The sequence below is a fragment of the Streptomyces sp. NPDC052109 genome (genome assembly GCF_040680195.1).
Taxonomy (GTDB): Bacteria; Actinomycetota; Actinomycetes; order Streptomycetales; family Streptomycetaceae; genus Streptomyces.
Genome location: NZ_JBFAWF010000001.1, coordinates 1,070,941 through 1,128,611, shown reverse-complemented (window position 1 = coordinate 1,128,611; position 57,671 = coordinate 1,070,941). Strand labels below are relative to the sequence as shown.

Sequence of the window (57,671 nt, the reverse complement as noted above, 5' to 3'; positions counted from 1 at the left end):
CGTGGCCTACGGCTACCGGCCGGGCCGCGCCGCGGTGTGGATGGCGGTGCTGTGGGCGGCGGGCACGCTGGCGTTCGCGCATGCGGACCATCCGCCGATGAGCCACGACGCCCATCCGTACTGGAGCCCGGCCCTGTTCACGCTGGACCTGCTGCTGCCGGTGATCGACCTCGGCCAGGTCAACCAGTGGCAGCTGCGCGGCGGCTGGCAGTGGCTGGCGGCCGCGATGATCCTGCTCGGCTGGATCCTGGCGACGACGGTGGCGGCGGGGGCGACACGGCTGCTGCGGCGGGGGTGAGGAGGGCGCAGGAGGCCGGGCACAACTCAGGAACCACAGACGCCCCAAAAGTTGAACTATCACCTTTACCCGTCCTTGACCGACTGCCGTACAACTTTCCGTGACTTGCCCGAAGCCTCTGGCGCGCCGCCGACCTGCGGTCTTTCAATGGTCGACACCATGGCTCTGCTGCCCTCGTTCATCCGCCCCACCCGGATGACCAAACGCTCCGCGCGCCCGGCCGGCCGCCCCCAGGCCGGGGACGAGGCCGTGCTCGACGCGCCCGACGACCGGCTTTCGCCCGCGCTGGTCGCGGCCGCCCGCGGCGAGTACGCCGCCGCGGCCGATCTGCTGGCCGCCACCCGCGCCGCGGCGGCCTGGGAGAACCACGACCGCTACGTACGACGCCTGGCCGGCTTCGCCCGCTCGCGCCCCGAGTGGTTCGAGGCCTGGCGCGCGGCCGGCCCCGAGGACCCCGGCGCCCTGCTGGTCGGGGCACAGCTGGCGGTGGACCGCGTCTGGCCCTCACCGGCCCGCGCCGAGCTGCTGCGCGAGGTGAGCCCGCTGATCACCGCGGCCGCCCGCGCCGACGCCGGCGACCCGGTGCCCTGGCGGATCGCGCTGGACCACGCGCGCGGCTCACGGGCCGGCCACCGGTACTTCGAGGAGCTGTGGGAGGCCGCCGTGCGGCGCGCCCCGCACCACTACGGCTGCCACGTGGCCGCGCTGCGCTATCTGGCCGCCTCCTGCTGCGTGCTGTGGGGCGACACCCCGCACACCCGCCGCACCTCGCACCGCGAGTGCTTCGACTTCGCCGACCGCGCCGCCCAGGACGCCCCGGCCGACTCGCTCGTCCAGGCCCTGCCGGCCCGGGCCGCCTTCGGCTACCTCACCGACAGCTGCGGTCCCGAGATCCCGCGCGCCCGGCTGGACGAGGCGGCCGACCGGGCGCTCGCGCTCTCCGCCCGCTTCGCGGCCGCCGACCCGTGGCCCGCCCAGATCCGCAACAAGCTCCTGTACGTCCTGTTGCGCCTGGAACGCTGGGAGGACGCCCGCGCCCAGCTCCGCCTGATCGGCCCGTACGCCACGTCCTTCCCCTGGGACCGCTTCTCCGACGACCCGCTCGGCCACTTCCTGCGGCTGCGCGAGCACCTGCTCACACCGGGCCCCCGACCGGTCCCGGCGGGGCTGATGACCTGGCCCCCGGCCCCGCTCGGCGAGCACGGCGGACACGCCGACGCCGGTGACCACTAGGCTGGGGCGTCGTGACCACCGCCCGACTCCCGCTCTTCCCCCTGAACACGGTGCTGTTCCCGGGGCTCGTGCTGCCGCTGAACGTCTTCGAGGAGCGTTATCGCGCCATGATGCGCGAGTTGCTCAAGACACCGGAGGAGGAGCCGCGCCGGTTCGCCGTCGTGGCCGTCCGCGACGGCCACGAGGTGGCGCCGAGCGCCCCCGGCATGCCGGACCCGACGGCACAGCCCGAACGCGGACCGGCCGCGGGCTTCGGCCCGGAGCCCCTCAAGTCCTTCCACGGAGTGGGCTGTGTGGCCGACGCGGCGACCATCCGGGAGCGGGCCGACGGCACCTTCGAGGTGCTGGCGACCGGCACGACGCGGGTGCGTCTGCTCTCCGTCGACGCGTCGGGCCCGTTCCTGACGGCGGAGCTGGAGGAGCTGCCGGAGGAACCGGGCGACGAGGCGGGCGCGCTGGCCGAGGGCGTGCTGCGCTCCTTCCGCCAGTACCAGAAGCGCCTGGCCGGCGCCCGCGAGCGCTCGCTGTCCACCGGTGCCGAATTGCCGGACGACCCGGGTGTGGTGTCGTACCTGGTGGCCGCCGCGATGGTGCACGACACGCCGACCAAGCAGCGGCTGCTCCAGGCGCCCGACACCGCGTCCCGCCTGCGCGACGAACTGAAACTCCTTCGCTCAGAGACGGCCATCATCCGTAGTCTGCCGTCGCTGCCCGCGTTCGAGCTGACGCGGGCGCCGACGAGCCTGAACTGAGGGAAGACGGCTGGGGAAGACGCATGGCGAAGAAGTCGAAGAAACAGCAGCAGTCCGGCGGCACCCCGGCGACGGTCGCCCTGTCGTCGGCCGGGGTGGACTTCACGGTCCACTCCTACGACCACGACCCCGCCCGCGCCTCCTACGGCGAGGAGGCGGCGGAGGCGATGGGCGTCTCCCCCGACCGCGTCTTCAAGACCCTGGTGGCGGACGTCGACGGCGCCCTGACCGTGGCGGTGGTCCCGGTCTCCGGCTCCCTGGACCTCAAGGCCCTCGCGGCCGCGGTGGGCGGCAAGCGCGCGGCCATGGCCGACCCGACGCTCGCGGAACGGACCACCGGATACGTACGCGGCGGCATCTCACCGCTCGGCCAGCGCAAGCGGCTCACGACGGTCCTGGACGACTCGGCGGAGGCCCACGAGACGATCTGTGTGTCGGCGGGGCGGCGGGGGCTGGAAGTGGAGCTGGCCCCCGGGGACTTGGCGACGCTGACGGCAGCGGTACTGGCGCCGATCGGCCGCGGCTGACGGCGGCGCCTGCCGGGGCGGGCCCGGCGCGCTCGGCGTCTCACGGGGTCCCGGGGGCGGCGCCCACCCGCCTACGGCTGCCGCGGGTAGGGCACTTCGGGATCCCGGGGCCCGAACAACGCCGTGAGTCCGAGGTGCACCAGCAACGCACCCAACGGCCAGGCCAGCAACGCGCCCTTCGCCCCGAGCTGCAACGGCGCCGAGAAGACGACCCCCTTGCCCGCGGCCTTGGCATGCGCGAGCACGTCGGAGGAGGGCCCCAGCCATATCCCCAGCCGCCACGCCAGCACCGACCCGAGCAGCGCGCCGAGGCCGAGTGACACCACGACCGGCACCCCCCCGCGCCGCCGCAGCAGGAAGACGGCCACCGCGCTGACGAGCCCGAAGCCCAGCCCCAGCAGGGTGAACGTGCCGTCCACCCCGGCCGCCTGCTCGCCCTCGCTGTCCTTCAGGTAGACGACCCAGCTCTTGTCGACCTCGTCGCCGACCAGCGGCACATGCGGCGCCAGCCACCACCACAGGAGTCCGAGCAGCACCCCGCCCAACGCCACGGCCACCGTGATCACGGCGGCGTCACGCAGTTCGGTCTTCATGCCGGGACCGTCCTGTTCGTACACGCCCCCGGACATCCCGGCAGGCGGCGGCGCCTGCCAGACATCGTTCGAGGACTGGTTGTGCGGCGGCGTGGGCGGAGTCAGCGGTGCGGTCACCCTGCCATCGTGCCAGGCCGCGCTGTGCGCCGCGTCACCGGACGGCGGCTCGGCGGTACGCCCAGGCCGCCACGGCCAGCGAGACCACTCCGACACCCGCGCACACCCCCAGGTCGACAAGGACGACGGCCCAGTCCGGGTGTGCCCCGAAAGTGCGGGCGTACGCCTCCACGCCGTAGGTCGACGGCAGCAGATCCCGCGCCAGCCGTACGATCTCCGGCATCCGGTCGGCCGGCAGCACACCGAGCAGCAGCGCCGCGGACATGCCCAGCTGTCCGAGCAGCGTGGCCAGCTCGGGCCGGGGCGAGAGCAGCCCACAGGCGGCGCCGAGCCCGGACAGCGCGGCCCCGGCGAGCGGGACTACGGCCACGAGGATCCACAGATTGCCCAGCGGCAGCCCGAACAGGACGCACCCGAAGACGGCCGTCACCAGGGTCCCCGGCACGGTGAAGGAAGCGTAGGCCGCCGCCACGCCCAGCACCACCGCGGCCGGCGGCACCGGCAGCGTGGCGTAGTGATCGAGCCCGCCGCTCGCCCGCAGCTGCCCGAAGTACTGCGACAGCAGATTCAGGGCCACATAGGCGACGACCAGCACCGACGAACCGGCCACCACGGACTCGGCCTCGCTGCCGCTGTCGACGACGCCCCGCATCATCACGGCGATGCCGACGGACTGGAAGGTGGCCACGAACAGCAACGGGATCCGCGCCACCCGGGCCCGGGAGAGCTGCGCCCGGTAGACGGCCGCCAGCGACGGCCACAGCCGCGCCGCCGGGCCCAGTTCGGCCGCGCCGGTCGCCGTGTCCGGCACGGTCCGGGTACCGCCCGGCAGAACGTCCGCGGGTACGACACTCACGACGAGCTGCTCCTCTTCCGTACGGCAGTCGCGCACACCCATACGTATGCGGCGGTCCGCGCGCTCACGCCTTCACCAGCCCCTGCCGTGCCGCGCCGCCCAGCGCCAGGTAGACGTCCTCCAGGCTGGGCGTGGCGAGGGTGAAGTCGTCCAGGGCGGCGAAGGCGGCCCCGCCGGTCACGGTGGCGACGGCGGCGCGGGCCTCCTCGGGGGCGAGCCGCAGCGTCCAGCGCCGTCCGGACTCCACCGCGCGTTCGCGCAGGACGGCCACCTCGGGCACCTCCAGCGGCGCCCGCTCCCGCCACACCAGCTCGACCCGCACCTCGCCGGCGACCCGTTCCTTCAGCCCGGCCGGGGTGTCACAGGCGATGACCCGCCCCTGGTCGATGACGGCGACCCGGTCGAGCACGGTCTCGGCCTCGATGACGTTGTGGGTGACCAGCAGCACGGTCGTACCGCGCTCGGCGCGCCGCCGGTCCACGGCCGCCCAGACCGCACGCCGGGCCACCGGGTCCATGCCGGTCGTCGGCTCGTCCAGCACCAGCAGCGGCCGCTCGCCCACGAGGGCGGCGGCGAAGCACGCGAGCCGCCGCTGGCCGCCGGACAGCTTCTTCAGCGCCCGCCCGGCGATCGGCGTGAGCCCGAGCTCCTCCAGCACGGCGTCCCGCTCGGCCCGGGCCCTCGTCACGTCCAGGCCGCGCAGGCGTCCGGTGGTCTCGGCGGCGAGGGAGACGGTCAGCTCGTCCAGCGCGGAGGACTGCTGGCCCAGGTAGGCGAGGATGCGCGCGGCCCGCTCGGGGTGCCGGACGATGTCGTGCCCGAGGATCTCGATGCTGCCGGTGTCCGGCCGGAGCAGCCCGGTGAGCTGCCGTACCAGGGTGGACTTGCCGGCGCCGTTCGGCCCGAGCAGCCCGAAGACCTCGCCGCGCCGCACGTCCAGCTCGACCCCGTCGGTGGCCCGCACCTCGGGAGTGCCGGGCGCACCGCGCCGCCCCTTCACGGCCGGATAGGTCTTGCCGAGCCCGCGCACGCGTACGACCCCGTCATACCGAGGTGCCTGTGCCGCGCGCGTACTCACAAGGGACGAGAGTACGGGGTAGTGACCCTTTACTCGTCTTTGGGGCCACATCTGTACGCGACCGGTGAGGAGATGCCGCGGCGACGGCGCGGCACGGCCGCGCAGGGCTCACTCACCCTACCCCGCCCCGTCACCCACCTCCGGTCACTCGGCCCCCGTCGCACTCTCCGCCGCCGCCGGAACGTCGATCTCCCGCCAGAACCCCGCCCGGATGGCGTAACGGTCGTGCTCGTCGATCTGGTCGTCCTTGTGGGCGAGCAGCCCGAACCGCGCGGCGTACCGCAGCAGCTCCCCGTCGATGCGGTGCGGGATGCGCGGATACAGCTGGGACAGCTTCTGCAGTTGGCCCTGGTCGCCGAGCCGGGACATCCAGCGGCGGGCGAAGACCTGTCCCACCTCGTACGGGTCGCCGCCGACGGTGGTGATGTCCTCCTCGCGGTCGGCCCACCGCTGCTCGGCCGTGGTGAGCTGGGCGAGGGTCGGCATGGAGGCGACCTCGGGCGGCTCGGTGACGGCACCCGGCCGGTCCACCCAGCCCTTGTCGGAGGACCAGCGCAGGGTCGCGGTCGCGGGCTGCTGTGCGGGCTGGCCGCCGGGGGCGCGCAGGGCGGCGAGGTCCTTGGGGGTGGGGACGCCCTTGTGGGCGGCGGCCCGCTCCTGGCCGCCGTTCTCCGTCGCCGCGGCGGCCGGCTGGGGCGCGCCCTGTTCGGCCGGCCGCTCGGCCGCCGCCGCGAGGGCCGACTCCGGCAGCGGCGCGGACAGGATCGCGGCGATCTCCGGCCGGGGTGCGGGCGGCGGGGCGCAGACGCTCGTCAGCTCCTTGGCGCGGACGGCCTGGGTGATCCAGGCGCGGTCCAGCACGCGCCGCTCGTCGGCCTCGGCGACCAGGTCCTCGGACTGGTTGTAATCGCCGTCGGCGGCCTGGACGGCCCACAGGTGGACGGCGACGCCGTGCTCCTTGGCGGCCATCATGCCGGGGAGCAGATCGCCGTCGCCGGTGACGAGGACGATGTCGGAGCAGGCGCGGTTGCGGGCGAGCTCGGTCAGCTCGGCGTGCATGGCGGCGTCCACGCCCTTCTGCGCCCAGCGTCCGTCGCTGCGGGTGAGGGCGCCGAGCCGGACGGTGACCCGGGGCATCACGCGCAGTCGCCGATGCTCCGGTTGGGGGACACGGTCGGGGGCGCCGTCGAACCAGTAGATGCGCAGCAGCGGGCGCTCGGTCTCCGATTCGGCGCGTACGCGCAGCGCCTGGATCAGCGCGGTGTGATCGACGGTGATCCGGGACCGCGAGGGCTCACCGGCGAGGAGGCTGGCGGCGGCTCCCAGCAGGTACCCGGCGTCCACCAGGACGATGCAGCGGTCCACGCGACTCACCCTCTTTCCGGGAGGTTTTGCTTCGGACTTCCTTCGAGTCTGCCCGACGGCGCGGGGGTTAACGGCCGGAACTCGATCTTCGGCGTGGCGCTGAGCGATCCCGCTCGCCCAGTTGCCCTGTCACACACGGTAATTATCCGACATGCGCTTGATGTCAGCGTATGTGAATCTGGTCCCGGCCCTGGCCCCTAGATCCCCCACAGGAGGCAGATCACCATGGCCAAGAACAAGAACCGTAAGCAGGCTGGCCCGCAGAACCGCGCGCCGCAGACCGAGCAGGCCCACGATCACGCGCAGCGGCAGACGGAGGCCCACGAGTCGCCGGTGTCGCACATCCAGGGCAGTCCCACGGATGCTGCCGGCAAGAAGCGGAAGAGCTTCGGCCACAATTAAAGGGCAGTTGAAGCCCAGGCACACAGAAGGGGCGCACCCTTGGCGGGTGCGCCCCTTCGCGCGTGTTCTCACACGGCGCTGGGTCAGCCGGCCAGGCAGGACGGGCCGAGCAGCACCTTCAAGTCACCGAAGAGAGCCGGGTCGGGCTTGACCCGGTGCCGGTCCAGGCGCAGCACCGTGGTCTTGCGCGGACCCTGGAGCTTGATGCGGACCTCGCTGTCGCCCTTGTGGTGGCTGAGGATCTCGCCGAGGCGGCTGACCATGGGCGGGGTGACCTTGACCGCCGGGATGGTGAGGATCACCGGCGCGTTGGTGCCCGCGTTGGACAGGTCCGGGACCATCAACTCCATGGCGACGAGCCGCGGCACGTCCTCGCGCTTGTCGAGGCGGCCCTTGACGAACACCACGGCGTCCTCCACGAGTTGGGTGGACACCAGCTGGTAGGTCGCCGGGAAGAACATGCACTCGATGGAGCCGGCGAGGTCCTCGACGGTGGCGATCGCCCAGGCGTTGCCCTGCTTGGTCATCTTGCGCTGCAGGCCGGAGATGATGCCGCCGATGGTGACGACCGCGCCGTCGGCGTGCTCGCCGCCGGTGAGCTGGGCGATGCCCGCGTCGGCCTTGTCGGCGAGGACGTGTTCCAGGCCGAAGAGCGGGTGGTCGGAGACGTACAGACCGAGCATCTCCCGCTCCTGGGCGAGCAGATAGGTCTTGTCCCACTCGTCGTCGGTGAACTGCACGTCGAGTCCGAAGCCCGGCTCGCTGCTGGTCTCCTCGCCCATGCCGCCGAAGAGGTCGAACTGCCCCTCGGCCTCCTTGCGCTTGACCGCGACCACGTTGTCGATCATCGGCTCGTACTGCGCCATGAGGCCCTTGCGGGTGTGGCCCATCTCGTCGAAGGCGCCCGCCTTGATCAGCGATTCGGTGGTGCGCTTGTTGCAGACCACCGCCTCGACCTTGTCGAGGTAGTCGGGGAAGGAGGCGTACTTCCCCTTCGCCTTGCGGCACTTGATGATCGACTCGACCACGTTGGTGCCGACGTTGCGGACGGCGGAGAGGCCGAAGAGGATCACGTCGTCGCCCTGGGCGGCGAAGTTGGCCTCGGACTCGTTGACGTTCGGCGGGAGCACCCGGATGCCCATGCGGCGGCACTCGTTGAGGTAGACCGCCGACTTGTCCTTGTCGTCCTTGACGGAGGTCAGCAGGGCGGCCATGTACTCGGCGGGGTAGTTCGCCTTGAGGTACGCCGTCCAGTACGAGACCAGGCCGTACGCGGCGGAGTGCGCCTTGTTGAACGCGTAGCCGGCGAACGGGACCAGCACGTCCCACAGCGCCTGGATGGCCTCGTCGCTGTAGCCGTTCTTGCGCGCGCCCGCCTGGAAGATGGTGAAGTTCTTCGCCAGTTCGTCGGGCTTCTTCTTACCCATCACACGGCGCAGGATGTCGGCCTCGCCGAGCGAGTAGCCCGCGATGATCTGGGCGGCCTTCTGCACCTGCTCCTGGTAGACGATCAGGCCGTAGGTGACGGCCAGGACCTCCTCGAGGGGCTCCGCCAGCTCCTTGTGGATCGGCGTGATCTCCTGCTGCTTGTTCTTGCGCAGCGCGTAGTTCGTGTGGGAGTTCATGCCCATCGGACCCGGGCGGTACAGGGCCGACACGGCGGAGATGTCTTCGAAGTTGTCGGGCTTCATCAGCCGCAGCAGGGACCGCATGGGGCCGCCGTCGAACTGGAAGACGCCGAGGGTGTCGCCGCGCTGGAGCAGCTCGAAGGTCTTGGGGTCGTCGAGCGGCAGGGAGAGCAGGTCGATGTCGCGGCCCTTGTTGGCCTTCACCATCTTGACCGCGTCGTCCATGATCGTGAGGTTGCGCAGGCCCAGGAAGTCCATCTTCAGCAGGCCGAGCGACTCACAGCTCGGGTAGTCCCACTGCGTGATCGTCACGCCGTCGGTGTGCCGCACCCACACCGGGACGTGCTCGGTGATGGTCTCGCTGGACATGATCACGCCGGCGGCGTGCACGCCCATCTGCCGGACCAGGCCCTCCACGCCGCGCGCGGTGTCGATGACCTTCTTCACGTCCGGTTCGTTCTCGTACATCCCGCGGACCTCGCCGGCCTCGCTGTAGCGGGGGTGCTGCGGGTCGGTGATGCCGGACAGCGGGATGCCCTTGCCGAGGACGTCGGCGGGCATGGCCTTGGTGATGCGGTCGCCCATCGCGTACGGGTAGCCCAGCACGCGCGCGGAGTCCTTGATCGCGTTCTTGGCCTTGATGGTGCCGTAGGTGCCGATCATGGCGACCTTGTCGGCGCCGTACTTCTCGGTCACGTACCGGATCACCTCGACGCGCCGGCGCTCGTCGAAGTCGATGTCGACATCGGGCATCGAGATGCGCTCGGGGTTGAGGAACCGCTCGAAGATCAGGCCGTGCGGGATCGGGTCGAGGTCGGTGATGCCCATGGCGTAGGCGACGATCGAGCCGGCCGCGGAGCCCCGGCCGGGGCCGACGGCGATGCCGTTGTTCTTGGCCCACATGATGAAGTCGGCGACGACGAGGAAGTAGCCGGGGAAGCCCATCGAGATGATGACGTCCATCTCGTAGTCGGCCTGCTTCTGGCGGTCCTCGGGGATGCCGCCGGGGAAGCGGCGCTCCATGCCCCGGCGCACTTCCTCCTTGAACCAGGTGACCTCGGTGTAGCCCTCGGGGATGTCGAACTTGGGCATGAGGTCGCGCTTCTCGAACATGCCGTCCGTGTCGACCATCTCGGCGACGAGGAGCGTGTTGGCACAGCCCTCCTGCCAGGCGTCCGAGGAGTCGATGGCGTACATCTCGTCCGTGGACTTCAGGTAGTAGCCGGTGCCGTCGAACTTGAAGCGGTCCGGGTCGGAGAGGTTCTTGCCGGTCTGGATGCACAGCAGGGCGTCGTGGGCGCCGGCCTCGTGCGCGTAGGTGTAGTGCGAGTCGTTGGTGACCAGCGGGGGGATGCCGAGCTTCCTGCCGATCTCCAGCAGGCCGTCGCGGACCCGGCGCTCGATCTCGATGCCGTGGTCCATCAGCTCCAGGAAGTACCGGTCCTTGCCGAAGATGTCCTGGTAGTCGGCGGCGGCCTTCAGGGCCTCGTCGAAGTGGCCGAGGCGCAGCCGGGTCTGCACCTCGCCGGAGGGGCAGCCGGTGGAGGCCACGATGCCCTCGGACCACTGGGCGATGGTCTCCTTGTCCATCCGGGGCCACTTCTGCAGCCAGCCCTCGGCGTAGGCGTCGGAGGAGAGGCGGAAGAGGTTGTGCAGGCCGGTCTTGTTCACGGCCCACATCGTCTTGTGGGTGTAACCACCGGAGCCGGAGATGTCGTCCCGCTTCTGGTGCGGCTGGCCCCAGAGGATCTTGCGCTTGTTGCGCCGGGACTCGGGGGCGACATACGCCTCGATCCCGATGATCGGGGTGATTCCGGCCTTCTTCGCCGAGTGGAAGAAGTCGTACGCCCCGTGGAGGTTGCCGTGGTCGGACATGGCGATGTGCGTCATGCCCATCTCGTTGCACGCGTTGAACATGTCCTTGAGCCGCGCGGCACCGTCCAGCAGCGAGTACTGGGTGTGGACGTGCAGGTGCGTGAAGGGCGGCTTTGACACGGTATGGCCTCCAACGAGAACACTGGGCGACGGCGCGGCGGACGGTTCTGGGGTCAGCGTCGAAGTCTATGCCTCGGGACTGACACCGGGGGCCGGTCCTTGCGTACCTTCGTGCGGGAACCGGGCACTCCCGCGTGGCGTCGCCCGTTGGAGACGGCGGAAGCGCTGTCGTACCCGTCGATGCACGTTCATGTACCACTCCCGCACCAGGAGGCACCCCGCGATGTCGGTCCCCCAGCTCAGCGACGAGCAGCGCGGCGAGGAGATCCTCGCCGTCTTCGACACCGCCTTCGGCCGGCTCCTGGCCGCCGACCCGGCCGCGTTCCGGGTGAAGTTCCGGAAGATGGCCGCCTCGGCCTTCGCGTTCTACCGGGGCACGGCGTGCCTCTTCTACCACGACCTGGACGCCGAAAAGCGGGGCGGTCCCTTTCTGGACGACCGCACCTCACGTGTGTGGATCCACGGCGATCTGCACGCGGAGAACTTCGGCACGTACATGGACTCCAACGGCCGCCTGGTCTTCAACGTCAACGACTTCGACGAGGCCTACGTCGGCCCGTTCACCTGGGACCTGAAGCGCTTCTCGGCGTCGATCGCGCTCATCGGGTACGCGAAGGCGCTCAGCGACGAGCAGATCACCGAGCTCGTGCGGATCTACGCCGGTGCCTACCGCGAGCGCGTCCACGCCCTGGCCACGGGCGCGAAGAGCGACGAGGTGCCGCCGTTCACCCTGGACACCGCCGATGGCCCGCTGCTGGGCGCCCTGCGCGCCGCCCGTTCGCTGACCCGCTTCGAGCTGCTGGACTCGATGACGGAGATCCGCGACTTCGAGCGCCGATTCGCGCCGGGCGGCGGCTCCATCGAGCTGGACGCGGCCACCCGCTACAAGGTCCTCGCGGCCTTCGACGGCTACCTGGAGACGCTGCCGGACTCCTCCCTGGCCCGCCCGGACTCGTACCGCGTGAAGGACGTCGTCGGCCGCCGGGGCATCGGCATCGGGTCGGCCGGCCTGCCGTCGTACAACATCCTCCTGGAGGGCCACAGCGACGCCCTGGAGAACGACGTCGTGATCTACATCAAGCAGGCCCAGACCCCGGCCGTCTCCCGTCACGTCACGGACCCGGCCATCGCCGGCTACTTCCAGCACGAGGGCCACCGCACGGTGATCTCCCAGCGCGCCCTGCAGGCGCACGCCGACCCGTGGCTTGGCTGGACCGAGCTGGACGGCGCGGGCCAGCTGGTGGCCGAGGTCTCGCCGTACGCCGTCGACCTGGACTGGGGCGACATCGACGACCCTGAGGAGATCGCGCAGGTCGTCGCCGACCTGGGCCGGGCCACGGCGACGATGCACGCGGCGGCGGACGACACCTCCGGCGAGTCCCTGGTGCCGTTCTCCACCGAGCGGGCCATCGACGCGGCGCTCGCGGCCGACGAGGAGGGCTTCGCGCCCCTGCTGGTGGAATTCGCGCACAGCTACGGCGCACGCGCGCGTGCCGACCACCAGATCTTCGTCGACCTGTTCCGCAACGGCCGGATTCCGGGGCTGTAACCTTCGCGCACTCACAGGCACCCTTTAGGGGTCCCTTAACCGCTTACGTGTCAGACTCTTCTCTCGCTATGGACATATCCGGGACCCAGCTCAGAGCCGTGCGCGCGGCGCTGTTCACGGCTGTCGTCGTGACGCTCAGCACCGCGTCGCACGTGCTGCTGTCCCGGGCCCCGCTGCCGGCCGGGACCGTGGCGGCGATCGCCGCCGGGGTGTTCGCCACCGCGTATGCGCTGGCGGGCCGCGAGCGCGGCTACGGCCGGATCGCGGCCCTGCTGATCCCGCTGGAGCTGGCCGCCGACACGGTGTTCACCACCGGCCAGAACACCTGTTACGGAAGGGCGGGCGGCCCGGTCGCCGGCCCCCTGCACGCCTTCGGCTTCGACGTGCTGTGCCAGGGCGGTGCCGTCGGCACCCCGCTGGCCCAGATGACCGGGGCCCACGGCCGCCCCGCGGCGCTGCTCGCGCACGCCAGTCCGGCGGCCGCCTGGCTGCTGCTCGCCGCGCACGTCGGCGTGGGCCTGCTCGCCGCCGCGTGGCTGCGCCGGGGCGAGCGGGCTCTGGTGCAGCTGCTGCGCGCGGTCGCCGCCACCACCTTCCGGCCGCTGCTGCTGGCGGTGGCCGCGGTCGCCGTCCGGCTGACCCCGGTGCGCCGGCTGCCGCGCCCGGCGCCGCGCCGGGCCGCCGCCCGCGACCGGCTTCTCGTGCACTCCCTGGGACGGCGTGGACCGCCGTGCTCGCCCGCCCTCGCCCTCGGCTGAGCGGCGAGACCTGAGCACACCCAGCCCCCCGCACGTATCCCGCGTACGGCATGTGCGCGTCCCACACGGAGATCACGAATATGAGCAAGCGGAACACCCAGTCGGCGAAGACGGCGGCCCGGGAGCGGCTGCGCGAGGAGCGCGAGCGGCAGGCCAAGCGCGCCAAGGTCAGGCGGCAGATCATCGTGGCCGCCTCGGTCGTGGCGGTGCTGGCCGCGGCCGGCGGCATCGGCTACGCCGTCGTCCAGGCGAACAAGCCCGGCTACTGGGAGAGCATGAAGACCGCCACGGTCGTCGCGCCGGCCAACACCTCCGGCACGGACGGCACCACGGTCGTCATCGGCAAGGACAGCGCCAAGAAGACCCTCAAGGTCTACGAGGACCCGCGCTGCCCCGTGTGCGCCCAGTTCGAGCAGAACGTCGGCACGACCGTGAAGCAGGACATCGACGACGGCAAGTTCAAGTTCCAGTACGTGGGCGCCACGTTCATCGACGACCACGACAACGGCCAGGGCTCCAAGAACGCGCTGAGCGCCCTCGGCGCCGCGCTGAACGTCAGCCCCGAGGCGTTCCTCGAGTACAAGTCCGCCCTGTACTCGACGAAGTGGCACCCGGACGAGACGGTCGACAAGTTCAAGGACGACAACTACCTCATCCAGGTGGCGAACACCGTCCCGGCGCTGAAGAACAACGCGAAGTTCCAGAACGCGGTCAAGAAGGGCACCTACGACGCCTGGGCGATGCGCATGTCGAAGACCTTCGACGACAACAAGGACGGCGTGACCGGCACCCCCGGCTTCGTCATGGACGGCAAGCAGCTCAACGGCGGCAGCCCGCTGCTGACGGTGGCCGACTTCAACAGGGTGGTGGACGCGGCCCTCAAGGGCTGACGGATTGGCGGGCCACCGTGAATCGGGCCTCCGCGTGAAGAGTGGGCGAACTTTCGGAGTTCGCCCACTCTCGCTTGTACCGATCAGTAACCTGATCGGTCGTGACCAGTCGAAACAGATCATTTGAGGCGTCCAAGGGCCTCAACTCCCTCTCGCCCCGCCGCCGTACGGTCGTCAAGGCCGCGGCGGCGACGGCTGTGCTGGCCGGCCCGCTCGCCGCCGGCCTGCCGGCGCGCGCGGCCGACCAGGCCCCCGCCTTCCTGCACGGAGTCGCCTCCGGTGACCCGCTGCCCGACGGCATCCTGCTGTGGACCCGGGTGACCCCGGTCCCGGACGCGATACCCGGCTCGGGCGTCGGCCCTGACACCGAGGTCAGCTGGGTCGTCGCCACGGACAAGGCGCTGACGAACATCGTCGCCAAGGGCTCGCTCACGGCGACCGCCGCCTCCGACCACACCGTGAAGGCCGACATCCGCGGCCTGGAACCGGCGACCGACTACTGGTTCCGGTTCTCCGCCGGCGGCACCGACTCCCCCGTGGCGCGTACCCGTACCGCGCCGGCGGCCGACGCGCGCGTGCCCGGCCTGCGCTTCGGCGTGGTCACCTGCGCCAACTGGGAGGCCGGCTACTTCGCCGCCTACCGACACCTCGCGGCCCGCGGCGACCTGGACGCCTGGCTGCACCTCGGCGACTACATCTACGAGTACAAGTCCGGCGAGTACGCCGCGCGCGGCACCGTCGTCCGCCCGCACGCGCCGGCCAACGAGATCATCACGCTGGCCGACTACCGCATCCGCCACGGCAAGTACAAGACCGACCCCGACCTCCAGGCCCTGCACCTGAAGGCGCCGGTCGTCGCGATCTGGGACGACCACGAGTTCGCCGACAACGCCTGGTCGGGCGGCGCGGTCAACCACACCGAGGGCGCCGAGGGCACCTGGACCGCCCGCAAGGCGGCCGCCAAGCAGGCCTACTTCGAGTGGATGCCGGTCCGCCCCGCGATCGAGGGGACCACCTACCGGCGGCTGCGCTTCGGCAAGCTCGCCGATCTGTCGCTGCTGGACCTGCGCTCCTTCCGCTCCCAGCAGGCGTCCGCCGGCAGCGGCTCGGTGGACGACCCGAACCGGACGATCACCGGCCGGGCCCAGCTCGACTGGCTGAAGGCGGGCCTGAAGGCCTCCGACACCAAGTGGCGGCTGGTCGGCAACTCCGTGATGATCGCGCCGTTCGTCATCGGCTCGCTCACCGCCGACCTGCTCAAGCCGCTCGCCAAGCTGCTCGACCTGCCGCAGGACGGCATCGGCATCAACACCGACCAGTGGGACGGCTACACCCACGACCGGCGTGAGCTCCTCGACCACCTGCGCTCGAACGCCATCGGCAACACCGTCTTCCTGACCGGTGACATCCACATGTCCTGGGCCAACGACGTGCCGGTGGACGCGGGCACCTACCCGCTGTCGCCGTCGGCGGCCACCGAGTTCGTGATCACCTCGGTGACCTCCGACAACCTCGACGACATCGTGAAGGTCCCCGAGGGCACCGTCTCCGCCGTCGCCGCGCCGCTCATCGAGGCCGCCAACCGTCACGTCCACTGGGTGGACACCGACCGGCACGGCTACGGCGTGCTGGACATCACCGACGACCGCGCGCAGATGGACTACTACGTCCTCTCCGACCGCACCGACGCGAACGCGACCTCGAGGTGGGTGCGCTCCTACCGCACCCGCAGCGGCACGCAGAAGGTCGAGCGGACCTACGACCCGGTGTAGCCGTTCGTTCCGGCCGGTCAGGAGGCAGCCCGGCGGAGGATTTCCGCATCAGACCGGTAGGTGACAGATCGTCACCACCATGATGATGGGAGACACATGGCCACCCCCCAAGGTGCCCTGAAGAAGACCGCGACGATTGCGGCCGCCCTGACCCTCGCCGGACTCGCCTGCGTCGCCCAGGCGCAGGAGGCCTCGGCAGCACCGGCCTTCGTCGATCTGACCGTGCTGGATCCCCATGGAGCGCCCATATACGCCGCGCCGAGTGACTCGTCCAAGCGGTACGGCGTGGAGAAGCACGGGACGACCCTGCGCATCCAGTGCTCGACCACGAAGACCCCGTCGGGGAACATGTGGTTCAGGATCTACGACTCCCAGCCGACGGCCTGGGTGTGGTCCGGGCACTTCCAGTCGCTGGTCCACCCGCCCAAGGAGTGCTTCCCGGGCTGAGGCTCCCGGCACGGCACAGCGCCGGTGGTCACCGCTTGAGCACCCGGCCCGAGCCATGCGCGCACGGCCCGGGCCGGTGCGTCCTTCACTCCGCCCGCAGACCGTCCAGGAAGCCGAGCGCCACCCGCCAGGTGGCCTCGGCGGCCTCGGCGTCGTAGTCCGGGAGCTCGGGGTCGGTGTAGAGGTGCCCGGCGCCGGCGTACCGGTAGATCTCCACATCGGCGCCGGCCCGGCCCATCTGGAGATACCAGGCGGTCAGCCAGTCGTCCGTCTCGAACGGGTCCGGCTCGGCCACATGCAGCTGCACCGGCAGCTCGTCCACCTGCGCGGTCGGCGCGATGTCCGACGTGCCGTGCAGAAGCAGCAGCCCGCGCGCCTTGGCGTCGCCGAGGGCGAGCGTCTGGGCGATGGAGGCACCGAGGGAGAACCCGGCGTACACCAGCCCGCGGTCCGAGTACGGGGCGGCCGCCAGCACGGCCCGCTTCAGCAGTTCCTCCTTGCCGATCCGCTCCTTGAACTCCATGCCCTCCTCGACGGTGCCGAACGTGCGCCCCTCGAAGAGGTCCGGCGTCCACACCTCGTGACCGGCCGCGCGCAGCCGGTCCGCGGCCTCGCGCACGGCGGGCCTGAGGCCGTAGGTCGAGTGAAAAAGCATGATGTTCATGAGGCCATGGTGCCAGCCGGTACGGGGCCGCCCGAGCCGCCGTACCCGGGAACACGCGGAACTCACATGTTCATGTCCGCCGGGCGCCGGTTAGGAGCGGAGGCATGGAGAACGTACTCCGCCCTGTGATCGTGATCGGCGGCGCGGTGCTGCTCACGCTGGCCATCGGCTGGGCCACCGACCGGCTGCTGTGCAAGGCCGACGAACGCGACAACGACTCACCACTGTGGGGGCTGCTGCGCCGCGGCCGCATCCCCTACCAGCTCGTCCTGTGCGCCGCCCTGCTCCGGGGGTCGTACGACCAGGCGAAGGTGCTCGAGCAGCACCAGGTCGGCATCGGCCGGATGCTGACCCTGGTGCTGATCGGCTCCGCCGCCTGGCTGGTGATCCGGATCGCCGCGGCGATCGTCGAGACCACCTACAGCCGCTACGCCCGGGCCCACCGGGACGCCGCCCGGGTGCGCAGGGTGCGCACCCAGGTGGAGCTGATCATGCGCGTGGTGTCGGCGATCGTGATCGTGGTGGCGGTCGCCTCCATGCTGCTGACGTTCCCGGCGATGCGCGCGGCCGGCGCCTCGCTGCTGGCTTCGGCGGGCATCATCGCCGCCATCGCCGGTGTGGCCGCCCAGTCGACCCTGTCGAACATGTTCGCGGGGCTGCAGATCGCCTTCGGCGACATGGTGCGCATCGGCGACACGGTCGTCGTGGACGGCGAGTGGGGCACGGTCGAGGAGATCACCCTGACCTTTCTGACGGTACGGACCTGGGACGAACGCCGGATCACCATGCCGGTGTCGTACTTCACCTCCAAACCCTTCGAGAACTGGTCGCGGGGCACCCCGCAGATGACCGGCACCGTCTTCTGGCACCTCGACCACAGCGCGCCCGTCGAGGCGATGCGCGAGAGGCTGCGCGACATCCTGCGCGAGAGCCCGGCCTGGGACGGCCGCGCCTACGGCCTGGTGGTGACGGACAGCACGCCCAACACCATCCAGGTCCGGGCCCTGATGACCGCGAAGGACGCCGACGACATCTGGACCGTACGGGTCACGGTCCGCGAGCAGATGATCGACTGGCTGCTGAACGAGCACCCCTACGCGCTCCCCCGCGTCAACACCTCCCAGGCGGTGCTCCCGCCGCAGGGCCTCCCCTCCGCCGACAGCACCCGTCTCGACAAGGACTACGACATCCCGCGCACCCGCCGCGGCTGACCGGAACATCCCTCAACGGCCGCGCTCCGCGCCGCCGTTGACCTGGATGACCTGTGAGGTGACGTGCCCGGCCCCGTGCGAGGCCAGCCAGTGCAGGGTCGCGGCCACGTCTCCCGGTATCCCCGCGCGGCCGGTCAGGGTGTCGGCGACGAGCCGCGCCCGCCGGGCCTCGTCCATGGTGTCACCGAAGAACTCGGTGTCCTCGACGAATCCCGGCGCGACCACGTTCACGGTGATGCCGCGGGGCCCCAGCTCCCGGGCGAGGTCGTGCGCGTAGGGATGGAGTCCGGCCTTGGCCGCCGCGTAGGCGCCGGTGCCCGAGCCCCGGTAGGCGGCGATGGAACTGACGAAGAGCACCCGGCCTCCGGGCGCGGCGAGCCGGTCCTTGAGCGCTTCGGTGAGGAGCGCGGCGGTCAGGAGGTTCTGCCGGAAGGTGACGGTCCAGTCGTGGGCCACCCGGTCCAGGGGATCCTCGCTCTCGGACGGGGGCTCCAGATACCCGGCGCCGCCGGCACCGTGCACCAGCACGTCGACGGTGCCCAGCTCCTCGGCGACGCGCCGGGCCACCCCGCGCACCTGCCCGGGATCGGAGAGGTCCGCCGCATGGGTCAGCGCCCCGGGCACATCGGCCTTCTCCAGCACCTCCGCGCGCCGCCCGAGCAACAGCACCCGGTCGCCGTCCGCCGCGAACGCCCGCGCCGCCGCCAGCCCGATTCCCGTACCGCCACCACTGATCACGATGTTGCGAGTCATGATCCGAGAGTAGGAGCGCGGCACCGGACGTGCCGGGATTTATCCACAGGTCCGGCACATTCGTATGACCATCCACGCGCAAGGGTCACCACCGAGTGGACCACGCAGCCGGGATCACCGCAGACTCCGTACGTCGAGATGCCTGAGCACCCGGTCCACGATCTCCGGGTCCGCCCCCGGCTCGCTGCGCGCAGCCAGCACCTCGTGGCGGGCCGCGCTCAGCATCTCGTTCTGGATGTTCCGGATCCGCTTCAGCCGCTTGGCCCGCTGGTGCTGCGCCCCCCGCCGCTCCTCCTCCCCGATGTCGGGACTGATCCGGATCCCTATGTCGAAGGCCCGCCGCAGCATCTGCTCGGACAGTTCCTCGGGCAGGTCCTCCACCTGCTCGATCTCCCGCAACCTGCGCTTGGCCGCCTTCGCGGCCCGTACCGCCAGTTCCTTCTCGAACTCCTTCTCCCGCTCGGAGTCGGCCCGCACACCGAGCCACTTCACCAGGGAAGGCAGCGTGAACCCCTGCAGCACCAGCGTGACGACGATGACCCCGAAGGCGATGAAGATGATCTCGTCGCGGTCGGGGAACGCGGACCCGGCGTCGGTCTTCAGCGGAACCGCCAGCGCCAGCGCCACCGAGGCCACCCCGCGCATCCCGGACCACCACATCACGACCGTCTCCCGCCAGCTCATCGGGATCTCCTCGTCGTAGTCCCGGCGTGCGTGCAGCCGCTTGGTCAGCCAGGTCGCGGGCAGCAGCCACGCCAGCCGTACGACGATCACCACGCCCACCACGGCGGCGGCCCAGCCGAGCATCTCTCCCCAGCGCCCCTGGGCCGTGCGGATGGCGTTGTGCAGCTCGAGGCCGATGAGCCCGAAAGCGACGCCCGTGACGAGGGTGTCGATGATGTCCCAGAAGGCGTACCCGGCCAGCCGGGTCATCACGTCGTCGGCGTCGGTGGCGTACTCGGCGAGGAAGAGCGCGGTGGTGAGCACCGCGAGCACCCCGGACCCGTGCAGCCTCTCCGCGAGGACGTAGGACGCGTACGGCACCAGCAGGGTCATGCCGATCTGCAGGGTCGGATCTCCCAGCAGATCCATCAGCTTGTTCGCGCCCCAGCCCAGCACCAGGCCGACGGCCACCGCGACGACGGCCGACAGCACCAGGTCGAGTCCGGCGCGCCACGCCGAGAACGAGCCGCTCACGGCCGCGGCGATCGCCACGTGGTACAGCACGATGGCCGTGACGTCGTTGAAGAGCCCCTCGCCCTCCAGGATCGACACCAGCCGGCGCGGCAGTCCGAGCTGCCCCGCGACGCTGGTCGCGGCGACCGGGTCGGGCGGGGCGATCAGCGCGCCGAGCGCGAAGGCGGCGGCGAGCGGCAGCCCCGGCACGATCGCGCCGGCGACGAACGCCACGCACACCATCGTGACGAACACCAGGGCGACGGCCAGCAGGAGGATCGGTCGGACGTTGGCCGCGAACTGCCGCCAGGAGGTGCGCCGTACGGCGGCGTAGAGCAGCGGCGGAAGCAGCCCGGGCAGGATCAGCTCCGGCGGGATGTTCACGTTCGGCACGAAGTCGGCCACCGCGAGGATCCCACCGAACACCGTCATCAGCACCGGCGCCGGCACCCCGAACCGGTCCCCCACCGGGACGCTCACCAGGGCCCCGAGCAGCAGTACGAACAACAGGGCCAACTGATCCACGGCCGGCGCTCCGAGGGTCGACGATCACACGGCAGGCCTCAAGCCTGCCATCCGACCGACGCGCACGCCTGCCGCCGCAAGGCGCGACGCGAGACCTACAGGGCCCGGCGCATCGCCCGGTGCGGGATGCCGGCGTCCGGGAACTCCGGGCCGTAGGCGGCGTAGCCGAGGCGCTCGTAGAAGCCCAGCGCGTGGGTCTGGGCGTGCAGGTCCACCGCCGTGAGGCCACGCGCGCGTGCCGCGTCCTCGATGGCCCGCACCAGGGCCACACCGACGCCGAGCCCGCGGGCCTCGCGGGACACGGCGAGCCGCCCCAGGGAGCCCACCGAGTCGTCCCCGCCGGTCTTGGCGGCGGCCGCCTCGCCGTGCAGCAGCCGGCCCGTGCCGAGCGGCAGGCCGTCCTCGCGGACCGCCAGCACATGCACGGCGATCGCGTCGTAGGAGTCGTACTCGATGTCCTCGTCGACGCCCTGCTCCACGACGAAGACCTCCTTGCGGACCGTGAAGCAGGCTTCGCGGTCGCCCGGGCTCTCGGCGATCCGGACGCTGTACGGCGCGCTCATCCGTACGTCTCCTCACGGACCTGGTCGAGGGCCGTCTGCAGATCCTCGGGGTAGTCGCTGTCGAACTCCACCCACCGGCCGTCCGCGGGGTGCTCGAAGCCGAGGCGCACGGCGTGCAGCCACTGGCGGGTCAGGCGCAGCCGCTTGGCGAGCGTGGGGTCGGCACCGTAGGTGAGGTCGCCGACGCAGGGGTGGCGGTGGGCGGACATGTGGACCCGGATCTGGTGGGTGCGTCCGGTCTCCAGCTTCACGTCCAGCAGGGAGGCGGCACGGAACGCCTCGATGAGGTCGTAGTGCGTCACGGAGGGCTTGCCGTCGGCCGTGACCGCCCACTTGTAGTCGTGGTTCGGGTGGCGGCCGATCGGCGCGTCGATCGTGCCGCTCGTCGGATCCGGGTGGCCCTGGACGAGGGTGTGGTAGCGCTTGTCGACCGTGCGCTCCTTGAACTGGCGCTTGAGCGAGGTGTACGCCCGCTCCGACTTGGCGACCGCCATCAGGCCCGACGTGCCGACGTCCAGGCGGTGCACGATGCCCTGGCGCTCGGCGGCGCCGGAGGTGGAGATCCGGTAACCGGCCGCGGCGAGGCCGCCGATCACCGTGGGGCCGCTCCAGCCGGGCGACGGGTGCGCGGCCACGCCGACCGGCTTGACGATCACCACCACGTCCTCGTCGTCGTGCACGATCTCCATGCCCTCGACCGGCTCGGCGACCACCTGTACCGGTGCGGGCGCCTGCGGCATCTCGACCTCGAGCCAGGCGCCGCCGCGCACCCGCTCCGACTTGCCGACCACCGCGCCGTCGACCTGGACCTTGCCGGTGGCGGCCAGCTCCGCCGCCTTGGTGCGGGAGAAGCCGAACATGCGGGAGATGGCGGCGTCGACGCGCTCGCCCTCCAGGCCGTCGGGCACGGGCAGGGTACGGATCTCGGGAATCGTGCTCACCCGTCGAGTATGCCGGACGGGCGGAAGCGGCCCGAACGAGCCTGTGGAAAACCGGCTGTGGGGGCGCCGGCCTCAGTCCTTGTGGACCGTGCCGTCCGGATCGAGTCCGCGGAAGGACAGCAGCACGATCAGGATGCCGCCGCACACGATCGCCGAGTCGGCCAGGTTGAACACCGCGAAGCCCTTGGGGGCGATGAAGTCCACGACCTTGCCCTCGAAGACGCCCGGCGACCGGAAGATCCGGTCGGTCAGGTTGCCGAGGGCGCCGCCGAGCAGCAGGCCGAGCGCGACGGCCCACGGGTAGCTGTAGAGCTTGCGGGCCAGGCGCATGATCACCAGGATCACGGCCGCGGCGATCAGGGTGAAGATGACCGTGAAGGCCGCGCCGAAGCCGAAGGCCGCCCCCGGGTTGCGGATGGCGTTCAGCTCCAGCCAGTCCCCGATCAGCTTGATCGGGGCGTGGCCCTCCAGCTTGGCGACCACGAGCGTCTTGCTGATCAGGTCCAGGGCGTACGCGAACGCGGCCACCGCGAACAGCAGGGCGATCCGGCGCCCGCGGCGGCTCCGGACCTGCGCCGGCTGCTCGCCCGTGCCGGACGCACCTGCAGCGGCGGTCACGCCGGAGCCGGCGGGCGCTCCCGCCGGCGTGTGCTCGCCGCTCTCGTCCGGGGTGTCCGGCGTACCGATGATGCGCTCCGCCTCTGCCACGTGAGTCCCTCAACCTAGGTGCCTGACTGAGGACGAGACTACGGCACGGGCCCGCGCATTCAGGAGCGGCGTTCCTGCTTCTGCTTGCACTCGACGCACAGGGTGGCCCTGGGGAAGGCCTGCATGCGGGCCTTGCCGATGGGGTTGCCGCAGTTCTCGCACAGGCCGTAGGTGCCGGCGTCCAGCCGCTCCAGGGCGTGCTCGTTCTGGATCAGCATCTCGCGCGCGTTGGCGGCCAGCGCCAGTTCGTGCTCGCGGGTGATGTTCTTGGTGCCGGTGTCGGCCTGGTCGTCTCCCGCGCCGTCCCCCGAGTCCCGCATCAGGCCCACGAGGGACGCCTCGGAGGAGCTGATCTCGTTGCGCAGCCGCTCCACCTCGGACAGCAGCTCGGCACGGGCCTCGGCGACCTCTTCCGGGGTCCAGGGGTCCTCGCCGGGGCGCACCGCCAGTTCGCCGGGCTCCACCGCGGCGACCCGCGCCTTGGGTACGGCGGTCCCCGCCGTGGCCGTGCCAGGAGTCTTTTTCGCAACCACTGTCGTGGCTCCCGTCTGCTTCGCGGCCCGCGCCGCGCCCGCTTTCTTGGCTGTGCTCGTGTGGGCCGCCTCCGTGGAGACGCCCTCGACGGCCGCCTTCCCGCCGGCGGCCCTCTTCGCCGCCGGCTTCTTCGCGGCCGTCTCGTCGGTCACCCCTTTCGCCGGCGGCTTTGTCCCGCCTGCCTTCTCGGCCACCGCCTTCTTCGGGACCGCCGTACCGCCCACCGCGTCGCCACCGGCCACCTTCTGGGCCGACGCCTTCCTGGCAGCGGGCTTCACCGCGGCGGACTTCACGGCAGCGGACTTCTTCGCGGCCGTCTCCTCGGCTGCCGCCTTCTTGCCGACCGTCTCCTTCGCGTCGGTCTTCCCGGCCGCGCTCTTCCTGGCGGCGGCCTTCTTGGCTGCGGTTCTCTTGGCCGGCGCCTCCTTGGCAGCCGCCTTGCCTGCTACGGGCCTCCCGGTGGCCGTCTCCCTCACCGCGGTTTTCTTGGCGGCCGCTTTCCTGACGGCCCGATCCTGCCCGGCCGCCTCCTTCGGCGCCGGATGCTTCGCGGCCGGCTCCGCGTCCCTCGCCGCGGGCGCCCGCTTCTTACCGGCCACTTCCCTGACCTCGCCGACGGAGGCAGCCGCAGCGGCGGAGGCGGCCGCGCCCCTGCGCCGACCGGTCGCCGGCTGCTGTACGGCGGTCTTTTTCGCCACCATGGCCGCGGCCCCTTCACATATTGTGATCTTGCTCGCGAATCGTGCTGGGACGATAAATCGACTTGAGTCCCGCGGCAACGGGGCACACCGCCCGATTCGCCCGCCCGCACCCCCACCGCAGCGGGCCTGCATCCGTTGTGCCCAGCTCCCCGCCAGGTAATCCGCCGCGCGCGGCCTGCCCGGACCCGGGCGCCCGCCCCCTCGCCATTCGGGTCATCCGGGGCCGCCACCGGGCCTGCGGCCGCACCGCGCGGAAAACCGGTCAGCCGCTGTCCGCGCGGCGCCGTACACTGGGCGGAGCGAGAAGCGTGGATGGGGACGAGTAGCGGCGTACGCAGCCCAGAGCGACCCGGGGACGGTGGAAGCCCGGGGGCGAGCGCGACGTGAAGATCACCCCGGAGCCGCCGGAAGAAAGCCGCAGCCGAAGAGCGACGGCGAGTAGAACCGGCCTCGCGACCCCAATGAGGGGGCTCACCGGCGCGTACGGCGCGACGGAGGGCCAAGGAGGGTGGTACCGCGGGAGCGCGCCGCACACGGCGTAGGCAGGATCCAAGGCTCTCGTCCCTCCGACGGAAGGCAGCAAGTCCGTTGGAGGATGCTCGCAGATGACAGCGCCGACGTACCGCCAGGTGCCCGCACAGGTCGACCTGCCCGCTCTTGAGCACGCGGTGCTCGACTTCTGGCGCGACCAGAAGATCTTCGCCAAGAGCCTGGAGCAGTCCGAGGGCCGCCCGGAATGGGTGTTCTACGAGGGCCCGCCCACCGCCAACGGCATGCCCGGCGCCCACCACATCGAGGCGCGCGTCTTCAAGGACGTCTTCCCCCGCTTCCGCACCATGCGCGGCCACCACGTGGCCCGCAAGGCCGGCTGGGACTGCCACGGCCTGCCCGTGGAGCTGGCCGTCGAGAAGGAGCTGGGCTTCTCCGGCAAGCAGGACATCGAGGCGTACGGCATCGCCGAGTTCAACGCCAAGTGCCGCGAGTCGGTGACCCGGCACACCGACGCCTTCGCCGAGCTGACGACCCGCATGGGCTACTGGGTCGACCTGGACGACGCCTACCGGACCATGGACCCCGAGTACGTGGAGTCGGTCTGGTGGTCGCTGAAGGAGATCTTCACCAAGGGCCTGCTGGTCCAGGACCACCGGGTCGCCCCCTGGTGCCCGCGCTGCGGCACCGGCCTGTCCGACCACGAGCTGGCGCAGGGCTACGAGACGGTCGTCGACCCCTCCGTGTACGTCCGTTTCCCGCTCACCTCCGGTCCGCTCGCCGGCGAGGCCGCGCTCCTGGTGTGGACGACGACCCCTTGGACCCTGGTGTCCAACACGGCGGTCGCCGCGCACCCGGAGGTCACCTACGTCGTCGCGACCGACGGCGAGGAGAAGCTCGTCGTCGCCGAGCCGCTCGTCACCAAGGCGCTCGGCGAGGGCTGGGAGACCACGGGCCAGACCTTCACCGGCGCCGAGATGGAGCGCTGGACGTACCAGCGTCCGTTCGGGCTCGTGGAGTTCCCGGCTCCGGCGCACTACGTGGTGAACGCCGACTACGTCACCACCGAGGACGGTACGGGCCTGGTCCACCAGTCCCCCGCATTCGGTGAGGACGACCTCAAGGTCTGCCGCGCCTACGGCCTGCCCGTGGTCAACCCGGTCCGCCCGGACGGCACCTTCGAGGAGGACGTCCCCCTGGTCGGCGGCGTCTTCTTCAAGAAGGCGGACGAAAAACTCACCGAGGACCTGTCGCAGCGCGGCCTCCTCTTCAAGCACCTGCCGTACGAACACAGCTACCCGCACTGCTGGCGCTGCCACACCGCGCTGCTCTACTACGCGCAGCCTTCCTGGTACATCCGCACGACGGCGGTCAAGGACCGCCTGATCCAGGAGAACGAGAAGACCAACTGGTTCCCTGACACGGTCAAGCACGGCCGGTACGGCGACTGGCTCAACAACAACATCGACTGGGCGCTGTCCCGCAACCGATACTGGGGCACCCCGCTGCCCATCTGGCGCTGCGAGGAGGGCCACCTGACCTGCGTCGGCTCCCGCGCGGAGCTGACCGAGCTGTCCGGCACCGACCAGTCGAACCTGGACCCGCACCGCCCCTACATCGACGAGGTCACCTTCGCCTGCCCGCACGAGGGCTGCGGCACGACGGCCACGCGCGTGCCCGAGGTCATCGACGCCTGGTACGACTCGGGTTCGATGCCGTTCGCGCAGTGGGGCTACCCGTACAAGAACAAGGAGCTGTTCGAGAGCCGGTACCCGGCGCAGTTCATCTCCGAGGCGATCGACCAGACCCGCGGCTGGTTCTACACGCTGATGGCCGTCGGCACGCTCGTCTTCGACAAGTCGTCGTACGAGAACGTCGTCTGCCTGGGCCACATCCTCGCCGAGGACGGCCGGAAGATGTCCAAGCACCTAGGCAACATCCTGCAGCCGATCCCGCTCATGGACCAGCACGGCGCGGACGCGGTGCGCTGGTTCATGGCCGCCGGCGGCTCCCCCTGGGCGGCCCGCCGGGTCGGTCACGGCACCATCCAGGAGGTCGTCCGCAAGACCCTGCTGACGTACTGGAACACGGTCGCCTTCCAGGCGCTGTACGCCCGTACGTCCGAGTGGGCCCCCGGCGCCGCGGATCCGGCCCCGGCCGACCGCCCGCTGCTGGACCGCTGGCTGCTGTCCGAGCTGCACGCGCTGACCGACCAGGTGACGCAGTCCCTGGAGGCGTACGACACCCAGCGCGCCGGCAAGCTGCTCTCCGCGTTCGTCGACGATCTGTCCAACTGGTACGTCCGCCGCTCCCGCCGCCGTTTCTGGCAGGGCGACAAGGCCGCGCTGCGCACGCTCCACGAGGTGCTGGAGACGGTCACGAAGCTGATGGCACCGATCACCCCGTTCATCACCGAGCGGGTGTGGCAGGACCTGATCGTGCCGGTCAGCCCGGGTGCCCCGGAGTCCGTCCACCTCGCCACCTGGCCGGAGGCCGACCTGTCGGCCATCGACCCGGAGCTGTCCCGGCAGATGGTCCTGGTCCGCCGGCTGGTGGAGCTGGGCCGTGCCACGCGTGCGGAGTCGGGCGTCAAGACGCGCCAGCCGCTGTCCCGCGCGCTCATCGCCGCGACCGGCTTCGAGTCCCTGGACCGGGAACTGCACACCCAGATCACCGAGGAACTGAACGTCTCCTCGCTGGCGTCGCTGTCCGAGGTCGGCGGGTCCCTGGTGGACACCACCGCCAAGGCCAACTTCCGTGCGCTGGGCAAGCGGTTCGGCAAGCGGGTGCAGGACGTGGCGAAGGCCATCGCGCACGCGGACGCGGCGGCGCTGTCGCTCGCCCTGCGTGAGGGCGCGGCCTCGGTGGAGGTCGACGGTGAGACGGTCGCCCTCGCCCCCGACGAGGTGATCATCACCGAGACCCCGCGCGAGGGCTGGTCGGTGGCCTCCGACGCGGGTGCCACGGTCGCCCTGGACCTGGAGATCACCGAGGAGCTGCGGCAGGCGGGCCTGGCCCGCGACGCGATCCGGCTGATCCAGGAGGCCCGCAAGAACAGCGGCCTCGACGTGGCCGACCGGATCGCCCTGCGGTGGACCTCGACGGACGCCGCGGTGATCGCGGCGCTGACCGAGCACAGCGAACTGATCGCCGACGAGGTGCTGGCGACCGACTTCGCCCAGGGCGAGGCGGACGAGACCTACGGCGAGCCGTTCACGGACGAGGGCCTGTCGCTGACGTTCCGCCTGCGCAAGGCGTAGGCGCCACCGGCCTGTTACGGGCCCGGCTCCCCGGTGGGGGCCGGGCCCGTCCCGGTTCCCGGCCGGCTCGGCCTGGCGTCCGGCCGCACGCTGCCGGACGCCGTCGCCCCGCGGCCCGGGCCACGGACAGCACGCCGATCTCGGAATCGTCCGGGGGCCCGTGGAGGACGAAGCCGCCCGCGGTGGGGACGGCGCGCAGCGCCTCGGTCATCGCGCCCAGGGCCACCTGCTCGAGCGCAAGGACACGATCGGGGTGCCCGCCGCTCGCCCCCACGCCCCAAAGGCGCCTTGCGCAGCGCGGGGTCCTGCGCAGCGCGAGTCCGCGTCCCAGCCGACCGGGACGCCACCCGCCACCGCTCCCCGGCCCACTCCACGAGCACCCTCGCCGCGTCGGCCGGGACCCGCCCCCGTGCACGGGAAGGCCCCGTCGTGCCCGCGCCTCGGAGGCCCAGGCCTCCCAGCGCCGGATCGACTCGACATCTGCCCGTCCGACCCGGGGTCCCTCTGTTCGTCGGCGGCCACGCTACGGCACCCCGTCGAACACCCCGTCAACCCGCGTAAAAAGGGCGGGCCCCCGGGACCGAAGTCCAGGGAGCCCGCCCTAGTGAGCGCTGCCGACGCCGTTGTCGTACTAGTGCCCGGTGCTCAGTTGTCGTCCTCGTCGATCAGGAACCCGCGCATCGGCGAGGGCGCCTGGCCCATCGGGGACGGACCCTGCGGGCGGACCGGGGCCATGGGCTGGGTCATGGCCGGGGTCATCTGCTGCTGGCCGCCGTAGGACGGGGCGGACGGACCGGGGCTGCCGCCCATCGTCTGGTTGCCGCCGTAGGACGGGGCGCTCGCGCCGGCCGGGGCCATGGAGGGCGCCGGGGACGGCGGCAGGGACGCGGTGGCCGGGGTACGCGGCGGGGCCAGGGAGTCGTCGGCCTGGGTCTCCAGCTGGCGCAGCTGGGACTCGAGGTACGACTTCAGGCGCGTGCGGTACTCGCGCTCGAAGCCGCGCAGGTCCTCGACCTTGCGCTCCAGCGTGGCGCGGGCGGACTCCAGGGAGCCCATCGCGACGCGGTGCTTCTCCTGCGCGTCCCGCTCCAGGGCGTCGGCCTTGGCACGGGCGTCACGCTCCAGACCCTCGGCGCGGCTGCGGGCCTCGCCGACGATCTTGTTGGCCTCGGAGCGGGCCTCGGCGATCGCCTGGTCGGCGGTCTGCTGGGCCAGCGAGAGGACACGGGCGGCGCTGTCGCCACCAGGGCCCTGACCGGGGCCGCCCATCGGACCGCCCATGGGGCCGCCCATCGGACCGCCCATCTGCTGCTGCATGGGCGGCTGGCCGCCCATCGGGCCCTGACCCATCGGACCCTGGCCCATCGGACCCTGGCCCATCGGACCCTGGCCCATCTGGCCCTGGCCCATCGGACCCTGACCCATGGGGCCCTGACCCATCGGACCCTGGCCCATCGGGCCGGGACCCTGCGGGCCGCCCTGGCCGCCCGGACCGGCGGGCAGCTGCGGGGCGCCGCTCGGCAGCTGGGGCGGGCCACCCATGGGGCCGCCCATCTGCTGCTGCGGCGGGCCCGATATGCCGGCGGGCACCGGCGCGCCGGGACCTCGCATGCCCTGCTGCTGCGGGTGCTGCTGCTGGTCCTGCTCCGGCGGGCCCTTGCGCATGTTCTGCTGGTTCTGCGCGGCCGCGCGGGTCGCCGCGGCCAGCTTGGCGCGCAGGTCCTCGTTCTCGCGGAGCAGACGGGTCAGTTCGGCTTCGACCTCGTCGAGGAAGGCATCGACCTCGTCCTCGTCATAGCCTTCTCGGAGGCGGACGGTCGTGAACTGCTTGTTCCGCACGTCCTCGGGGGTCAACGGCATCTCTTCACCTCAACGTAGTCATCGGCAGTCGGCAAGACCGTATCGTCCACCCTCATCACACGAAGCTCCCCGTGACGGACAGGAGGATGTAGACGATGATCATCAGTACGAAGAAGGACAGGTCGAGCGCCACGCCCCCGAGACGCAGCGGCGGGATGAACCGCCGCAGAAGCTTCAGCGGTGGATCGGTGACAGTGTAGGTGGCCTCCAGTACGACCACCATCGCCTTGCCGGGTTGCCACGAGCGGGCGAACTGGAACACATAATCCATGACCAGCCGGAAGATCAGCACGACAAGGAACACCAGCAGCGCGGTGTGGACCACCGTGACGAACACGCTCATGGCCTGCGCTTCCCTCTCCCCTGTTCCGTGCTCTTCCGAACTTCGATCCGGTTGTGCGTCTCAGCTCTGGTTGAAGAACCCGCCCTCTGCGATGCGGGCCTTGTCCTCCGCCGTGACATCGACGTTAGCAGGAGACAACAGGAACACCTTCTGCGTCACCCGCTCGATGCTGCCGTGAAGACCAAACACCAAACCAGCCGCAAAGTCGACAAGTCGCTTCGCGTCTGTGTCATCCATCTCAGTCAGATTCATGATCACCGGGGTGCCCTCACGGAAGTGTTCCCCGATGGTACGGGCCTCGTTGTAGGTCCGGGGGTGAAGCGTGGTGATCCGGTAAGGCTCTCGCTCGGACACAACCTTGGGCATGATCACCGGCGCGTTCTTCTCGAGGGACTGACGTTCTTGTGTGATGGATGCCACGGGCGCGATTCGCGCCGGACGTCCGGATTCCGCGGCGAGCGAAGTCGAACGGGCCACCGGCTCGCGCGGCGCGGGCGGTTGCACGATTCGCACCTCTTCGTCCCTTTGGGACTGATGTGCGCTGTGCGACTGGTGTGAAGATTCATGCCGTCGGTGATCCCGCTCGGGCTCCGGGTCCAACTCGGGCTCGAAGTCGTCGTCGGGGTCGAATCCACGGCCGTCGTACCCATCGTCCTCCACGAGGCCGAGGTAGACCGCCATCTTGCGCATCGCGCCGGCCATGCTCTGAGTCCTCCGCTCTGTGGTGGATCGGCTGACGACTGCCAAGTGCCCGCGATCCACGAGGTCGTTGTGCCCGTCTTCACAGGCATTGACCATATTTTCTGCTGTGGTCCGACTTCTTGGCGACGTTACCCGAGCCTGGGGCGGACTCCGAGTACCGCAGTGCCGACGCGCACATGTGTCGCCCCGGCGGCCACGGCCTGTTCGAGGTCCGCACTCATCCCTGCCGACACCATGGTTGCAGCCGGATGAGCTCGGCGCAGGTCAGTCGACAAATCCATGAGCCGCTGGAACGCCGCCTGTTCACGCCCCGCGTACGCCCCGGTGAGCGGGGCGACGGTCATCAGTCCGTCGAGCCGCAGCCCCGGCGACTCGCCGACGAGGTCGGCCAACTCTTCGATTCCGCCGGGCGCGACGCCGCCGCGCTCGCCCCGGCCGTTCACGCCCGCGTCCAGGGCCACCTGGATCAGGCAGCCGATCTCCCGCTCCGCCCGCACCGCCTCCTTCGAGAGCGCGGTGACGAGCCGGGCACGGTCGACGGACTGCACGATGTCGGCGTAACCGACCACGGAACGGACCTTGTTGGTCTGCAACTGGCCGACAAAATGCCACTTAAGCGGCAGATCCGCGCATGCGGCGGCCTTCGGTGCCGCGTCCTGGTCACGGTTCTCGGCGACGTGACGCACACCGAGTTCCGACAGGATCCGCACATCGCTCGCCGGGTAGGTCTTGGTGACCACGATCAGGGTCACCTCCTCCCGCTTGCGCCCGGCCGCCACACAGGCGGCGGTGATGCGCTCCTCCACATTCGCCAGATTCGCGGCGAGTTGACTCTTACGGTCCGTCATGCCCCATCAGTCCAGCCACACATAGCCCGCGAGCCGCCCGGTGGTGCGGTCACGGCGGTACGAGAAGTGGTCGTCCGACTCCAGCGTGCACGCCGGTGACTGCGCCCGGTCGCGCACCCCGAGCCGGTCGAGCTGCGCGTGCACCCCGGCGCTCACGTCGACCGCCGGCGTACCCCAGCTGGTTTCAGCGTGCGCCGCCGGCTCGACGGCCGCCACCTCGGCGCGCATCGCCTCCGGCACCTCGTAGCAGCGCCCGCACACGGCCGGTCCGGTGCGGGCGACGATCCGGCCCGGCTCGGCGCCGAGTTCGACCATGGCCCGTACGGCGGCGGGGACGACGCCCTTGACCATGCCGGGCCGGCCAGCGTGCGCCGCCGCGGCGACCCCGGCGACGGGATCGGCCAGCAGCACCGGCACGCAGTCGGCGGTGAGCACGGCGAGGGCGAGCCCGGGGCGGGCGGTGACGATCGCGTCGACCTCCGGCACCGGGCGCTCTCCCCACGGCTCGTCCACCACGGCCACGTCGGCGCCGTGCACCTGGTTCATCCAGACGACCCGACCCGCATCGAGACCGAGCGACTTGGCGGCGATGTCCCGGTTGGTCCGTACGGCCTCGGGGTCGTCGCCGACCGCGCCGCCGAGGTTGAGCTCCTCATAAGGAGCGGCGCTCACCCCACCCCACCGGTCGGTGAAGGCGAAGTGCGCGCCGCTCACGCTCTCGCGCTGTCCTATCACTTCAGGAAGTCCGGAACGTCCAGTTCCTCGGCCGCGCTGTCCGCGTAGCTCCGCGGCGACGGCGTCATCGGCGGCGCGGCGGTGACGTCCACCACCGGCTCGGGCGCCGGCTCCGGCTCCTCCTTCGGCGTCACGCTGCCGAGCGAGCCGAAGGTCGGCCGGCTGGGCTCGGGCTGCCGCGCCGGGGGCTCCTCGCGGCGGGAGGAGGACGAAGTGGAGGCCGAGCCCAGCACGTTGTCCCGGCGGGCGGGCGGCTGACCGCCGTCGAAGCCCGCCGCGATCACGGTGACCCGGACCTCGTCGCCGAGGGCGTCGTCGATGACCGCGCCGAAGATGATGTTGGCCTCGGGGTGGGCGGCCTCGCTGACCAGCTGGGCTGCCTCGTTGATCTCGAACAGGCCGAGGTCGGAGCCGCCGGAGATGGAGAGCAGCACACCGCGGGCGCCGTCGATGGAGGCCTCCAGCAGCGGCGAGGAGATCGCCATCTCGGCCGCCGCCACCGCACGGTCGTCGCCGCGGGCCGAGCCGATGCCCATGAGGGCCGAACCTGCCTCGGACATGACCGACTTCACGTCGGCGAAGTCGAGGTTGATCAGGCCGGGCGTGGTGATGAGGTCGGTGATGCCCTGGACACCGGAGAGCAGGACCTGGTCGGCGGACTTGAAGGCGTCCAGGACCGAGACCTGGCGGTCCGAGATGGACAGCAGCCGGTCGTTGGGGATGACGATGAGGGTGTCGACCTCTTCGCGCAGCTCGGCGATGCCGTCCTCGGCCTGGTTCGCGCGGCGCCGTCCCTCGAAGGTGAACGGGCGCGTGACCACGCCGATGGTCAGGGCGCCCAGCGAGCGCGCGATGTTGGCCACGACGGGCGCGCCGCCGGTGCCGGTGCCGCCGCCTTCACCGGCCGTCACGAAGACCATGTCGGCCCCCTTGAGGACCTCCTCGATCTCCTCGCGGTGGTCCTCGGCGGCCTTGCGGCCCACGGCCGGGTTGGCGCCGGCGCCGAGTCCGCGGGTGAGTTCACGGCCGACGTCCAGCTTGACGTCGGCGTCGCTCATCAACAGCGCCTGCGCGTCGGTGTTGATGGCGATGAACTCGACACCCTTGAGACCGACCTCGATCATCCGGTTGATGGCATTGACACCACCGCCGCCGACACCGATGACCTTGATGACTGCGAGGTAGTTCTGCGGTGCTGCCACGTCGAAGGCCTCTCGCCTCGAATTACGTTGTCGCCGCTGCGCGGTGCCCCGCGCCGGGACGACGGATGCCGAATGGGACGGTCCGTAGCGCCGACCCGAACCCTAACCTTGAAGTTTAGGGTTACCCGTGTGTCTGTTCCCTGGAGTCTTCTGAACAGGACACTAAGTCGACAAGTGGCGCACGTTCAACGAACACGCCGAACCTCCCGTTTTTCTTTTCACCCTATGTGATCAGCCGTAGCAGTGCCCACCCAGGGTGCTGGCCTGCGCTGATGTGCGTCAACTCCCCGATGACGCAGGGGCGGTGGGGACGCTGACATCGAAGTGCCGCGCGCCGGGAGCTGCTTTCATGAGAGCCGTGAGGGTCCGTGCCTTGGCGCGGCCGTTCTCGCCGCTGCCCCACGCCACCGTGCGACCGCCGGCCAACTCCAGCGAGATGTCGTCGTAGGAACGGACTTGGACGGTCCGGGTGTCCCTCGCCACGGCGGCCGGCAGGTCACCGGCGACCAGGACCGCCTCGCGCACCAGCCGGTCGGTGCCGAAGCGCCGGAAGCTCGCCGCACCGGAACCCTTGCGGGAGGCGGACATTTCCAGCGTCGGAACGCCTTTCGGTGCCTGCGGAACCGTAGCGAATCGGACACCTTCGTGGTCGATTTCGACGAAGTCCCCGCCTTTTCCGACAAGCAGAACCGGAGTGCGCTCGGTCACTTTCAGACCGATTCCATGGGGCCAGGCCCGGACCACATCAACAGTGTCGATTCGGGGCAATTTCCGGCGAAGTCGGGCCTCGATCCCGTCGGTGTCGACGGAAATCATCGGCGCCCCGACCGGCACGGCCGCCGCGTCGCGCACCTCGGCGGGGGTCAGCACGAGCGTGCCGGACACCGAGACGTGCTTCACACGCAGCCACTCGGAGCCGTACAACATCCAGGTGCCGCCGCCCCCGAGGAGCATGCAGGCCACCGCCAGGATGACGATCCTACGAAGGCGCGTTCTCCTGAGCCTGCGGACGGGCGGCGGGCCGGACGACTCCTGCTGGCGGTCACCGCGCTCGGCGGTCGTCGGTCCGGCCACGCTCACTGCCCTTTCGTCATACGGTCCTAACGGCGCGAGGCGATCGCCTCGTACACCATGCCGACGAGCAGGTCGTCGGCGTCCCGGCGGCCGAACTCGCTTGCCGCGCGGGACATCTCGTACAGCCGGTGCGGATCGGCCAGCACGGGCAGGACGTTCTGCTGCACCCACTCGGGCGTGAGCTCCGCGTCGTCGACGAGGAGTCCGCCGCCGGCCTTCACCACCGGCTGGGCGTTGAGCCGCTGTTCGCCGTTGCCGATGGGCAGCGGGACATAGGCGGCCGGCAGCCCGACGGCGGAGAGTTCGGCGACGGTCATCGCGCCCGCGCGGCAGAGCATCATGTCGGCCGCGGCGTACGCGAGGTCCATCCGGTCAAGGTAACTTACCGGGATGTAGGGGGGCATTCCCGGCATCTGGTGCACCTGCGGCAATTCGTTCTTCGGGCCGACCGCGTGCAGGATCTGGATACCGGCCTGCTGGAGCCACGGGGCGACCTGCTGGACGACCTCGTTGAGGCGGCGGGCGCCCTGCGAGCCGCCGGAGACCAGCAGTGTGGGCAGGTTCGGGTCGAGGCCGAAGCGGTGGCGGCCCTCGGGGCGGGCGGCGGCCCGGTCCAGGGTGGCGATGGAGCGGCGCAGCGGGATGCCGATGTAGCGGGCGTCGCGCAGCTTGCTGTCCGGCGTGGAGACGGCGACCCGGGCCGCGTACCGCGAGCCGATCTTGTTGGCCAGGCCCGGGCGGGCATTGGCCTCGTGGATCACGATGGGCACGCCGAGCCGCTTGGCGGCCAGGTAGCCGGGCAGGGCGACGTAACCGCCGAACCCCACCACGACATCCGCCTTGGTGCGTTCCAGGATCTGCTCGGCGGCCTTGATCGTGCCGCGCAGCCGGCCTGGGACGGTGATCAGCTCAGGGGTGGGCTTGCGGGGCAGCGGCACCGCCGGGATGAGCGCCAGCTCGTAGCCGCGCTCCGGGACGAGCCGGGTCTCCAGGCCACGCTCCGTGCCCAGGGCCGTGATCCCCACGGTCGGGTCCTGCCTGCGCAGGGCGTCCGCGAGGGCGAGCGCGGGCTCGATGTGGCCCGCGGTACCCCCGCCGGCGAGTACGACATGCACCGAAATTCACCGCTCTCCGGACGAACGCGCCGCCGAGGCACGCCGTCGCATCGTGTTCCATCTCCGAGGCCCCCGCTCGGCACCGGAGCCTCCCGCCCGCTTTCTACCAAAGCGAGGTTGCCGCATCGCAAGCGCTGCCCGCGCAGCGGGCTCGTCTCGTGCGAAGGCGATCAGCAACCCGATGGCGAACATGGCCGGCAGCAGGGCGGACCCTCCGTAGGAGAACAGCGGGAGGGGGACGCCGGCGATCGGCAGCAGACCGAGCACCGCACCGATGTTGATCACCGCCTGGGCGGTGATCCAGGTGGTCACGCCTCCCGCGGCATACCTCACGAAGGGGTCCTCCGTGCGTCCGGCCACGCGGATACCCGCATAGCCTAGAGCCGCGAACAGGGCGAGCACCGACAGTGTCCCCGCCAGACCCAGTTCCTCACCGGTGACGGCGAAGATGAAGTCGGTGTGGGCCTCCGGGAGTTGCCCCCATTTTTCCACACTCGCACCGAGACCGGAGCCGAAGAGTCCGCCGGAGGCCAGGGCGTAGATCCCGTGCACGGCCTGCCAGCAGTCGGCGACGCCGGTCTTGGGCTCGGTGGCCCCGATGCAGGCGAGCCGGGCCATCCGGTTGGGGCTGGCCTTGATGAGGACCCCGCCGATCAGCGTCGCGATCGTCAGCACCCCGGCGAACAGCCGGGTGGGCGCCCCCGCGAGCCACAGCAGGCCGAACAGGATCGCCGTGAGGATGATCGCGGTACCCATGTCGCCGCCCAGCATGATCAGCCCCAGCAGCAGGAAGGAGACCGGGACCAGCGGCACCAGCATGTGCTTCCACTGGATCAGCAGCTTCCTCTCCTGCTTGCGGGCGATCAGGTCCGCGCCCCACAGCACCAGGGCGAGCTTGCCGAACTCGCTGGGCTGGATCTGGAAGGAGCCGCCGAGGGAGATCCAGTTCTGGTTGCCGTTGACCGCCATCCCTATCCCGGGCACCTGCACCAGGGCCATCAGGAAGACGGCGGCGGCGAGGATCGGGTAGGCGAGCGCGCGGTGCAGTTTCACCGGCATGCGGGAGGCCACGAACAGCAGTACCCCGCCGATCACGGCGGCCAGCAGCTGCTTGCGGAAGAAGTACGACCCCGGCAGCGACATCTGCAGCGCTGTGATCTGGGAGGCCGAGTAGACCATCACCAGCCCCAGCACGGTGATCAGCACGCTGCCGCCGAGGATCAGGTAGTAGGCGGTCAGCGGCCGGTCCCAGGCCTTGCGCGCACGGCTGTAGAGCCGTTGCAGGGGGTTCTCGCGCGGGGGGCGGGAGACGGCGGGGCGGGGACGCCGGGGCGTCCCCTGCACGGGCGGCCCACCGGTACGGCTACTGGGCATCGGCGCCTCCACTGAACGTCGACCGTCCCACGCGTCCCTCCCAAGATCCGCCCGGCGGGCGGCCGGGGTCAGGCTCCGAGTTCGCGGACCGCCGCCGCGAACGCGTCACCACGCTCGTTGTAGTTGGTGAACATGTCCATGGAGGCGCAGGCCGGGGCCAGCAGCACCGTGTCGCCGGGCTGAGCGAGCCGCTTCGCTTCCGTCACCGCCTGGAGCATCGCCCCAGTGTCGGTCCGGTCGAGGTCGACCACGGGTACCTCGGGGGCGTGTCGCGCGAGGGCGTCGCGGATCAGTGCCCGGTCGGCGCCGATCAGGACCGCACCGCGCAGTCGCTTCGCCGACTTGGCGACAAGTTCGTCGAAGACCGCGCCCTTCGCCAGACCGCCCGCAATCCATACGATCGGTTCATATGCCGCCAACGAGGCTTCCGCGGCATGGGTGTTGGTCGCCTTGGAGTCGTCGATGTAAGCGACCCCGTCGATGTCGGCGACGTGCGCGATGCGATGCGCGTCGGGGCGGAAGGCCTTGAGTCCCTCGCGAACGGCCTTGGCGGGCACCCCGAAGGCACGCGCGAGGGCCGCCGCGGCAAGGGCGTTGGCGATGTTGTGCGGGGCCGGCGGGTTGACGTCGGAGACCTCGGCGAGTTCCTGCGCGTTCTTCTGCCGGTTCTCCACGAAGGCACGGTCGACCAGGATGCCGTCCACCACGCCCAGTTGGGAGGGCGCGGGGGTGCCGAGGGTGAAGCCGATGGCCCGGCAGCCCTCCTCGACGTCGGCCTCGCGGACCAGGTCCTCGGTGGCCTTGTCCTCGACGTTGTAGACGCAGGCGACCCGATTGCCTTCGTAGATACGGCCCTTGTCCCTGGCGTACGCCTCCATGGAGCCGTGCCAGTCGAGGTGGTCCGGGGCGAGGTTGAGGACGGCCGCGGAGTGGGCGCGCAGCGAGGGCGCCCAGTGCAGCTGGTAGCTGGACAGCTCGACGGCGAGGACGTCGTACCGCTCCTCGCCGAGGACCGCGTCCAGCAGGGAGACGCCGATGTTGCCGACGGCGGCGGTGCGCAGGCCGGCGGCCTTCAGGATCGAGGCCAGCATCTGCACGGTCGTGGTCTTGCCGTTGGTTCCGGTGACGGCCAGCCAGGGGGCCGCGTCGGGCCCGCGCAGGCGCCAGGCCAGCTCGACGTCGCCCCAGACCGGCACACCGGCCTTCTCCGCCGCCTGGAACAGCGGCTTGTCCGGCTTCCAGCCGGGCGCGGTGACGATCAGCTCGGTGCCCTCCGGCAGCGAGGCCCCGTCACCGAGACGCACGGTGATCCCGAGCGCCTCCAGTTCCGCGGCCTGCTCACGCGCGCGTGCGTCGTCGCCGTCGTTGACGACCGTGACGATCGCCCCGCGCGCGTGCAGCACCTTGGCCGCCGGGACGCCGGAGACGCCGAGTCCGGCGACGGTGACGTGCCGGCCCTTGAAGTCGAAGAGCTCCGAGGTGGAGGTCACTTGTCCGCTGCCCATCCTGCATAGAAGAGGCCCAGTCCGACGATCACACAGATGCCCTGGATAATCCAGAATCGCACCACGACCAGGACTTCGGACCAGCCCTTGAGTTCGAAGTGGTGCTGCAGTGGTGCCATCCGGAAGACGCGCTTGCCGGTCAGCCGGAAGGAGCCGACCTGGATGACGACCGACATGGTGATGAGGACGAACAGGCCGCCCATGATGGCCAGCAGCAGCTCCGTGCGGGAGAGGATGGCCAGACCGGTGAGGACGCCGCCGAGGGCGAGCGAGCCGGTGTCGCCCATGAAGATCTTCGCCGGTGAGGTGTTCCACCACAGGAAGCCCAGGCAGGCGCCCATCAGGGCGGAGGCGATCACCGCGAGGTCGAGCGGGTCGCGCACCTCGTAGCAGGCGGCCGGGTTCGTCAGGGTCTGCGCGTTGGCGCAGGACTCCTGGAACTGCCAGACGCCGATGAACGTGTAGGCGCCGAAGACCAGCACGGAGGCGCCGGTGGCCAGACCGTCCAGACCGTCGGTGAGGTTCACGCCGTTCGACATCGCGAGGATCATGAACAGCGCCCACACGACGAACAGCACCGGGCCGATCGTCCAGCCGAAGTCGGTGATGAACGACAGCTTGGTGGAGGCCGGGGTGTTGCCGCGCGCGTCGGAGAACATCAGCGACAGCACGGCGAAGGAGATACCGACGATCAGCTGGCCGGCCATCTTCGCCTTGGCCCGCAGACCCAGCGAACGCCGCTTGACGATCTTGATGTAGTCGTCGAGGAAGCCGACCAGGCCCATGCCGAACATCAGGCCGAGGACCAGGAGCCCGGAGTAGGTGGGCGGGTAACCGGTGATGAGCTTGCTCAGGAAGTACGCGGCGATGGTCGCCAGGATGAAGGCGATGCCGCCCATGGTCGGCGTACCGCGCTTGCTGGCGTGCTCGCGCGGTCCGTCGTCACGGATGTACTGGCCGTAGCCCTTGCGGGCGAGGAGCTTGATCAGCAGCGGGGTGCCGATCAGCGTCAGGAAGAGGCCAATGACTCCTGAGAACAGGATCTGCTTCATCATCGGGCGGCAACCTCGCCCTCGGCACCGGTCTCGACGAGCGCCTGGGCAACGCTCTCCAGACCCACCGAACGGGACGCCTTCACGAGCACGACGTCCCCCGGGCGCAACTCGCTGCGCAACAGGTCGATCGCCGCCTGTGCGTCGGACACGTGCACCGACTCCTCACCCCACGAACCCTCGTTATATGCGCCCAGTTGCAGCCAGGAGGCCTCAATCCCCCCGACGGCGACGAGCTTGCTGACGTTGAGCCGGACGGCGAGCCGTCCGACGGCGTCGTGCTCGGCGAGCGCCTCGTCCCCCAGCTCGGCCATCTTGCCGAGCACCGCCCACGTGCGGCGCCCCTTGCCCATGGCCGCGAGCGCCCGAAGGGCGGCCCGCATGGACTCGGGGTTGGCGTTGTAGGCGTCGTTGACGATGGTCACGCCGTCCGGGCGCTCGGTGACCTCCATCCGCCAGCGGGAGAGGGTGCCCGCCTCGGAGAGCGCGGTGGCGATCTCTTCCGCGGACATGCCCAGCTCATGGGCGACGGCGGCCGCGGCGAGCGCGTTCGACACGTGGTGCTCACCGTACAGGCGCATGGTCACATCGCTTGCACCGGAGGGTGTGTGAAGTCTGAAGGCGGGCTGTCCACTGTCCGTGAGTCGCACGTTCTCGGCGCGTACGTCCGCTTCGGCCGACTCTCCGAAAAGGACCACCTTCGCCTTGGTACGGGAGGCCATGGCCCGGACCAGGGGGTCGTCGGCGTTGAGGACGGCGGCGCCGTCCTCCGGAAGACCTTCGACGATCTCGCCCTTGGCCTGCGCGATCTGCGCGCGGCCGCCGAACTCGCCGATGTGGGCGGTGCCGACGTTGAGGACGACGCCGATCTTCGGGGGGGTGAGGCCGGTGAGGTAGCGGATGTGCCCGATGCCCCGGGCGCCCATCTCCAGCACGAGGAACTGCGTCTCCTCGGTGGCGGTGAGGGCGGTGAGCGGCAGCCCGATCTCGTTGTTGAGGGACTGCGGCGTGAACACCGTCGGCGCCTTGCGCCGGAGCACCTGCGCGATCAGGTCCTTGGTGCTGGTCTTGCCCGCCGAGCCGGTCAGGGCGACGAGGGTCGCGCCGAGCCGGCGTACGACGTGCCGGGCGAGGGCGCCGAGGGCGGTCTGGACGTCCTCGACGACGATCGCGGGTACGCCGACGGGCCGCGACGCCAGTACGGCGACCGCACCCGCCTCGACGACCTGCGAGGCGAAGTCGTGGCCGTCCACGCGTTCGCCGGCGAAGGCGGCGAACAGGCTGCCCGGCACCACCTCGCGGGAGTCCCGGACGACCGGTCCGGTGACCCGCACGGACGGATCCGGTATGTCGTGCGTCTGCCCGCCGACGACTGCTGCGATCTCGGCGAGGGAGAGGGCGATCACAAGTTCATCCCCTGGGTCTTCTGGATTTTCATCCCTGGGTCTTCTGGATGGCTTCGCGGAGCACCTGGCGGTCGTCGAAGGGACGGACCACGCCGGCGATGTCCTGGCCCTGCTCGTGGCCCTTGCCCGCGACCAGCACGGTGTCGCCGGACTGGGCCCGGCCCACGGCGGCGGCGATCGCGGCGGCCCGGTCCTCGAAGAGGAGCACCTCGCCGCGCTCGTGCGCGGGCACGGAGGCGGCACCCTGGAGCATGGTCGCGAGGATCGCGAGGGGATCCTCGGAGCGGGGGTTGTCGGAGGTCAGTACGGCCGTGTCGGCGAGCCGGGCAGCGGCGGCGCCCATCGGGGCGCGCTTGGTCCGGTCGCGGTCACCGCCGCAGCCGAGGACGACGTGCAGCCGTCCCTTGGTGACCTTGCGCAGCGCCTTGAGCACGGACTCGACGGCGTCGGTCTTGTGGGCGTAGTCGACGACCGCGAGGTAGGGCTGCCCGGCGTCCACGCGCTCCAGGCGGCCGGGGACGCCCGGGACGGCGGCGATGCCGTCGGCGGCGGTCTGCGGGTCGAGACCGGCGGCGGCGAGGGCGACGACGGCCGCGAGGGTGTTCGCCACGTTGAAGGGGCCGGCGATCGGCGACCTGGCGTGGATCCGCTCGCCGTCCGGGCCCACGACGGTGAACGTCGAGTCCATCGGGCCGACCTGGACGTCCTCGGCGCGCCAGTCGGCGTCCGGGTGGCCCTCGGCGGAGAAGGTGACGACGGGGACCGTGGCCTCCTTCGCGAGCCGGCGGCCGTACTCGTCGTCGGCGTTGATCACGCCGAGTCTGCTGCGTTCCGGCGTGAACAGCTGCGCCTTGGCCCGGAAGTAGTCCTCCATGTCGGAGTGGAACTCCATGTGTTCCGGGCTGAGGTTGGTGAACACGGCGATGTCGAAGACACAGCCGTCGACCCGGCCGAGGACCAGGGCGTGGCTGGAGACCTCCATGGCGACCGCCTCGACGCCACGCTCGCGCATCACGGCGAAGAGCGCCTGGAGGTCGGTGGCCTCGGGGGTGGTGCGTTCGGACTTGATGCGCTCGTCGCCGATGCGCATCTCGACGGTGCCGACCAGGCCGGTCGACCTGGCCGTCCGCAGGCCGCCCTCGACGAGGTAGGCGGTGGTGGTCTTGCCGGAGGTGCCGGTGATGCCGATCTGGAGCAGGTCACGGCCGGGGTGGCCGTAGATCGTCGCCGCCAGCTCGCCCATCCGCCCGCGCGGGTCGTCGACGACCAGGACCGGCAGTCCGGTCGCGGCGGCGCGTTCGGCGCCCGTCGGGTCGGTGAGCACGGCGACCGCGCCGAGGCCGGCGGCCTGGGTGACGAAGTCGGCACCGTGCAGACGGGCGCCCGGGAGGGCGGCGTACAGGTCGCCGGGGCGGACGGCGCGCGAGTCGTGGGTGATCCCCGTGACCTCGGCGGCGGCGTCCGGAGCGGCGGCACCCAGCTGATCGGCCAGTTCCGCGAGGGGTGTGGCGGAGACCTGAACCGGTCGCGGCGGTCCCGGATATGTCACGGAAGCGCCCTTCTGGGTGGTAGGGGACTGATCAGCGTGTGGCACGGCGGTGAGCGTACCGGGCGTACCCGCTCCGGAGCGAAGCGAGGGGCGGCGGGCGCCGTGGTTCCCGGGTTCCGGGGTGATCGTTGTCACGGGTTCGTTCCTGGTGTTCCGGTGCTGATCAGGGCTGGTCGAGGCGTGTCAGGGCTTGTAGTCGACGGGCAGGTTCGCGGCCGGCGCACCGGTCGGCGGGACCTGGAGGGTCTTCAGGGCGAACTCCATCACCTGCTTGTAGATGGGACCGCAGATCTGACCGCCGAAGTAGCTGCCGGCGGTGGCGTTCTGGATGGCGCAGTAGACGGTGATGCGGGGGTTGTCCGCGGGCGCGAACCCGGCGAAGGACGAGGTGTACCCCCGGTACCTGCCGGTGGCCGGATCCACGCGGTTGGCCGTGCCGGTCTTGCCCGCGACGTTGTATCCGGGGATGCGGGCCTTGATGCCGGTGCCCTGCTCGTCGTCCACGACGGACTCCAGCATCTGGGCGAGGGTCTTCGCGGTCTTCTCGCTGACGACCCTCGTCTGCTTGGGCTTGGGCGCGGGGGTGAAGCGCCCGTCGGCGCCCTTGGTGCCGCGCACCAGGGTCGGCTCGACGCGGACCCCGCCGTTGGCGATGGTCGAGTACACGGAGGCGGCCTGCATCGCGTTGAGGGAGAACCCCTGGCCGAAAGGAATCGTGTACTGCTGCGAGGTGGACCACTTCTGGTAGGGCGCGAGGATGCCCGGGGTCTCACCGGGGAAGCCGAGCCCGGTGTAGCTGCCGATGCCGAACCTGCGCAGGTACGAGTAGAGGACCTTGTTGGCCTCGGGCTGGGTCCTGCCGAGCTGGCCGGTGGCCAGGATGGTGCCGATGTTGCTCGACTTGGCGAGCACGCCGTTGAGCGTGAGGTACCAGGTGGCGTGGTCGACGTCGTCCGAGAAGAGCCGGTCGCCGCGGTGCAGCCGGTTGGGTACGACGACGTGCGTGAGCGGGGTCGCGGCGTTCTGCTCCAGCACGGCCGCCATGGACATCACCTTGGCGGTGGAGCCGGGCTCGTAGGCGTCCTGGAGGGCCGCGTTGCCCAGTGCCTCCGAGTCCGCCTTGGACAGGTCGTTCGGGTCGAAGCCCGGCGAGTTGGCCATGGCGAGGATCTGGCCGGTGCGGGTGTCCTGGACGATCACGTAACCGCGGTCCGCCTTGGACTTCTTCACCTGTTCGGTGATGGCGTTCTGCGCGGCCCACTGGATGTCGCGGTCGATGGTCAGCTCGACGTCGGAGCCGGCGACGGCGGGCGTCTCCGTGGATCCCGCCGTGGGCACCTCGCGTCCGCCGGACTGGGCGTAGCGGATCTTGCCGTCCTTCCCGGTGAGCTGCTTGTTCAGCTCCTGCTCGACGCCGCCGGCGCCCTGGCCGTCGGCGTTGACCCAGCCCAGTATCCCGGCGGCGAGGGCGCCGTTCGGATACACGCGCTGGCTGCTGGGGTCGGCGAAGACGCCGGCGAGCACGTTGACGGTGTTGTCGTCCGTCTCCGCCTTCTTGGCGAGCGCGGCCTTCAGGTCCTTGATCTGCTTCCAGACCTGCGGCGTCTGCCGGGTGGCGAGCCGGGCGTACCGCGAGTTCTTGTTCCTGGGCCGCAGCTTCTGCACGATCGCGGCCTGGTTCTGCCCGAGGATCGGCGCGAGGAGGGCGGCGGCCTGCTCGGGCCCGTCGTCGATTTTCAGCTGTTTTCTGCTGAACATGGTCGGATCGGCCGTGATGTCGTACGCGTCCTCGCTGATGGCGAGGGCCACGCCGTTGCGGTCGGTGATCCCACCGCGCTCCGCGGTCAGCGTGTGCACGACGTACCGGTTCTGCTCGGCCCGCGCGGCGTACGCGCTGGCGTCGACGGCCTGCACCTGGAGCAGCCGTACGACGAAGGCGAGCAGCACCAGGGTCAGGGTGAGACTGACCATGCGCAGCCGGGGCCGTGGGCTGCCGAGCCGCAGCGGACGCTGGACCGGCGGCCGCGCACTCGGCCGCCGGACCGGACGCGCACCGGGCCCCGGCTGCCGCCGCACGGCAGCACTCCGGGGCCGCGGCGGCTTGGCAGGCCCGGGCACACGTCGGCGCGGCGGTTCCCTGTCGGACACTTCCGTCACCTGCCGGGGGTCGGGGTGGGCTGGAGGAGGGCGGGGGGCGGGGGGACGGCCCCTTCGGGGACGACGGCGGGGGTGGCCTGGGGCTGGCCCTGGGCCGGTGTGGGGGCGGAGGGCGTGGCCGGGGCGGAGGGCGGGCCGGAGGCCGGGGTGGCGGGTGTCCCCGAGGCCGGGGGGGTGGGTGCGCCCGGTGCCGGGGTCGTGGCGGGGGTGGCGGCCGGGGACAGGGCGCCGGGGGCGGCCGGGGCGGTGAGGGCGGCGGACTCGGGCGCGGCGGCGCCCGGGATGCCCTTGATCCTGCCGTCGGAGCCGAGGAAGGCCGGGTCGCCGCCGGGGACCATGCCGAGTTCCTGGGCGCGGCGTTGCAGGGCGTCGGGGGACGAGTAGCCGTCGATGTCCCGCTGGAGGGCCTGTTCCTCGTCGGTGAGGTTCTTCGTCCGCTTCTGCAGGTCGGCGAGTTTGAACGAGCCTTCGCTGAGCGCCGAGTTCAGCACCAGCAGCCCGATGAGGCCGCCGCCGAGGAGGAGCACGACCAGGAGCACGAACGGGGTGCGGGCGGCTCGCGCGCGGCCCGCCGGGAAGAGCCGGGCGAGCCGCGCGGCCCGCCCCCTCAGTTCGGGTTTCCTACTCACGACTCCCCCGGCTGGTCACGGGGGTGCTGCGGGCACCCCCGGCGAGTTCGGAAGCCCCCTCGGGGCCCCCGGTGAGTTCCGGAGTCCTCATGGTCCCCCGGTGTGTCCGGGAATCCTCGCCGGTTCCCCTGTGCGTTCGGGAATCCAACCGACCCGTCTCGCTCACTCGGCGTCCTCCCTGATGCGCTCGGCGCCTCGCAGCCTGGCCGGTGCGGCCCGGCGGTTCTCGGCGACCTCCTCCTCGGTGGGAAGTTCGGCACCCCGGGTGAGCAGCTTGAGCCGCGGCTGGTACCGCTCGGGCACGACCGGCAGCCCGGGCGGCGCGGTGGACGCGGCACCGGCGGCGAACACCTGCTTGACCAGACGGTCCTCGAGCGAGTGGTACGACAGCACGGCGATGCGCCCGCCGACGTCGAGGGCCTTCACCGCGGCCGGGATCGCCCGCTCCAGCACGGACAGTTCACCGTTGACCTCGATGCGCAGGGCCTGGAACGTGCGCTTGGCGGGATTGCCGCCGGTGCGCTTGGCGGCCTGCGGGAGGGCGTCCCGGATCAGCTCCACGAGCCGGGCACTGTTGCTGAACGGCTCCTTCTCGCGCTCGCGCACGATCGCGGCCACGATCCGCTTCGCCTGCTTCTCCTCGCCGTACGCGCGCAGGATCCGCACGAGTTCGCCCGCCGGATAGGTGTTGAGGACCTCGGCTGCGCTGATGCCGGCCGTCTGGTCCATACGCATGTCCAGGGGCGCGTCCTGGGCGTAGGCGAAGCCGCGGTCGGCCTCGTCCAGCTGCATGGAGGAGACCCCGAGGTCGAACAGAACGCCCTGCACGCGCGCGAGGCGGAGCCTTTGCAGGACCTCGGGCAGCTCGTCGTAGACGGCGTGCACGAGGGTGGCGCGCTCACCGTAGGGCGCCAGCCGCTCACCGGACAGGCGCAGCGCCTCCTTGTCCCGGTCGAGGGCGATCAGCCGCGCCTCGGGGAACCGGGTCAGCAGCGCCTCGCTGTGTCCGCCGAGGCCGAGCGTGCAGTCGACGACCACCGCTCCCGGGCGCTCCAGGGCGGGTGCCAGCAGGTCCAGGCACCGCTGGAGCATCACCGGGACGTGTCGACTCTGGCTCAAGGGGGCCTCTCATCTTCCGGCGGGCCGCACGCACCGCCGGGTCCCCGCCAGCTCGCAAAGGGTCGGGCTGCCGGCGCCGGAAGCGTCAGCCGGACCGGGAGCGGGAGGAGGCCGAGCCGTACGTACGCGCCGCGCACGTGGGGAGACGGTCCGGGACGAACCGGGGTCTCCGGGGGTTTCACCAGCAGGGAGAGCCACGTCTCCCGCTTCGCGTCACTTTAGTGCACCCTGTCTCGCGGTCAATCAACCGGCCTGCGCGTCGCCTACCGCATCGCGGCGGGAGCCACGATTCGACGGTATTCACCCGTCGATTCGACGGTATTCACCCGTCCGGAGCAGGTTTGCCCTCCTGTGGGTTGGCTCACAACAAGCCTCGATGGCGTTCTTTGTCCTGTCTCACGGCGGGCCAGGACCGGGCGTGACCAGTAACGTCATGGGTATGACGACTTCCGCAGCAGTTCCCACTGGATCCGAAGGCGCCATAACGACCGCCGGCACCGTGACGGACCGCCTGGTGGAGGCAAACCAGCGGTACGCCGCCGAGTTCGCCGACCCAGGCATGGACGCCCGACCCGTTCTCCAGGTCGCGGTCGTGGCCTGCATGGACGCCCGCCTCGACCTGCACAAGGCGCTCGGCCTGCAGCTCGGCGACTGTCACACCATCCGCAACGCGGGCGGTGTCGTCACCGACGACGTGATCCGCTCCCTGACCATCAGCCAGCGGGCGCTCGGCACCCGCAGCGTCGTACTCATCCACCACACGGGCTGCGGCATGGAGGCCATCACCGAGGACTTCCGGCACGACCTGGAGATGGAGGTCGGCCAGCGGCCGGCCTGGGCGGTGGAGGCCTTCCGGGACGTCGACCAGGACGTGCGCCAGTCCATGCAGCGCGTGCGCACCTCGCCGTTCCTGCTGCACACCGACGACGTGCGCGGTTTCGTCTTCGACGTGCGCACCGGTCTGCTGCGCGAGGTGGACCCGGCCTGACCCGGCACACCGGCCGGCCACCCCGAAAACATCCCGCCGACCCCGTGTCGAAAACGGGGTCGAAAAAGTCGTAACACCGACATCGTGCGGGCAGTTGTCCACAGGCGAGTGACACGAATCGGTAACGGCGGCAAGAATGCGGGGTGTGGCGTCGCGCGGAACTTTTCCCGCGCGGTGTCCGTGTTTCGGGGTGGGCCGGTTTCGCAAGCAGCGTCGGCCCGGAAAGTACGGGCCGAGGAGGGCCGGGTGACGACCTATGACGATCGAGCGAGCCTCACTGATCTGACCGCCACACTGGAGCGGGTGCGCGGTTCGGTGGAGGGCGTGATCGAGGGCAAGCCCGAGGTCGTTCGGCTCGCGCTGACCGTGCTGCTCGCCGAGGGCCACCTGCTGATCGAGGACGTGCCCGGAGTGGGCAAGACGATGCTGGCCAAGGCGCTGGCGCGGTCCATCGACTGTTCGGTGCGGCGCATCCAGTTCACGCCCGACCTGCTGCCCTCGGACATCACCGGCGTGTCCATCTGGGACCAGCAGCGCCGGGACTTCGAGTTCAAGCCGGGCGCCATCTTCGCGCAGATCGTGATCGGCGACGAGATCAACCGCGCCTCGCCCAAGACCCAGTCGGCGCTGCTGGAGTCCATGGAGGAGCGGCAGGTCACGATCGACGGGCAGACGTACGAACTGCCCAGCCCCTTCATGGTGGTGGCCACGCAGAACCCGGTCGAGATGGAGGGCACCTACCCGCTGCCCGAGGCCCAGCGCGACCGCTTCATGGCCCGCGTCTCCGTCGGCTATCCGAGCGTGGAGGCCGAGCTGCAGATGCTGGACATCCACGGCGGTGCCAGCCCGCTGGAGGACCTGCAGCCGGTGGCGCACGCGCACGAGATCGTGAAGCTGATCGATGCCGTGCGCGGGGTGCACGTCGCCGAGCCGGTCCGGCGGTACGCGGTGGAGCTGGTGGCGGCCACGCGCACCCACCCCGATCTCAGACTCGGCGCCTCCCCGCGCGCGACGCTGCATCTGCTGCGCGCGGCGAAGGCGTCAGCGGCCCTGGCCGGCCGGGAGTTCGCGCTGCCGGACGACGTCCAGGCGCTCGCCGTCGCCGTCCTCGCGCACCGTCTGCTGCCCACCGCCCAGGCCCAGCTGAACCGCCGTACGGCCGAACAGGTCGTGCAGGAGATCCTCCAGCACACCCGGGTGCCCGCTGCGCCGGGCCGGCACAGCGGCTTCGACGGCCTCGGCCGGAACGTCCCGGCGTATCCCCAGCAGCCCCCGCGGAGTCTGTGATGAGCGCCGGGGGGACCGGTCAGTCGGAGGCCGACCGCGGGGAGGCGGGGGGCGTCCGTACGGCCCTGGCGGGTCTGACGACCCGTGGCCGCTCCTTCCTGGCGGCCGGGATCGCGGCCGCGATCTGCGCGTACGTCCTGGGCCAGAGCGATCTGCTGCGCGTCGGCCTGCTGCTGGCCGCGCTGCCCCTGATCTGCGCGACGGTCGTGTACCGCACGCGGTACCGGGTGGCCGGCACCCGCCGGCTCGCCCCCGCGCGCGTGCCCGCCGGCAGCGAGGCCCGCGTGCACCTGCGGATGGACAACGTCTCCCGGCTGCCCACCGGCCTGCTGATGCTCCAGGACCGGGTGCCGTACGTCCTCGGGCCGCGCCCCCGGTTCGTGCTGGACCGGGTGGAGCCGGGCGGCCGCCGCGAGGTGTCCTACCGGGTCCGCTCCGACCTGCGCGGCCGCTACCCGCTGGGCCCACTGCAGCTGCGGCTGACGGACCCCTTCGGGATGTGCGAACTGACCCGCTCCTTCTCGTCGTACGACACCCTGACCGTCATCCCGCGCGTGGAGGCGCTCTCGCCGGTCCGCTTCAGCGGCGAGGCCAAGGGGTACGGCGACGGCCGGCAGCGCTCGCTGGCCCTGGCGGGCGAGGACGACGTGATCCCGCGCGGCTACCGCTACGGCGACGACCTGCGCCGGGTGCACTGGCGGTCCACCGCGCGCTACGGCGAGCTGATGGTGCGGCGCGAGGAGCAGCCCCGGCGCTCGAGATGCACCGTCCTGCTGGACACCCGGGGCGGCGCCTACGAGGGCGCGGGCCCCGACTCGGCCTTCGAGTGGGCCGTCTCCGGTGCCGCCTCGGTGCTGTTGCACATGCTCGAACGCGGCTTCTCGGTACGGCTGTTGACCGACAGCGGCAGCGTGGTGCCCGGCGAGGGCGCCGACGGGTTCGCGGGCAGCGGGCAGGAGACGGCGGAGGCGGCCGGGCTGATGATGGACACCCTGGCGGTGATCGACCACTCCGACGGCGCAGGCCTGTCCCGGGCGTACGAGGTGCTGCGCGGCGGCAACGAGGGGCTGCTGGTGGCCTTCCTGGGCGACCTGGAGGAGGAGCAGGCCGCGTCGGTCGCCAAGATGAGCCGGCGCAGCGGCGGTGCCGTCGCCTTCGTGCTGGACCCGGACACCTGGGTGCGGGAGGCGACCGACGTACCGCGGCCGGGCGACCCGCACGCCGAGCGGCTGCGCATGCTGCGCGAGGCGGGCTGGACGGCGCTGAGCGTGCCGCGCGGCGCCGCGCTGAACGCGCTGTGGCAGCAGGCCGACCGGGAGCGCTCGGGCCTGGCCGCGGTGAGTGGGGAGGCGATGCGATGAGCGGGCGGGCACGCCTGGCGCTGTGCGCGGCCGCGGCCACGCTGATGGCCTCCTGCGCGCTGCTGCCCCTGGTCGCGGAGCCGACCTGGCTGCTGCAGCTGGTCCCGCTGGTGGCCGTGCAGACCGGGGTGGGCGCGGCGGCCCGCCGGGTGCCGCTGGGCCGGCCGCTGACCGTGGCGGCGCAGGCGCTGGTCACCCTGATGATGCTGACCCTGGTCTTCGCGCGGGAGCACGCGATCATCGGCCTGATCCCCGGCCCGGGGACCTTCCGGTACCTCGCCGACCTGCTCCAGCAGGGCTCCAACGACGTCAGCGAGTACGCGATACCGGCGCCGCTCACCGACGGCATCAAGCTGATGCTGATCGGCGGCGTACTGGTGATCGGCCTGCTGGTGGACACGCTCGCGGTGACCTTCCGCAGCGCGGCCCCGGCCGGGCTGCCACTGCTCGCGCTGTACTCGGTGGCGGCCGGGCTGTCCGACGGCGGGGCCGACTGGCTGTGGTTCCTGGTGGCGGCGGCCGGTTATCTGATGCTGCTGCTCGCCGAGGGACGGGACCGGCTGGCGCAGTGGGGCCGGGTCTTCGGCGGCGCTGCCCGTTCCCCGGGCTCTCCGGAGGCCGGAGCGGTGGCCCCGGTGCGCACCGGACGCCGCATCGGCGCGGTCGCGCTCGGCGCGGCCCTGGTGGTGCCCCTCGTCCTGCCCGCGATGCAGGGAGGCCTGCTGGACGCCGCCGGCGCGGGCGTGGGAGCGGGCAACGGCGACGGGGGCACGATCTCCGCGGTCAACCCGCTGGTGTCCCTGCGCGACAGTCTGAACACGAGTGACGACCGCCAGGTGCTGTCCCTGAAGACCAGCACGACCGACATCTCGGACCTGTATCTGCGCATAGTCTCCCTGGACGACTTCGACGGCACCACCTGGAAACCGGCCCAGCGGCGCATCGTCGGCGTGCCGGACACGTTTCCCACGCCCATCGGTCTCGACGGCGACGTCAAGCGGAGCACGGTGACGACCACGGTCACGGCGTCGGACTGGTACGCCCAGGACTGGCTGCCGATGCCGTACCCGCCGAGCGGGGTGAAAGTCGCCGGCCGCTGGCGCTACGAGCCGGTCGGCATGACCCTGGTCGGCGACCACGGCCAGACCACGCGTGGCGAGACCTACCAGGTGACCACCCTGGACGTGCAGCCGACGGCCGCGCAGTTGTCCACCGCGCCGGAGCCCCCGGCGGTCCTGAAGCGCGAGTACACGAAGGTGCCGTCCTCGCTGCCGAAGGTGGTGGCGAAGACCGCCAAGGAGATCACGGCGGGCGCGCGCAACCCCTACGAGGAGGCCGTCAAGCTCCAGGACTACTTCGCCGTCTCCGGCGGCTTCCAGTACGACACCCAGGTGGAGGTCGGCCGGGGTCCGAACGCCATCGCGAACTTCCTGAAGGAGAAGCAGGGCTTCTGCGTCCACTTCTCCTTCGCCATGGCGGCCATGGCCCGCACCCTCGGTATTCCGGCCCGGGTGGCGGTGGGCTTCGCCCCCGGCACACCCCAGCCCGACGGGACGGTCGCGGTGAACCAGAAGGACGCCCACGCCTGGCCCGAGCTGTACTTCCAGGGCGTCGGCTGGACCCGCTTCGAGCCGACCCCCACCCGCGGCACCACGCCGTCGTACACCGTCTCGGACACGCCGGGCACCTCGCTGCCGGACCAGGACCTGCCGTCGCACCAGTCGTCCACGGCGCCCTCGGCGGCGGCCTCCCCGAGTCAGAGCTGCACGCCCGAGCTGGTCAAGCTCCAGGGCTGCGACACCGCGTCCGCCGCGGCGGCCCCGCACGGCGGGGGCGGCGGCACGGGGCCGGGGTGGTATCTGCTGATCGGCCTGGCCGCGCTGGCCGTCCTGGCGGTTCCGCTGTCGCCGCTGCTGTGGCGGATGCGGGTGCGGTCGGTACGGCTGGGCGGGCACGCCCGGACCGAGCAGGGCGCCGCCGCGCACACCCTGGCGGCCTGGCAGGAGCTGACGGACAGCGCCTGGGACCACGGCGTCCCTCCGGACGAGTCGCTGACACCGCGCAGAGCGGCGGCCCGGATCGTCGAGCTCGGGCGGCTGGATGCGGCGACCGGTGCCGCGGTGCACCGGGTCGCGGACGCGGTGGAGCAGGTGCTGTACGCGCCCCGGCCGCGTCCGGCGGCGGGTACGGCGGGGGACGTGCGCCGGGTGATCGAGGGACTGCGCGGCACGGTGAACACCGGCACGCGGCTGCGGGCACTGTTCCTGCCCCGCTCCTCGGTGCGGGTGCTGTGGGCGGTGTCGGCGCGCTGGACGGCGCTCAAGGCCCGGGCGGCGGCACGGCCGACCCTGCGTCGGCCGTCGGAACAGCAGGGCTGAGCACGCGTGTGAGGGGCGACCACCGTCGGTGGTCGCCCCTCACACCTGGTCTGTCACACGGTGCCTGTCGGCGTCCGCGGAAAGCACCGGACTACTGGCCGTGTTCGTCCCGGCGGCGCTGCCAGCGCTCCTCGATCCGGTCCATCATGGAGCGCTTCGGCCGCACCTGGCGGCGGACGGCGCCCGCGGGCTGCTCACCCGGCTTCGGCGCTTTGCGCCAGCCGGTGACGGCGAGTACGGCACAGCCCAGCATGACGAGGAAACCCACCACGCTGACCCAGATCAGCTGCGCGACCATTCCGGCCATGAGGAGCGCGATACCTACGAGGAAGCCTGCGACCGCCTGGTAGACCCGCCGCCGGGTGTACGTACGCAGCCCGCTTCCCTCAAGCGCTGACGCGAACTTGGGATCTTCGGCGTACAGCGCTCGCTCCATCTGCTCGAGCATGCGCTGCTCGTGCTCCGAGAGCGGCACGGAGTCCTCCTCATCGTGCAGTCGCCGGGGCGACCCGGGGGGTCCCTTCAGGATAGGCAGGGAATCGCCCCCGTGAAACCCGCCCCTCTACGCCAATTGGCCAACCGGAATCCGTCATGGCCGTCCCGGCTCGCTGAGGCTTCCATTCCCCGGCGGCCGACCCGTCATGCCGGGTGGTGTACCTCGATCATACGGCGCAAACCCCACGATCGGGGGTCTTGTGGCGTACTCCATCCGCTGCCAAGGCCCTGATCAGCGGCGGGTCACGGCGGTGCGCTCAGGCCTCGCCGGGGCCCGACGTCTCACCGAGCACATGCAGCTGCGTGGCGACCGAGTGGAACGCGGGCAGCTCGGCGGCGGCGGCCTCCAGCTTGAGAAGCGCGTCGAGGGCGCCGGGCTCGGTGTCCACGAGGACGCCGGGGACGAGGTCGGCGAAGACCCGCACGCCGTGCACGGCGCCGACCTCGAGGCCCGCGGCCTCGACCAGCGCGGTGAGCTGCTCGGCGGTGAACCGGCGCGGCATCGGGTCACCGGTGCCCCAGCGGCCGTCGGGGTCCTGGAGTGCCTGACGGGCCTCCGTGAAGTGGCCGGCGAGGGCGCGTGCCAGTACGGCGCCGCCGAGGCCGGCGGCGAGCAGGCTGAGCACCCCCTCGGAGCGCAGGGCGGCCACGGCGTTGCGCAGGCCCTCGGCGGGGTCGTCCACGTACTCCAGGACGCCGTGGCACAGCACGGCGTCGTAGCCACCGCGCTCCACCACGTCGAACAGGCCGTGCGCATCGCCCTGGACGCCGCGGACCCGGTCGGCCACGCCGGCCTCGGCGGCCCGACGCTCCAGCGCGAACAGCGCGTTGGGGCTGGGGTCGACGACGGTGACGCGGTGCCCGAGCCGGGCGAGGGGCACGGCGAAGTTGCCGCTGCCGCCTCCGGTGTCGAGGACGTCCAGCGACTCCCGTCCCGTGGCCTTGGCCCGGCGCTCGAGGGCGTCCTGGAGGACATCCCAGACCACGGCGGTACGAAGGGAGGAGCGAGGGCGGCTCGGGTCCGACACGGCAGTTGACTCCTCGGCAGGGCTGGAAGGCTTCAGGCGCCTCCACCCTATTGCCTCTCGTGCCCGCCTGGTCACCGGAGGCGGGTACGGCCCGACGCGTCCCGCACGGCGGACGGCCGTGGTGGGTCGTTCGCCCCCCGGGGGTCCGTCCGCCGGTGCCGAGAGCCCGTCCGTGTCCAGCGCTTCGGGCGTGCGCGCGCCCGCGCTCTCGACGCCGGGGCGCCCCCCGTGTCTCTCCGGCCGGTGGTCAGCCCGCGTCCGGGAGGTCGCCGCGCACTCCGGGACCCTCCGGCTCCCCGGGGTCCTGGCGGGGCTGCGGCAGGACCGGCTGGAGGACGAGCATCCGCTCGACGATGCGCAGGAACATCGCCGCGTCCCGCATCAGGTCGTCGGCGTCCCGGCGACTCGCCGCGCCCTGGATGCCGGCCTCGGCGCGGGCACGGCGGGCGGCGCCGGATGCGAACAGCGCGCTCCACTCGGTCAGTTCGGGGGCTATCTCCGGCAGCACCTCCCAGGCGCTGCGGATCCGCGCGCGACGGCGCGGGGAGGTCTCTGGGCGGCCCCGGGCGGCGAGCACTGCGGCGGCGGTGCGCAGGGCGGCGAGGTGGGCCGTCGCATAGCACTCGTTCGGCGTGTCCAGGACGGCGGCCTCCTCCAGTCCGGCGCGGGCCTGGGCGAGCAGGTCGAGGGCGGCGGGCGGGGCCGTGGCCCGGCGGAGCACGGGGTGCACATCGCTCGCCGGGCCGGTCAGTGAGGGGGCAGGGCCGGTGGCGCGGCGCCGACGGGCGGCGGCTGCGGACGGGTTGGCCATGACGAACCTCCTGTCGTCTGGGTGACGGCACGGGTGCCGTATGTGCCCATCGTGAGGTATGGCACTGACAATCCGTTCTGACCTGGCGTTTTGCCTCGATCGTAGGTTCGGGCGTATTTTTGCACTGACCAGTCAGTTCAAAAACTGCGACCAGGCAGGGGGGCTTGTGGACGGCGTGGACGTCAGGGCCGAGGGCCTCGGGCTCAAGGGGCCGCGGGGGTGGGCCTTCCGAGGCATCACGCTCCAGGCGGAACCCGGCTCACTCATCGCGATCGAGGGACCGTCCGGCTCCGGCCGTACCAGTCTGCTGCTCGCGCTCACGGGACGGATGAAGCCCACCGAGGGAGTGGCCACCGTCGGCGGCTTCAAACTCCCCCGGCACATGGCGCGGTTGCGCCGCGTCAGCGCGGTGGCCAACGTGGCCGGCGTGACCGATCTGGAGCCGGCCCTGACGGTCGGCGAGCATCTGCGTGAACGCGCCCTGCTGCAGAGCCGTTTCGGCGACTCCCTGCGTGACCTGCTGCGCCCCCGCGCCCAGCGGCTGCACGAGGCGCGGCTGCGGATCGACGCGGCCCTGGCCGCCGCCGGACTGAATCCGGAGACGCTGCCCAAGGGCTCCCGGACGGCCGTCCGTGACCTGGAACGGCCGCAGGAGTTGCGCCTGTCCATCGCCCTGGCCCTGCTCGGCAGGCCCGGACTGCTCGGCGTCGACGACCTCGACACGAAGCTCTCGGACGCCGAGCGCGCCGAACTGTGGAACCAGTTGCGCTCACTCACGCGCGCGGGGACGACGGTCGCGGTCGTCTGCCGCACCGCCCCCGGCGACTGCGTCGTCGTGTGGACCGGGCCGAAGGAGTCGGAGACGGACACTGGCACGGGCAACGTGCGGGGTGCCGGGGCGGGCGGCGAGAAGGCCGCCGGCGCCCAGGCCGGCTCGAGCACCGAGGAGGACACCGAAGCGGAGGGCGTCCTGCGCGAGGACGGGAACGGCGACGCGAAGAGCGGCCCGAAGGAGGACGCCGATGCGCTCGCCTAGGCTGGCCGCGCTAGAACTGAGGCGCTTCGGGCGCGGGCGGCTGCCCCGCGCCGCCCTGGTGGCGCTGCTGGTGCTGCCGCTGCTCTACGGCGCCCTGTACCTGTGGTCCTTCTGGGACCCGTACGGCCGCCTGGACCGCATCCCGGTGGCCCTGGTCAACGACGACAAGGGCGCCACGGCGGGCGGGAAGAAGGTCACCGCCGGTGACGACATCGTGGACGGTCTGCGCGACAGCCGGACCTTCGCATGGCACGAGGTGAGCGACGAGGAGGCCCGCAGGGGCGTCGAGGACGGCACGTACTACCTGTCGCTGACCATTCCGTCCGACCTGAGCCGGCGGATCGCCTCCAGCTCCGGCGCCTCCCCGGAGACCGGCGCCCTTCAGGTGCGCACCAACGACGCGAACAACTACATCGTGGGCCAGATCTCCCGCACCGTCTTCAACGAGGTCCGCTCCGCCGCCTCCACCAAGGCCTCCCGCACCTTCCTGGACAAGATCTTCGTCTCGTTCTCGGACATCCATGACAAGACGGTCACGGCCGCCCAGGGCGCAGACCGGTTGAACACCGGCATCGGGAAGGCCGAACAGGGCTCGAAGGACCTCGCGGACGGCCTGAGGGACGCCCAGAACGGCAGCGGCAGGCTGGTCAAGGGCCTGACGAAGCTCGACACCGGAGCCGGTGACCTCCAGGACGGCTCCCGGCAGGTCGCCGACGGCACCGAGGCGCTCGCCGACAAGGTCAACGGCGTCTACGACCAGGCCGGCCCCTTCCTGAAGGGCAACGAGAAGACCATCGGGGACACCGCGCGGCTGGTCGCCGACTCGGCCAGGACCGTCAAGGACAACCTCGACGTCCTGGTGAAGCTCGCCCCGGGCGCCGCCAGGGCCGCCCACCTCAACGCCGACGTCCTGGCCGATGTCTACAAGACGCACTGCGAGACCGTGGCCGTCCCCGACCCGGTCTGCCCGGATCTGAAACGGGCCAGGACGGCCGCCGCCGAGGTGGCCACCGTCGCCGACGACCTCAACACGCTGATCGCCGACCAGGACGGCGACCTGAAGACGATGCGGGACAACCTCGGCACCCTCCAGAACCAGGCCACGGCCCTGGAGCGGCGCGCACCGCACCTGTACGAGGACGTCGACGACGCCGTCAAGAAGATCAACAAGCTGAACGACGGCGCACAGAAGGTCGCCGCCGGCGCCGAGAAGCTGCACACCGGGCTGGGCACCGCCCAGAGCGGCGCGACCACGCTGGACAAGGGCATCGGCACCGCCGCGTCGGGCGCCCAGACCCTCAACGGCGGGCTCTACAAGCTGTCCGACGGCTCCGGCAGGCTCGCCGGCGGACTGCACGACGGCGCGAAGAAGATCCCCGACTACGACAAGAAGGACCGCGACCAGCGCACCGGCGTGATGGCCGACCCGGTCCAGCTGGCCTCCCACGACCTGCACAAGGCGCCCAACTACGGCACCGGCTTCGCCCCGTACTTCATCCCGCTGTCGCTGTGGGTCGGCGCGATGGTCGCCTACATGCTGATCACGCCGCTCAACCGGCGTGCCCTGGCGGCCGGTTCGCCGGCCTGGCGGATCGCGTTCGCCGGCTGGCTGCCCGTGGTCGCCGTGGGCGTCCTCCAAGTGGCCGCCCTGATGGCCGTACTGCACTGGGCGATCGGTCTGCAGATGCTGCGCGCGGCCGGCACGATCGGCTTCCTGTGCCTGGTCACCGCGTGCTTCGCGGCGATCGTGCAGTGGCTGAACGCCCGCTTCGGCGCTGCGGGCCGGATCCTGGTGCTCGCGTTGCTGATGCTCCAGCTGACCTCGGCGGGCG

General features: G+C 71.3%; 49 protein-coding genes (2 of these 49 only partly in view). 18 read left to right on the top strand and 31 right to left on the bottom strand.

The window, feature by feature from the left end:
• The 4 genes from AB0L59_RS05135 to ybaK all read left to right on the top strand — a co-directional run.
• Positions 1 to 298: the final stretch of an oxidoreductase gene (locus tag AB0L59_RS05135; protein ID WP_365579527.1), read on the top strand. Its footprint begins 1,280 nt before the window's first position; 298 of the gene's 1,578 nt are visible here — the last part of the coding sequence; its start codon lies off the left edge, out of view; its stop codon occupies positions 296 to 298.
• A gap of 147 nt (positions 299 to 445) precedes the next feature.
• A complete protein-coding gene (locus tag AB0L59_RS05130; protein WP_365579305.1) occupies positions 446 to 1,531 on the top strand; it encodes a hypothetical protein in 1,086 nt (361 codons plus the stop codon).
• Positions 1,532 to 1,542: 11 nt separating this feature from the next.
• Complete coding sequence (locus tag AB0L59_RS05125; protein WP_365579303.1) at positions 1,543 to 2,283, top strand: LON peptidase substrate-binding domain-containing protein; 741 nt, start codon at positions 1,543 to 1,545, stop codon at positions 2,281 to 2,283.
• Between the two features lie 23 nt (positions 2,284 to 2,306).
• Positions 2,307 to 2,810, top strand: a complete 504-nt coding sequence (gene ybaK, locus AB0L59_RS05120; protein ID WP_365579301.1) for a Cys-tRNA(Pro) deacylase — start codon at positions 2,307 to 2,309, stop codon at positions 2,808 to 2,810.
• A gap of 71 nt (positions 2,811 to 2,881) precedes the next feature.
• Here ybaK and AB0L59_RS05115 read toward each other — a convergent pair whose 3' ends face one another.
• The 4 genes from AB0L59_RS05115 to AB0L59_RS05100 all read right to left on the bottom strand — a co-directional run bounded on the left by AB0L59_RS05115 (position 2,882) and on the right by AB0L59_RS05100 (position 6,819).
• The gene (locus tag AB0L59_RS05115; protein WP_365579299.1) at positions 2,882 to 3,520 is read right to left on the bottom strand and encodes an AAA family ATPase; all 639 of its coding nucleotides are present in this window, start codon (positions 3,518 to 3,520) and stop codon (positions 2,882 to 2,884) included.
• 34 nt (positions 3,521 to 3,554) lie between these two features.
• Positions 3,555 to 4,376 carry an ABC transporter permease gene (locus AB0L59_RS05110; RefSeq protein WP_365579297.1) on the bottom strand — a complete coding sequence of 274 codons (822 nt, stop codon included), beginning with the start codon at positions 4,374 to 4,376 and terminating at the stop codon, positions 3,555 to 3,557.
• Between the two features lie 64 nt (positions 4,377 to 4,440).
• A complete protein-coding gene (locus AB0L59_RS05105) occupies positions 4,441 to 5,454 on the bottom strand; it encodes an ABC transporter ATP-binding protein (RefSeq protein ID WP_365579295.1) in 1,014 nt (337 codons plus the stop codon).
• A gap of 144 nt (positions 5,455 to 5,598) precedes the next feature.
• Entirely contained in the window at positions 5,599 to 6,819 is a 1,221-nt protein-coding gene (locus AB0L59_RS05100) for an NYN domain-containing protein (RefSeq protein WP_365579293.1), read from the bottom strand.
• A gap of 225 nt (positions 6,820 to 7,044) precedes the next feature.
• On the opposite strand from AB0L59_RS05100, the gene AB0L59_RS05095 reads away from it, so the two are divergent.
• Positions 7,045 to 7,221 (top strand): hypothetical protein, encoded by a 177-nt coding sequence (locus AB0L59_RS05095; RefSeq protein ID WP_365579291.1) that lies wholly within the window; start codon positions 7,045 to 7,047, stop codon positions 7,219 to 7,221.
• An 83-nt stretch (positions 7,222 to 7,304) separates the two neighbouring features.
• Here the strand turns inward: AB0L59_RS05095 and dnaE are convergent, their stop codons facing one another.
• On the bottom strand, positions 7,305 to 10,844 hold the full coding sequence (dnaE, locus tag AB0L59_RS05090) for a DNA polymerase III subunit alpha (protein ID WP_365579289.1): 3,540 nt from the start codon (positions 10,842 to 10,844) through the stop codon (positions 7,305 to 7,307).
• 223 nt (positions 10,845 to 11,067) lie between these two features.
• Between dnaE and AB0L59_RS05085 the strand changes: the two genes are divergently transcribed.
• From AB0L59_RS05085 to AB0L59_RS05065, 5 genes are all read left to right on the top strand, one after another.
• Positions 11,068 to 12,393 (top strand): DUF2252 domain-containing protein, encoded by a 1,326-nt coding sequence (locus tag AB0L59_RS05085; protein WP_365579287.1) that lies wholly within the window; start codon positions 11,068 to 11,070, stop codon positions 12,391 to 12,393.
• A gap of 68 nt (positions 12,394 to 12,461) precedes the next feature.
• Entirely contained in the window at positions 12,462 to 13,151 is a 690-nt protein-coding gene (locus tag AB0L59_RS05080; protein WP_365579285.1) for a hypothetical protein, read from the top strand.
• Between the two features lie 80 nt (positions 13,152 to 13,231).
• Positions 13,232 to 14,041, top strand: a complete 810-nt coding sequence (locus tag AB0L59_RS05075; RefSeq protein WP_365579283.1) for a thioredoxin domain-containing protein — start codon at positions 13,232 to 13,234, stop codon at positions 14,039 to 14,041.
• 101 nt (positions 14,042 to 14,142) lie between these two features.
• The gene (locus AB0L59_RS05070; protein ID WP_365579281.1) at positions 14,143 to 15,813 is read left to right on the top strand and encodes an alkaline phosphatase D family protein; all 1,671 of its coding nucleotides are present in this window, start codon (positions 14,143 to 14,145) and stop codon (positions 15,811 to 15,813) included.
• A gap of 96 nt (positions 15,814 to 15,909) precedes the next feature.
• Complete coding sequence (locus AB0L59_RS05065; RefSeq protein ID WP_365579279.1) at positions 15,910 to 16,260, top strand: hypothetical protein; 351 nt, start codon at positions 15,910 to 15,912, stop codon at positions 16,258 to 16,260.
• 85 nt (positions 16,261 to 16,345) lie between these two features.
• On the opposite strand, the gene AB0L59_RS05060 is transcribed toward AB0L59_RS05065, so the two are convergent.
• Positions 16,346 to 16,924: a dienelactone hydrolase family protein gene (locus AB0L59_RS05060; RefSeq protein ID WP_365579277.1), complete on the bottom strand. Its 579-nt coding sequence runs from the start codon at positions 16,922 to 16,924 to the stop codon at positions 16,346 to 16,348.
• Positions 16,925 to 17,028: 104 nt separating this feature from the next.
• Between AB0L59_RS05060 and AB0L59_RS05055 the strand changes: the two genes are divergently transcribed.
• A complete protein-coding gene (locus tag AB0L59_RS05055) occupies positions 17,029 to 18,135 on the top strand; it encodes a mechanosensitive ion channel domain-containing protein (RefSeq protein WP_365579275.1) in 1,107 nt (368 codons plus the stop codon).
• A gap of 12 nt (positions 18,136 to 18,147) precedes the next feature.
• Here AB0L59_RS05055 and AB0L59_RS05050 read toward each other — a convergent pair whose 3' ends face one another.
• The 6 genes from AB0L59_RS05050 to AB0L59_RS05025 all read right to left on the bottom strand — a co-directional run bounded on the left by AB0L59_RS05050 (position 18,148) and on the right by AB0L59_RS05025 (position 24,036).
• The gene (locus AB0L59_RS05050) at positions 18,148 to 18,888 is read right to left on the bottom strand and encodes an SDR family oxidoreductase (protein WP_365579273.1); all 741 of its coding nucleotides are present in this window, start codon (positions 18,886 to 18,888) and stop codon (positions 18,148 to 18,150) included.
• 114 nt (positions 18,889 to 19,002) lie between these two features.
• Positions 19,003 to 20,589 (bottom strand): Na+/H+ antiporter, encoded by a 1,587-nt coding sequence (locus AB0L59_RS05045; RefSeq protein WP_365579271.1) that lies wholly within the window; start codon positions 20,587 to 20,589, stop codon positions 19,003 to 19,005.
• A gap of 95 nt (positions 20,590 to 20,684) precedes the next feature.
• Complete coding sequence (locus AB0L59_RS05040) at positions 20,685 to 21,152, bottom strand: GNAT family N-acetyltransferase (RefSeq protein ID WP_365579269.1); 468 nt, start codon at positions 21,150 to 21,152, stop codon at positions 20,685 to 20,687.
• The gene (locus AB0L59_RS05035) at positions 21,149 to 22,093 is read right to left on the bottom strand and encodes an RluA family pseudouridine synthase (RefSeq protein WP_365579267.1); all 945 of its coding nucleotides are present in this window, start codon (positions 22,091 to 22,093) and stop codon (positions 21,149 to 21,151) included. The genes AB0L59_RS05040 and AB0L59_RS05035 overlap by 4 nt, the downstream gene beginning before the upstream one ends.
• Positions 22,094 to 22,165: 72 nt before the next feature.
• Positions 22,166 to 22,801: a signal peptidase II gene (gene lspA, locus AB0L59_RS05030; protein ID WP_365579265.1), complete on the bottom strand. Its 636-nt coding sequence runs from the start codon at positions 22,799 to 22,801 to the stop codon at positions 22,166 to 22,168.
• Positions 22,802 to 22,860: 59 nt separating this feature from the next.
• Positions 22,861 to 24,036, bottom strand: coding sequence for a histone H1-like repetitive region-containing protein (locus tag AB0L59_RS05025; protein ID WP_365579263.1), 1,176 nt, complete (start codon positions 24,034 to 24,036; stop codon positions 22,861 to 22,863).
• A 605-nt stretch (positions 24,037 to 24,641) separates the two neighbouring features.
• On the opposite strand from AB0L59_RS05025, the gene ileS reads away from it, so the two are divergent.
• On the top strand, positions 24,642 to 27,785 hold the full coding sequence (gene ileS / locus AB0L59_RS05020) for an isoleucine--tRNA ligase (RefSeq protein ID WP_365579261.1): 3,144 nt from the start codon (positions 24,642 to 24,644) through the stop codon (positions 27,783 to 27,785).
• A 645-nt stretch (positions 27,786 to 28,430) separates the two neighbouring features.
• Here ileS and AB0L59_RS05015 read toward each other — a convergent pair.
• The 16 genes from AB0L59_RS05015 to rsmH form a co-directional block, all read right to left on the bottom strand.
• Positions 28,431 to 29,645, bottom strand: coding sequence for a DivIVA domain-containing protein (locus AB0L59_RS05015; RefSeq protein WP_365579259.1), 1,215 nt, complete (start codon positions 29,643 to 29,645; stop codon positions 28,431 to 28,433).
• A gap of 55 nt (positions 29,646 to 29,700) precedes the next feature.
• Complete coding sequence (locus AB0L59_RS05010) at positions 29,701 to 29,988, bottom strand: YggT family protein (RefSeq protein WP_365579257.1); 288 nt, start codon at positions 29,986 to 29,988, stop codon at positions 29,701 to 29,703.
• 60 nt (positions 29,989 to 30,048) lie between these two features.
• Positions 30,049 to 30,690: a cell division protein SepF gene (sepF, locus tag AB0L59_RS05005; RefSeq protein ID WP_023551436.1), complete on the bottom strand. Its 642-nt coding sequence runs from the start codon at positions 30,688 to 30,690 to the stop codon at positions 30,049 to 30,051.
• 128 nt (positions 30,691 to 30,818) lie between these two features.
• Positions 30,819 to 31,538: a YggS family pyridoxal phosphate-dependent enzyme gene (locus AB0L59_RS05000; RefSeq protein ID WP_365579255.1), complete on the bottom strand. Its 720-nt coding sequence runs from the start codon at positions 31,536 to 31,538 to the stop codon at positions 30,819 to 30,821.
• A gap of 6 nt (positions 31,539 to 31,544) precedes the next feature.
• Positions 31,545 to 32,273, bottom strand: a complete 729-nt coding sequence (gene pgeF, locus AB0L59_RS04995; RefSeq protein ID WP_365579253.1) for a peptidoglycan editing factor PgeF — start codon at positions 32,271 to 32,273, stop codon at positions 31,545 to 31,547.
• On the bottom strand, positions 32,270 to 33,475 hold the full coding sequence (gene ftsZ / locus AB0L59_RS04990) for a cell division protein FtsZ (protein WP_365579251.1): 1,206 nt from the start codon (positions 33,473 to 33,475) through the stop codon (positions 32,270 to 32,272). Before ftsZ ends, pgeF begins: the two co-directional genes overlap by 4 nt.
• 279 nt (positions 33,476 to 33,754) lie before the next feature.
• On the bottom strand, positions 33,755 to 34,549 hold the full coding sequence (locus tag AB0L59_RS04985) for an FtsQ-type POTRA domain-containing protein (protein ID WP_365579249.1): 795 nt from the start codon (positions 34,547 to 34,549) through the stop codon (positions 33,755 to 33,757).
• 26 nt (positions 34,550 to 34,575) lie between these two features.
• Complete coding sequence (murG, locus tag AB0L59_RS04980; RefSeq protein WP_365579247.1) at positions 34,576 to 35,664, bottom strand: undecaprenyldiphospho-muramoylpentapeptide beta-N-acetylglucosaminyltransferase; 1,089 nt, start codon at positions 35,662 to 35,664, stop codon at positions 34,576 to 34,578.
• Positions 35,665 to 35,670: 6 nt separating this feature from the next.
• Positions 35,671 to 37,038 carry a putative lipid II flippase FtsW gene (gene ftsW, locus AB0L59_RS04975; RefSeq protein WP_365579245.1) on the bottom strand — a complete coding sequence of 456 codons (1,368 nt, stop codon included), beginning with the start codon at positions 37,036 to 37,038 and terminating at the stop codon, positions 35,671 to 35,673.
• 68 nt (positions 37,039 to 37,106) lie between these two features.
• Entirely contained in the window at positions 37,107 to 38,543 is a 1,437-nt protein-coding gene (gene murD / locus AB0L59_RS04970; protein WP_365579243.1) for a UDP-N-acetylmuramoyl-L-alanine--D-glutamate ligase, read from the bottom strand.
• Positions 38,525 to 39,598: a phospho-N-acetylmuramoyl-pentapeptide-transferase gene (mraY, locus tag AB0L59_RS04965; RefSeq protein WP_365579241.1), complete on the bottom strand. Its 1,074-nt coding sequence runs from the start codon at positions 39,596 to 39,598 to the stop codon at positions 38,525 to 38,527. The genes murD and mraY overlap by 19 nt, the downstream gene beginning before the upstream one ends.
• Positions 39,595 to 41,001, bottom strand: coding sequence for a UDP-N-acetylmuramoyl-tripeptide--D-alanyl-D-alanine ligase (gene murF / locus AB0L59_RS04960; RefSeq protein WP_365579239.1), 1,407 nt, complete (start codon positions 40,999 to 41,001; stop codon positions 39,595 to 39,597). Before murF ends, mraY begins: the two co-directional genes overlap by 4 nt.
• A gap of 28 nt (positions 41,002 to 41,029) precedes the next feature.
• Positions 41,030 to 42,685: a UDP-N-acetylmuramoyl-L-alanyl-D-glutamate--2,6-diaminopimelate ligase gene (locus AB0L59_RS04955; RefSeq protein ID WP_365579237.1), complete on the bottom strand. Its 1,656-nt coding sequence runs from the start codon at positions 42,683 to 42,685 to the stop codon at positions 41,030 to 41,032.
• Positions 42,686 to 42,733: 48 nt separating this feature from the next.
• Complete coding sequence (locus tag AB0L59_RS04950) at positions 42,734 to 44,698, bottom strand: penicillin-binding protein 2 (RefSeq protein ID WP_365579235.1); 1,965 nt, start codon at positions 44,696 to 44,698, stop codon at positions 42,734 to 42,736.
• Between the two features lie 5 nt (positions 44,699 to 44,703).
• Positions 44,704 to 45,336 (bottom strand): septum formation initiator family protein, encoded by a 633-nt coding sequence (locus AB0L59_RS04945; RefSeq protein ID WP_365579233.1) that lies wholly within the window; start codon positions 45,334 to 45,336, stop codon positions 44,704 to 44,706.
• Positions 45,337 to 45,498: 162 nt separating this feature from the next.
• Positions 45,499 to 46,455, bottom strand: coding sequence for a 16S rRNA (cytosine(1402)-N(4))-methyltransferase RsmH (gene rsmH, locus AB0L59_RS04940; RefSeq protein ID WP_365579231.1), 957 nt, complete (start codon positions 46,453 to 46,455; stop codon positions 45,499 to 45,501).
• 439 nt (positions 46,456 to 46,894) lie between these two features.
• On the opposite strand from rsmH, the gene AB0L59_RS04935 reads away from it, so the two are divergent.
• The 4 genes from AB0L59_RS04935 to AB0L59_RS04920 all read left to right on the top strand — a co-directional run bounded on the left by AB0L59_RS04935 (position 46,895) and on the right by AB0L59_RS04920 (position 52,469).
• The gene (locus tag AB0L59_RS04935; RefSeq protein WP_365579229.1) at positions 46,895 to 47,443 is read left to right on the top strand and encodes a carbonic anhydrase; all 549 of its coding nucleotides are present in this window, start codon (positions 46,895 to 46,897) and stop codon (positions 47,441 to 47,443) included.
• Positions 47,444 to 47,689: 246 nt separating this feature from the next.
• Positions 47,690 to 48,730 carry a MoxR family ATPase gene (locus AB0L59_RS04930; protein ID WP_365579227.1) on the top strand — a complete coding sequence of 347 codons (1,041 nt, stop codon included), beginning with the start codon at positions 47,690 to 47,692 and terminating at the stop codon, positions 48,728 to 48,730.
• Positions 48,730 to 50,091, top strand: coding sequence for a DUF58 domain-containing protein (locus tag AB0L59_RS04925; protein WP_365579225.1), 1,362 nt, complete (start codon positions 48,730 to 48,732; stop codon positions 50,089 to 50,091). The genes AB0L59_RS04930 and AB0L59_RS04925 overlap by 1 nt, the downstream gene beginning before the upstream one ends.
• Positions 50,088 to 52,469 carry a DUF3488 and transglutaminase-like domain-containing protein gene (locus AB0L59_RS04920; RefSeq protein ID WP_365579223.1) on the top strand — a complete coding sequence of 794 codons (2,382 nt, stop codon included), beginning with the start codon at positions 50,088 to 50,090 and terminating at the stop codon, positions 52,467 to 52,469. Before AB0L59_RS04925 ends, AB0L59_RS04920 begins: the two co-directional genes overlap by 4 nt.
• A 91-nt stretch (positions 52,470 to 52,560) precedes the next feature.
• Here the strand turns inward: AB0L59_RS04920 and AB0L59_RS04915 are convergent, their stop codons facing one another.
• The 3 genes from AB0L59_RS04915 to AB0L59_RS04905 all read right to left on the bottom strand — a co-directional run bounded on the left by AB0L59_RS04915 (position 52,561) and on the right by AB0L59_RS04905 (position 54,803).
• Positions 52,561 to 52,944: a DUF3040 domain-containing protein gene (locus tag AB0L59_RS04915; protein WP_365579221.1), complete on the bottom strand. Its 384-nt coding sequence runs from the start codon at positions 52,942 to 52,944 to the stop codon at positions 52,561 to 52,563.
• A 277-nt stretch (positions 52,945 to 53,221) separates the two neighbouring features.
• Positions 53,222 to 53,992, bottom strand: coding sequence for a methyltransferase (locus AB0L59_RS04910; RefSeq protein ID WP_365579219.1), 771 nt, complete (start codon positions 53,990 to 53,992; stop codon positions 53,222 to 53,224).
• 247 nt (positions 53,993 to 54,239) lie between these two features.
• On the bottom strand, positions 54,240 to 54,803 hold the full coding sequence (locus AB0L59_RS04905; RefSeq protein ID WP_365579217.1) for an SAV_6107 family HEPN domain-containing protein: 564 nt from the start codon (positions 54,801 to 54,803) through the stop codon (positions 54,240 to 54,242).
• A 166-nt stretch (positions 54,804 to 54,969) separates the two neighbouring features.
• Between AB0L59_RS04905 and AB0L59_RS04900 the strand changes: the two genes are divergently transcribed.
• Both AB0L59_RS04900 and AB0L59_RS04895 read left to right on the top strand, forming a co-directional pair.
• Positions 54,970 to 55,839, top strand: coding sequence for an ATP-binding cassette domain-containing protein (locus AB0L59_RS04900; RefSeq protein ID WP_365579215.1), 870 nt, complete (start codon positions 54,970 to 54,972; stop codon positions 55,837 to 55,839).
• Positions 55,826 to 57,671, top strand: partial view of a YhgE/Pip domain-containing protein gene (locus AB0L59_RS04895; protein ID WP_365579213.1) — the 5' portion only. The gene runs 239 nt beyond the window's last position; the window shows 1,846 of its 2,085 coding nt (coding positions 1-1,846); its start codon is at positions 55,826 to 55,828; the stop codon falls past the right edge of the window. Before AB0L59_RS04900 ends, AB0L59_RS04895 begins: the two co-directional genes overlap by 14 nt.

Bases quoted from the DNA above. Each gene is read 5' to 3' on its own strand.
- AB0L59_RS05080 (WP_365579285.1), top strand. From the start codon at position 12,462: ATGGACATATCCGGGACCCAGCTCAGAGCCGTGCGCGCGGCGCTGTTC.
- mraY (WP_365579241.1), bottom strand. From the start codon at position 39,598: ATGATGAAGCAGATCCTGTTCTCAGGAGTCATTGGCCTCTTCCTGACG.
- AB0L59_RS04905 (WP_365579217.1), bottom strand. From the start codon at position 54,803: ATGGCCAACCCGTCCGCAGCCGCCGCCCGTCGGCGCCGCGCCACCGGC.
- AB0L59_RS05025 (WP_365579263.1), bottom strand. From the start codon at position 24,036: ATGGTGGCGAAAAAGACCGCCGTACAGCAGCCGGCGACCGGTCGGCGC.
- AB0L59_RS05055 (WP_365579275.1), top strand. From the start codon at position 17,029: ATGGAGAACGTACTCCGCCCTGTGATCGTGATCGGCGGCGCGGTGCTG.
- AB0L59_RS05060 (WP_365579277.1), bottom strand. From the start codon at position 16,924: ATGAACATCATGCTTTTTCACTCGACCTACGGCCTCAGGCCCGCCGTG.
- AB0L59_RS04925 (WP_365579225.1), top strand. From the start codon at position 48,730: ATGAGCGCCGGGGGGACCGGTCAGTCGGAGGCCGACCGCGGGGAGGCG.
- AB0L59_RS05095 (WP_365579291.1), top strand. From the start codon at position 7,045: ATGGCCAAGAACAAGAACCGTAAGCAGGCTGGCCCGCAGAACCGCGCG.
- murD (WP_365579243.1), bottom strand. From the start codon at position 38,543: ATGGGCAGCGGACAAGTGACCTCCACCTCGGAGCTCTTCGACTTCAAG.
- AB0L59_RS05130 (WP_365579305.1), top strand. From the start codon at position 446: ATGGTCGACACCATGGCTCTGCTGCCCTCGTTCATCCGCCCCACCCGG.
- AB0L59_RS05010 (WP_365579257.1), bottom strand. From the start codon at position 29,988: ATGAGCGTGTTCGTCACGGTGGTCCACACCGCGCTGCTGGTGTTCCTT.
- AB0L59_RS05050 (WP_365579273.1), bottom strand. From the start codon at position 18,888: ATGACTCGCAACATCGTGATCAGTGGTGGCGGTACGGGAATCGGGCTG.
- ileS (WP_365579261.1), top strand. From the start codon at position 24,642: ATGACAGCGCCGACGTACCGCCAGGTGCCCGCACAGGTCGACCTGCCC.
- sepF (WP_023551436.1), bottom strand. From the start codon at position 30,690: ATGGCCGGCGCGATGCGCAAGATGGCGGTCTACCTCGGCCTCGTGGAG.
- AB0L59_RS04920 (WP_365579223.1), top strand. From the start codon at position 50,088: ATGAGCGGGCGGGCACGCCTGGCGCTGTGCGCGGCCGCGGCCACGCTG.
- ybaK (WP_365579301.1), top strand. From the start codon at position 2,307: ATGGCGAAGAAGTCGAAGAAACAGCAGCAGTCCGGCGGCACCCCGGCG.
- AB0L59_RS05075 (WP_365579283.1), top strand. From the start codon at position 13,232: ATGAGCAAGCGGAACACCCAGTCGGCGAAGACGGCGGCCCGGGAGCGG.
- AB0L59_RS05015 (WP_365579259.1), bottom strand. From the start codon at position 29,645: ATGCCGTTGACCCCCGAGGACGTGCGGAACAAGCAGTTCACGACCGTC.
- AB0L59_RS05000 (WP_365579255.1), bottom strand. From the start codon at position 31,538: ATGACGGACCGTAAGAGTCAACTCGCCGCGAATCTGGCGAATGTGGAG.
- ftsW (WP_365579245.1), bottom strand. From the start codon at position 37,038: ATGCCCAGTAGCCGTACCGGTGGGCCGCCCGTGCAGGGGACGCCCCGG.
- AB0L59_RS04935 (WP_365579229.1), top strand. From the start codon at position 46,895: ATGACGACTTCCGCAGCAGTTCCCACTGGATCCGAAGGCGCCATAACG.
- AB0L59_RS05065 (WP_365579279.1), top strand. From the start codon at position 15,910: ATGGCCACCCCCCAAGGTGCCCTGAAGAAGACCGCGACGATTGCGGCC.
- AB0L59_RS05040 (WP_365579269.1), bottom strand. From the start codon at position 21,152: ATGAGCGCGCCGTACAGCGTCCGGATCGCCGAGAGCCCGGGCGACCGC.
- AB0L59_RS05085 (WP_365579287.1), top strand. From the start codon at position 11,068: ATGTCGGTCCCCCAGCTCAGCGACGAGCAGCGCGGCGAGGAGATCCTC.